The organism is Bradyrhizobium sp. (assembly GCF_047605465.1).
GTDB lineage: Bacteria > Pseudomonadota > Alphaproteobacteria > Rhizobiales > Xanthobacteraceae > Bradyrhizobium.
On sequence record NZ_JASGFS010000020.1, the window covers coordinates 57,505 to 99,712 of the forward strand.

39 protein-coding genes and 1 tRNA gene are annotated in these 42,208 nt (G+C 65.2%); 23 read left to right on the top strand and 17 right to left on the bottom strand.

The window, feature by feature from the left end; translation table 11 throughout:
- Positions 1 to 70: 70 nt before the first annotated feature.
- The 3 genes from QM712_RS17525 to QM712_RS17535 all read left to right on the top strand — a co-directional run bounded on the left by QM712_RS17525 (position 71) and on the right by QM712_RS17535 (position 3,949).
- A complete protein-coding gene (locus tag QM712_RS17525) occupies positions 71 to 664 on the top strand; it encodes a beta-1-3, beta-1-6-glucan biosynthesis protein (RefSeq protein ID WP_415024376.1) in 594 nt (197 codons plus the stop codon).
- Between the two features lie 214 nt (positions 665 to 878).
- Positions 879 to 3,548, top strand: coding sequence for a glycosyltransferase (locus QM712_RS17530; RefSeq protein WP_415024377.1), 2,670 nt, complete (start codon positions 879 to 881; stop codon positions 3,546 to 3,548).
- 325 nt (positions 3,549 to 3,873) lie between these two features.
- Positions 3,874 to 3,949: transfer RNA gene (locus QM712_RS17535), tRNA-Lys, on the top strand.
- Between the two features lie 126 nt (positions 3,950 to 4,075).
- Here QM712_RS17535 and QM712_RS17540 read toward each other — a convergent pair.
- Positions 4,076 to 4,993, bottom strand: a complete 918-nt coding sequence (locus QM712_RS17540) for a DUF2950 domain-containing protein (RefSeq protein ID WP_415024378.1) — start codon at positions 4,991 to 4,993, stop codon at positions 4,076 to 4,078.
- Positions 4,990 to 6,651, bottom strand: a complete 1,662-nt coding sequence (locus tag QM712_RS17545; RefSeq protein ID WP_415024379.1) for a DUF3300 domain-containing protein — start codon at positions 6,649 to 6,651, stop codon at positions 4,990 to 4,992. Before QM712_RS17545 ends, QM712_RS17540 begins: the two co-directional genes overlap by 4 nt.
- 422 nt (positions 6,652 to 7,073) lie before the next feature.
- Here QM712_RS17545 and QM712_RS17550 point away from each other — a divergent pair, with 422 nt between their 5' ends.
- Positions 7,074 to 7,313 (top strand): hypothetical protein, encoded by a 240-nt coding sequence (locus tag QM712_RS17550; protein ID WP_415024380.1) that lies wholly within the window; start codon positions 7,074 to 7,076, stop codon positions 7,311 to 7,313.
- Between the two features lie 512 nt (positions 7,314 to 7,825).
- Here QM712_RS17550 and QM712_RS17555 read toward each other — a convergent pair.
- Positions 7,826 to 8,218, bottom strand: a complete 393-nt coding sequence (locus QM712_RS17555) for an NUDIX hydrolase (RefSeq protein WP_415024381.1) — start codon at positions 8,216 to 8,218, stop codon at positions 7,826 to 7,828.
- 116 nt (positions 8,219 to 8,334) lie between these two features.
- Positions 8,335 to 9,453: an AI-2E family transporter gene (locus QM712_RS17560; protein WP_415024382.1), complete on the bottom strand. Its 1,119-nt coding sequence runs from the start codon at positions 9,451 to 9,453 to the stop codon at positions 8,335 to 8,337.
- 276 nt (positions 9,454 to 9,729) lie between these two features.
- On the opposite strand from QM712_RS17560, the gene QM712_RS17565 reads away from it, so the two are divergent.
- From QM712_RS17565 to QM712_RS17575, 3 genes are all read left to right on the top strand, one after another.
- Positions 9,730 to 9,957: a hypothetical protein gene (locus tag QM712_RS17565; RefSeq protein ID WP_415024383.1), complete on the top strand. Its 228-nt coding sequence runs from the start codon at positions 9,730 to 9,732 to the stop codon at positions 9,955 to 9,957.
- A 196-nt stretch (positions 9,958 to 10,153) separates the two neighbouring features.
- Positions 10,154 to 12,202: an acetoacetate--CoA ligase gene (locus QM712_RS17570; protein WP_415024384.1), complete on the top strand. Its 2,049-nt coding sequence runs from the start codon at positions 10,154 to 10,156 to the stop codon at positions 12,200 to 12,202.
- Between the two features lie 410 nt (positions 12,203 to 12,612).
- Positions 12,613 to 12,915 carry a hypothetical protein gene (locus tag QM712_RS17575; RefSeq protein WP_415024385.1) on the top strand — a complete coding sequence of 101 codons (303 nt, stop codon included), beginning with the start codon at positions 12,613 to 12,615 and terminating at the stop codon, positions 12,913 to 12,915.
- Between the two features lie 5 nt (positions 12,916 to 12,920).
- Here the strand turns inward: QM712_RS17575 and QM712_RS17580 are convergent, their stop codons facing one another.
- Positions 12,921 to 13,157, bottom strand: a complete 237-nt coding sequence (locus tag QM712_RS17580) for a hypothetical protein (protein ID WP_415024386.1) — start codon at positions 13,155 to 13,157, stop codon at positions 12,921 to 12,923.
- Between the two features lie 758 nt (positions 13,158 to 13,915).
- On the opposite strand from QM712_RS17580, the gene QM712_RS17585 reads away from it, so the two are divergent.
- From QM712_RS17585 to QM712_RS17595, 3 genes are all read left to right on the top strand, one after another.
- The gene (locus QM712_RS17585; RefSeq protein WP_415024387.1) at positions 13,916 to 14,503 is read left to right on the top strand and encodes a formyltransferase family protein; all 588 of its coding nucleotides are present in this window, start codon (positions 13,916 to 13,918) and stop codon (positions 14,501 to 14,503) included.
- A gap of 172 nt (positions 14,504 to 14,675) precedes the next feature.
- Positions 14,676 to 15,026, top strand: a complete 351-nt coding sequence (locus tag QM712_RS17590) for a hypothetical protein (RefSeq protein WP_415024388.1) — start codon at positions 14,676 to 14,678, stop codon at positions 15,024 to 15,026.
- On the top strand, positions 14,971 to 15,516 hold the full coding sequence (locus tag QM712_RS17595) for a hypothetical protein (protein ID WP_415024389.1): 546 nt from the start codon (positions 14,971 to 14,973) through the stop codon (positions 15,514 to 15,516). The genes QM712_RS17590 and QM712_RS17595 overlap by 56 nt, the downstream gene beginning before the upstream one ends.
- 52 nt (positions 15,517 to 15,568) lie before the next feature.
- On the opposite strand, the gene QM712_RS17600 is transcribed toward QM712_RS17595, so the two are convergent.
- Entirely contained in the window at positions 15,569 to 15,967 is a 399-nt protein-coding gene (locus QM712_RS17600) for a RidA family protein (RefSeq protein WP_415024390.1), read from the bottom strand.
- A 149-nt stretch (positions 15,968 to 16,116) separates the two neighbouring features.
- On the opposite strand from QM712_RS17600, the gene QM712_RS17605 reads away from it, so the two are divergent.
- Both QM712_RS17605 and QM712_RS17610 read left to right on the top strand, forming a co-directional pair.
- A complete protein-coding gene (locus QM712_RS17605; protein WP_415024391.1) occupies positions 16,117 to 16,992 on the top strand; it encodes a DMT family transporter in 876 nt (291 codons plus the stop codon).
- A 204-nt stretch (positions 16,993 to 17,196) separates the two neighbouring features.
- The gene (locus QM712_RS17610; RefSeq protein ID WP_415024392.1) at positions 17,197 to 18,642 is read left to right on the top strand and encodes a caspase family protein; all 1,446 of its coding nucleotides are present in this window, start codon (positions 17,197 to 17,199) and stop codon (positions 18,640 to 18,642) included.
- A gap of 156 nt (positions 18,643 to 18,798) precedes the next feature.
- Here QM712_RS17610 and QM712_RS17615 read toward each other — a convergent pair whose 3' ends face one another.
- Both QM712_RS17615 and cysK read right to left on the bottom strand, forming a co-directional pair.
- Entirely contained in the window at positions 18,799 to 19,038 is a 240-nt protein-coding gene (locus tag QM712_RS17615) for a BrnA antitoxin family protein (protein WP_415024393.1), read from the bottom strand.
- 3 nt (positions 19,039 to 19,041) lie between these two features.
- Positions 19,042 to 20,019 (bottom strand): cysteine synthase A, encoded by a 978-nt coding sequence (gene cysK, locus QM712_RS17620; protein WP_415024394.1) that lies wholly within the window; start codon positions 20,017 to 20,019, stop codon positions 19,042 to 19,044.
- Positions 20,020 to 20,241: 222 nt separating this feature from the next.
- On the opposite strand from cysK, the gene QM712_RS17625 reads away from it, so the two are divergent.
- The gene (locus tag QM712_RS17625; protein WP_415024395.1) at positions 20,242 to 20,460 is read left to right on the top strand and encodes a hypothetical protein; all 219 of its coding nucleotides are present in this window, start codon (positions 20,242 to 20,244) and stop codon (positions 20,458 to 20,460) included.
- 66 nt (positions 20,461 to 20,526) lie between these two features.
- On the opposite strand, the gene tgt is transcribed toward QM712_RS17625, so the two are convergent.
- A complete protein-coding gene (gene tgt, locus QM712_RS17630) occupies positions 20,527 to 21,660 on the bottom strand; it encodes a tRNA guanosine(34) transglycosylase Tgt (protein WP_415024396.1) in 1,134 nt (377 codons plus the stop codon).
- A 204-nt stretch (positions 21,661 to 21,864) separates the two neighbouring features.
- Here tgt and QM712_RS17635 point away from each other — a divergent pair, with 204 nt between their 5' ends.
- The 4 genes from QM712_RS17635 (at position 21,865) to QM712_RS17650 (ending at position 26,061) form a co-directional block, all read left to right on the top strand.
- Positions 21,865 to 23,046: a patatin-like phospholipase family protein gene (locus tag QM712_RS17635; protein WP_415024397.1), complete on the top strand. Its 1,182-nt coding sequence runs from the start codon at positions 21,865 to 21,867 to the stop codon at positions 23,044 to 23,046.
- 136 nt (positions 23,047 to 23,182) lie between these two features.
- A complete protein-coding gene (locus QM712_RS17640; protein ID WP_415024413.1) occupies positions 23,183 to 23,926 on the top strand; it encodes a TetR/AcrR family transcriptional regulator in 744 nt (247 codons plus the stop codon).
- A 260-nt stretch (positions 23,927 to 24,186) separates the two neighbouring features.
- Positions 24,187 to 24,792 (top strand): PepSY domain-containing protein, encoded by a 606-nt coding sequence (locus tag QM712_RS17645; RefSeq protein WP_415024398.1) that lies wholly within the window; start codon positions 24,187 to 24,189, stop codon positions 24,790 to 24,792.
- A 231-nt stretch (positions 24,793 to 25,023) separates the two neighbouring features.
- Positions 25,024 to 26,061 carry an aspartate-semialdehyde dehydrogenase gene (locus tag QM712_RS17650; protein WP_415024399.1) on the top strand — a complete coding sequence of 346 codons (1,038 nt, stop codon included), beginning with the start codon at positions 25,024 to 25,026 and terminating at the stop codon, positions 26,059 to 26,061.
- Positions 26,062 to 26,178: 117 nt separating this feature from the next.
- On the opposite strand, the gene queA is transcribed toward QM712_RS17650, so the two are convergent.
- The 5 genes from queA to coaD form a co-directional block, all read right to left on the bottom strand.
- On the bottom strand, positions 26,179 to 27,252 hold the full coding sequence (gene queA, locus QM712_RS17655) for a tRNA preQ1(34) S-adenosylmethionine ribosyltransferase-isomerase QueA (RefSeq protein WP_415024400.1): 1,074 nt from the start codon (positions 27,250 to 27,252) through the stop codon (positions 26,179 to 26,181).
- A gap of 144 nt (positions 27,253 to 27,396) precedes the next feature.
- The gene (locus QM712_RS17660; protein ID WP_415024401.1) at positions 27,397 to 27,861 is read right to left on the bottom strand and encodes a peptidylprolyl isomerase; all 465 of its coding nucleotides are present in this window, start codon (positions 27,859 to 27,861) and stop codon (positions 27,397 to 27,399) included.
- Positions 27,858 to 28,277, bottom strand: a complete 420-nt coding sequence (locus QM712_RS17665; RefSeq protein ID WP_415024402.1) for a hypothetical protein — start codon at positions 28,275 to 28,277, stop codon at positions 27,858 to 27,860. The genes QM712_RS17660 and QM712_RS17665 overlap by 4 nt, the downstream gene beginning before the upstream one ends.
- 8 nt (positions 28,278 to 28,285) lie before the next feature.
- Positions 28,286 to 28,849, bottom strand: coding sequence for a peptidylprolyl isomerase (locus tag QM712_RS17670; protein ID WP_415024403.1), 564 nt, complete (start codon positions 28,847 to 28,849; stop codon positions 28,286 to 28,288).
- Positions 28,850 to 28,883: 34 nt separating this feature from the next.
- Positions 28,884 to 29,381 (bottom strand): pantetheine-phosphate adenylyltransferase, encoded by a 498-nt coding sequence (gene coaD / locus QM712_RS17675; RefSeq protein ID WP_415024404.1) that lies wholly within the window; start codon positions 29,379 to 29,381, stop codon positions 28,884 to 28,886.
- A gap of 257 nt (positions 29,382 to 29,638) precedes the next feature.
- On the opposite strand from coaD, the gene QM712_RS17680 reads away from it, so the two are divergent.
- The 4 genes from QM712_RS17680 (at position 29,639) to QM712_RS17695 (ending at position 34,029) form a co-directional block, all read left to right on the top strand.
- Positions 29,639 to 29,896, top strand: coding sequence for a hypothetical protein (locus tag QM712_RS17680; RefSeq protein ID WP_415024405.1), 258 nt, complete (start codon positions 29,639 to 29,641; stop codon positions 29,894 to 29,896).
- A 181-nt stretch (positions 29,897 to 30,077) separates the two neighbouring features.
- Positions 30,078 to 31,931, top strand: coding sequence for a potassium transporter Kup (locus QM712_RS17685; RefSeq protein ID WP_415024414.1), 1,854 nt, complete (start codon positions 30,078 to 30,080; stop codon positions 31,929 to 31,931).
- A gap of 82 nt (positions 31,932 to 32,013) precedes the next feature.
- Positions 32,014 to 33,009, top strand: coding sequence for a hypothetical protein (locus QM712_RS17690; protein WP_415024406.1), 996 nt, complete (start codon positions 32,014 to 32,016; stop codon positions 33,007 to 33,009).
- Positions 33,010 to 33,099: 90 nt separating this feature from the next.
- Positions 33,100 to 34,029: a radical SAM protein gene (locus tag QM712_RS17695; protein WP_415024407.1), complete on the top strand. Its 930-nt coding sequence runs from the start codon at positions 33,100 to 33,102 to the stop codon at positions 34,027 to 34,029.
- Between the two features lie 117 nt (positions 34,030 to 34,146).
- Here the strand turns inward: QM712_RS17695 and gyrA are convergent, their stop codons facing one another.
- From gyrA to QM712_RS17710, 3 genes are all read right to left on the bottom strand, one after another.
- Positions 34,147 to 36,876 (bottom strand): DNA gyrase subunit A, encoded by a 2,730-nt coding sequence (gyrA, locus tag QM712_RS17700; protein ID WP_415024408.1) that lies wholly within the window; start codon positions 36,874 to 36,876, stop codon positions 34,147 to 34,149.
- Positions 36,877 to 37,046: 170 nt separating this feature from the next.
- Complete coding sequence (locus tag QM712_RS17705) at positions 37,047 to 37,445, bottom strand: DUF2306 domain-containing protein (RefSeq protein ID WP_415024409.1); 399 nt, start codon at positions 37,443 to 37,445, stop codon at positions 37,047 to 37,049.
- 365 nt (positions 37,446 to 37,810) lie between these two features.
- Positions 37,811 to 38,308, bottom strand: a complete 498-nt coding sequence (locus QM712_RS17710) for a single-stranded DNA-binding protein (RefSeq protein WP_415024410.1) — start codon at positions 38,306 to 38,308, stop codon at positions 37,811 to 37,813.
- A 447-nt stretch (positions 38,309 to 38,755) separates the two neighbouring features.
- Between QM712_RS17710 and QM712_RS17715 the strand changes: the two genes are divergently transcribed.
- Both QM712_RS17715 and uvrA read left to right on the top strand, forming a co-directional pair.
- On the top strand, positions 38,756 to 39,526 hold the full coding sequence (locus QM712_RS17715) for an outer membrane protein (protein ID WP_415024411.1): 771 nt from the start codon (positions 38,756 to 38,758) through the stop codon (positions 39,524 to 39,526).
- A 343-nt stretch (positions 39,527 to 39,869) separates the two neighbouring features.
- Positions 39,870 to 42,208, top strand: a 2,339-nt coding sequence (uvrA, locus tag QM712_RS17720; RefSeq protein ID WP_415024412.1) for an excinuclease ABC subunit UvrA, incomplete at its 3' end; no start/stop codon positions are given.

Here is a 42,208-nt window from a genome sequence, read left to right on the forward strand (position 1 = left end):
TGGACGCCATCACGAGCGCGTCCGCGCGGTCCTCTCACGCGGGCGGTCAGCGGAAGAAATTGGGGAATTCATGCGGCAACGGGTGCGTCAGTTACGAAATGCGGTCCTGCGGCAGTTCGCCGCCACCTTGGCCGTCTCCTCCCTGGTCGTCCTGGTCGGTATCGGTGGCGCTTCCGCCCAGAGCGGGACGCCCGCCCCCGAGCAAGGCAAAGCCGCAACCCAGCCCGCCGACGCCGCCAAGGACGCGACTGCCCAGAACCAGCGCCGCACCGACGAATTCGCCGAGGCCGCACAGGCCATCAACGGCCCGGCCGGCAACCCCGAATGCGTCTGGCTCGGCCGGCGCGTGGTGCGGCTGATGTGGCGGGACGACCTCGACACCGCATTCCGTCACCTCGACCTCTACGACCGCTTCGGCTGTCCCGGCGGCCATATCCAGGCCGCGTTCCGCTGCCTGACGCGCTTCGGCGCCCAGATCGATCCCAAGGTCGCCGAGACCCTGGACAGCCGCGTCCACGCCTGCTGGATCAACCCGGCCGCACAGCCGCAGCAGGCGGCAGCCCCGGCACCGCAGCCGGCGGCGGCGACGACCGGAGCATCACAGCCGCAGCCGGCCGCCAGCCCGGCGCCTGCGGCGAGCCCCTCGCCGGCCCCCCCGAAATAGCCGCGATCGTTTCAGCCTCCGTTCAGAAACGATCGGCGATAGAAGCGATCGGCACTGCCACGCTTTCCGAAAAGGCCATGCCCTCATAAGGACATGAGGCCATGACAGTTGAGAAACCGCGCGGCCGAGGTATGCTCCCTTTGCCGCGGACTCGGTCGGATCTCGGGGTCGGATCCGCTTCCCTGCCACCTCAGCCCCTTTTGGTTTAGTCGCGATGCGCGTTGTCGTCGCCGTTCTGTTGCTCGTGTCCGCGCTCCACGCCGGCATCTGGGGAGTCTTGCGCGACAAGGAACCCGCGCCCGACTTCAAAGGCCTGCTGCCCAGCGTCTCCTACGCCCCGTTCGACGGCTCGGGTCACCCCGACGTCGACAACATCCCGACGGTCGAGAAGATTCGCGCCGACCTGAAGACGCTGTCGACGATGACGCGTGCGATCCGTCTCTATTCGTCGACGGGCGGCGTGGAACTGGTGCCGCCGATCGCCGCCGAGTTCGGCCTCAAGGTCACGGTGGGCGCCTGGATCGACAAGGACAAGGACCGCAACGAACGCGAGATCAAGTCCGCCATCGAGCTTGCCCGCAAGAACAGCAACGTCATCGGCGTCGTCGTCGGCAACGAGGTGATCTACCGCGGCGAGCAGAAGGTCGAAGACCTCATCGACATGATCAAGAAGGTCCGGGGCGCGGTTCGCGTGCCCGTGACGACCGGCGAGATCTGGAACATCTGGCGCGACAATCCCGACCTCGCGTCCAACGTCGATTTCATCGCCGCCCACGTGCTGCCCTACTGGGAGAACTTCCGCTCGGACCAGGCCGTCGACCAGGCGGTCGACCGCTACAATCTCCTGCGTAACCTGTTCCCCGGCAAGCGGATCGTGATCGCCGAATTCGGCTGGCCGAGCGCGGGCTACAATTTGCGCAATGCCGATCCGGGTCCGTTCCAGCAGGCGCTGACCCTGCGCAATTTCGTCAGCCGCGCCGAAGCCCTCGGCATGGAATACAACATCGTCGAGGCGATCGATCAGCCCTGGAAGTTCTTCGAAGGCGGCGTCGGTCCGTACTGGGGCATCCTCAACGCCAGCCGCGAGCCGAAATTCGCCTGGACCGGCCCGGTCGAGAACCCCGATTATTGGAAGCTGATGACGATCGCACTGCTGGTCGGCGTGCTGCTGTCGCTGCCGATCCTGCGGCTCGAACAGCCGACCGCGCGGCAGGCGTTCCTGCTGTCGGCGACCGCGAACGGCGTCGGCGCCTGGGCCGCCACAGTGTTCGCTTTCTGGAACGGGCACTATTTCCTGTTCGGCTCCGCCTTCGCGCTGACGCTCGGCATGATCCTGCTCGTTCCCCTCGTCCTCATCGCGATGGCGCGCATCGACGAGATCGCGGCCGTGGCATTCGGCCGGCCGCCGCAGCGGCTGCTTACCAAGGGCAAGCCGATCGCTGACGTGCCGGAGAACTACTGCCCGAAGGTCTCGATCCATATCCCGGCCTATTTCGAGCCGGTCGAGATGCTCAAGCAGACGCTCGATGCGCTGTCGCGGCTCAACTATCCGAACTACGAATGCGTCGTCATCATCAACAACACGCCGGACCCGGCCTTCTGGCAGCCGATCCAGGATCATTGCCGCGCGCTCGGTGAACGCTTCAAGTTCATCAACGCCGAGAAGGTGCAGGGCTTCAAGGCGGGCGCGCTGCGCATCGCCATGGACCGCACGGCGGCCGATGCGGAGATCATCGGCATCCTCGATGCCGACTATGTCGTCGATCCCGACTGGCTCAGGGATCTCGTGCCGGCCTTCGCCGACGCGCGTGTCGGTCTCGTGCAGGCACCGCAGGAGCATCGCGACGGCGACCTGTCGATCATGCACTACATCATGAACGGCGAGTATGCCGGGTTCTTCGACATCGGCATGGTCCAGCGCAACGAAGCCAACGCCATCATCGTGCACGGCACGATGTGCCTGATCCGCCGGGCGGCGATGGACATGGCCGGCGGCTGGTCGTCGGACACGATCTGCGAGGATTCCGATCTCGGCCTTGCGATCCAGGAACTCGGCTGGACCACGCACTACACCAACCATCGCTACGGCCAGGGCCTGCTCCCCGACACCTACGAGGCGTTCAAGAAGCAGCGCCATCGCTGGGCCTATGGCGGCCTCCAGATCGTGAAGAAGCACTGGCGCCACTTCCTGCCCGGAAGGAGCCGGCTGACGCCCGACCAGAAGCGCGAATACGGTCTGGGCTGGCTGAACTGGCTCGGCGCCGAAAGCCTCGGCGTGGTCGTGGCCCTGCTCAACCTCGTCTGGGTGCCGATCGTCGCCTTTGCCGACATCGCGATCCCCGACAAGATCCTCACGCTGCCGATCATCGGCGCCTTCATCGTTTCGCTGGCGCACTTCCTGTCGATGTACCGCCTCCGTGTCGCGGTGAAGCCCGGCCAGATGCTGGGCGCCATGATCGCCGCAATGAGCGTGCAATGGACGGTGTCGCGCGCGGTCGCGCAGGGACTGATCACCGAGCACATCGCGTTCGCGCGCACCTCCAAGGGCGGCCTGTCGCGGATGTCGATCGAATTCCAGGCATTCTGGGAAGCGGTGATCGGCACCCTGCTCCTGGTCGGCGCGGGCGTTCTGATCGCCTCCAACAGCTTCCGCCAGATCACGGAGATCTACATCTTCGCCGGCGTGCTGGTGCTGCAGAGCCTGCCGTTCCTCGCCGCGGTCGCCATCGCGATCCTCGAGCTCAGCCGCATCAACTCGTTCCAGTTCTGGCGCGACAGCGCGATCCGCACCGCCGAGCTGATCGGCCTGCGTCCGGTCGCGCTGCCGACGCCGGTCGGTTCCACGCAAGCCGTGCCCAGCGAGGTACGGCGGGAGGCGAACTGACGAAGCGGATTCGGGCGCAGCAGACCCCGTGATTAAAAGGCACGGGGTCTTTGAGCGTGGATGGCGGACCGCCATTCAGGATCAAAACCGGCGCCTAAGCGGTGGAAACAGCAGGGCAATCCCCGCTTGTGCCGTGTGTTCAGGCAGTCACCCGCGCTATTGACCTCGGCGCCCCGTCCCCCTACACAGCGCGGGCCGAAAGCATGATCCGGAAACAGCCTCACCGGCTTTCCCCGCAACGCCCAGTCGGACGTCGCGGCAAGACATGCTTCTCGAATGACCGACAATGATGGCGATTGATCTCAAAGCCATCCAGCGGCCATGGGAGCGCGTAGCTCAGCCGGTAGAGCACGTGACTTTTAATCACGGGGTCCTGGGTTCGAGCCCCAGCGCGCTCACCACTTCATTGCAGCATGTCATGACGATGCCGGGAGCATCTCATCCTTCGTCGCAGGCTCGGCGAGCAAGGCGTCGGTGCCATGAGCTTAACCGCAATCGAATCCGTACGGGCTCGACGCCGTCACCGTTCAAGGTTTCGCGGCATCGACTTTCTTCCAGGTCTGGTCGGGATCGAACCGCGTGGTTCGTCCGGCGATGGCCGTCGTGCGCTTGCCGAGATCCTTCTGGTAGACGTCGCCGGCATGGTTGACCACGAAGGTCATGACGCCGGAATTGCCGTACTCCGCGGGCCAGGCGATCAGCGCGAAGCCACCGACCATCTTGCCCTTGACGACGTAATTGAGCGCGCCTCCGGGCGCATCCGGTCCCTGCCCCTTGAGGATGTGGAAGTAGTAGCCGTGATAGGGCGCGGGCCCGGCATCGCCGGCGCGATAGCCCTCTTTCGAGGCCTCGGCGGCGAGCGCACCGAGCGGACTGGGATCGCTGTCATCGCGCCAGAACAGGCCATCCTTCTTGCCGGGTGACGAGACGATGCGCTGCGCATAGACGCCGGCGCCTTCGCCGCGATCCTTGTCGGCATATTCGTTCTGCGCATCGACATAGGCGAGCGCGGTCTGGATCGCATCGAGCTCGTTGCGGCCGATGCGGCGGCGGAGCACCTCGATGCGCCCTTCGTCGGTGTCGAACTCCCAGCCGGTCTTGGTATTGACGAGCGGAATCGGGAACGGGAAATCGTCCGGCCCCAGCACCAGGGTCGCCGTTTTGTTGCCCTCCGTCTTGAGGCCGTGCTTGACGTCGTACATCGAGGTGAACCGCTTGCGCGTGTCGTTGTCGGCGACCTCGTCACCGGAGGAGACGATGTCCTCGGCATCCTTGCCGAGCACCTTCAGAACGTCGCCCGGCCCGCTCTTGACCGCCGCGGCGAGCGCGGCAGCTGCGTCCTCGGGTGTCTTGTAGGACATCTGTGCCTGCGACGCCGACCCCATCAGCGCCAGCGCGATCATGCCAGGAAGAACCGTGCGACCGAATGATTTCAAGCCGGTCATGGCGTCACCTCCGCAGGGATCTTCGCGCCACCCGCAAGCCAGTCGCGGTATGTGCGGAAGGTCAGTCCGAGCTTGTCATAGTAGACACGTAGATAACCGTCGCCTCCGCGGGTGACGGCATCGGGCCTGATCCGCCCGACCTCCTGCGCGATGACACCGACATAGGCCTTGTCGCTGCCGATATAGCTGAAACGATAGTAGCCGAGGCCGTTGGCGAGATGGCCGAGCAGGACGATGTCATGCTTCAGCGCGATGTCCGAGCGCCGGCCACCGCCGCCACGGCCACCTCCCCCGCCTCCGCCGCGGAAACCGCCGCCACCACCGCCACGCATCGCCATTCCACCGCCGCCGCGTCCGGCCATGCTCGGCCCGGCGCCGCGCGGCATGCTCGCCATGCTTGCGCGTCCGCGCGCGGATGCTGCAGCCGCCGCCCGGCCCGAGGAGACGTTCATTGCGCCACCGCGATTGCCGCCGCCGCGGTTGACGTTGGCGGTACGGTTGGCACCGCCGCCGGCGCGGTCACCACCGCCCCTGGCGCGATCACCGCCACCTTTGGCACGATCTCCCGCGCCTGCGCGATCAGCACCACCGGGTCGATCGCCGCGATTTCCAGCGCGGTCGCCGCCTGCGCGATCGCCGGCACGATCGGCCGCACGGTCTCCCGCGCCCTGGTTGGGACGCAGCACCTGGTTGCCGTCACGGCCGCGAAAGTCCATCCGGTCCGACGCGCCGGCCTTGATATTGGTGTTGCCGAAACGCTGCTGAACGTTGACGTTGTTGTATCGCACGCCCTGGCGATGCGCCGGGTTGTGCTGCCAGCCGGTGTTGATGACGGCTGTGCGACGATTGACGTAGATGTTGCGGTTGCCCCAGTTGCAGCCGCCGCCCCAATAGTTGCCCCAGTGTCCGATCGCCCAGGCGGTGCCGAAGGCGATGCCGGCTGCAACCGCGCCCGCGCCGATATAGGGCGGATAGCCCCAATAATACGGCGGATATTCAGCGTACGGCCAGGCGCCGTAGACCGTCACTGGATCGTAATACGGCACATACATCGCCGCCGGATCCGCCTGCTGGATGACGACGACCTGCTTGCCTTCCTGGGCCTGGACGCTGACCTTCTGTTGCCTGGTCGTGACCAGCTTCTTGTTGTCATAGGCCTTGTTGCGGAGGCGCTGGATCGCATCCATCACGTCGGGCTGCTGCGCGAGAAAGGCATCGCCGAGCTTCTTGGTCCAGTCGAGCTGATCGCTCATCATGGCGAGAACGTCAGCCGTGCTGGCGAGCGCCTTGATGCTGTCGTCCCAGCCCTGCTTGTCGACCTCCGTCTTCAGTGCGTCGCCCTTGAGTGTCTTGTGCTCCTTCAGCCAGCGGTCGGCCTCCACCACCTCCAGCGGATAGGTCGAGGCCGCCAGCACGTTGGCAAGCAGTTCGTCGGGATAGAGCGCGATCGGCGCGACCAGGGCCTCGAGCTGTTGGGGCTTGAGAATATCGGCGGCCGGTGCCGGCGGGCTCGCCGGCTGTACCCGAGGACTTGAAGGCTGCGGATTTGAGTTCTGGGAATTTGGGGTCACCGGCGTCGTGGGCGTCTGCGCCGTTGCGGCGAACGTCGTCGCCATTGCGAACGCAAGCGCCACCAAGGTCTTGCCGCAGCGAAGCATCACACCCTCCCTTGGACTTCCAACGCAGAGAGATTGGGCCCGGACTCGGACGTTCGCTGATCACGATCAGCGAAACGCGGCCGTCGCATCATCACTGTAAGCGAAAACGGCCGCAGGAGCACGCGAAGGTTTAATCAAGATTGCGGCCCGCGATGAAGCATCACCAGCCCGTCATGAGCCGCGTCAACCCGCAGGCGATTTAGCGGCTGAGATCATGCCGTGAGAAGCCCCGACGCTGGCTGGCGATCGCGCGTCTGAACCTTCGCGCTCACCATCACGATGCTGCCGCGTCGCGTCCGCCTGGCCTCTCATTCGGAAGTGCCGAAGCCAAGGTCAGCATCGCTGACCGATCGGGCCTGCCGCATTTGCGTTTGAGCGGCCGCGCTGCGAACGCTAGGATGACCTCATTTATGGAGGCTCATTTGAAATCAGTGATTTTCATCATGGCTATCGCATTCGTGATGGCTGCTCCTGCACGATCCCAGGCCCTCGTCGATCCCACCAAGGTTGCCCCCGAATATCGGGAGGCAGCGGAGAAGCGCCGGGCCGAGCAGATCAGGCAGCGCGAATGCGGCCTGAAGGCCGATCTCGAGAAGGTGCTTCCGCGGGATCGCACCGCTTATCTCAACCATTGCCTGGAAGCTCTCGCCGCCAGGCAGTAGCGGCTTGATCCGGCAATTCCGGTCGACAGAACCCGCCGCAGCGGCTGGATGATGGCGCTTGGCCATGCGTCGTTCGCGCGGCCGGCGCGTTCGCGCACGGTATCCGGTGCGGCAATCACGCGTCCACGCATTCAAGCTTTCTTCAGACTTCTGGGCTCACCTATTCGCTTATTTCCAATAGTCGTTGTTGTTCGCGCATGAGTTTCGTCCAGGTTCAGTGCACCCGTTGCAAGAACGTGTTTCGCGATCGTGCGGGGCGATTGCAGGACGGCTATTCCCGGCAATGTCCGAGTTGCGAGGTCGTGTTGTTCTTCGCGGAGGACTCGCAGCATCCCTACATCAAGCTGGCGATGCGCAAAGCGCGGAAGGCCCGCAAGGACTCGCGGGAGGCCGAAGCGGCCAGGGCCTCCGGCTCGACTTCACGCGCAGCGCCGCGGTCATTTGCCGGAAGAACGCGGTCGGCAGGACGATCGGACTAGGTGCCCAGCGGCCGGGTGTGCGGGCTCGGCCGCTCAGCTCCGCCGCTGCTTGCGCGGAAACAGGCGATCGCGGATGTAACGCGAGGTCGCCGTCATGCGGATGCCGCGCGGCTTCTGCCAGGCGGCGCGGTCGATCTCCTTCTTGTCGCCGATCGCGAGCCTGCCCTTGGCGAATTTCGCGATGAAGATCGCGTCGCTCATCTTGCGGCCGGAGCGCTTGTTCCTGGCCTTCACTTCCTTCCAGAGGCTGATCCTGCCGAGCTTGAGCTTCGGCAGCTCCTCCTTGATCTCGCGCCGCAGGCAGTCCTTCGCGGACTCGCGCCCGCGCTTGCGGCCGCCCGGGAACATCCACAGACCGTCCGACCGGCGCCTGACCAACAAAACCTTGCCGCGTTTCGCGGCGACCAGCTTGGACGACTTAGCCATTACTGCCAAAGGATCGAAAACAGAATCGAGCCATCGTAACTTGTCTATTCAGATAGACAAGTTCGGCCAGCGTCTTGATCACAGTTCAGCGGCGTCGTCCGGCTGTCGCAAACCGGTCACGCCTCGGGGCGAGGCGCCCCCTGGCGCGCCGCCACTTCGGCCCCCGCCTCCGCCCGGTCGATCCTGATCCAGGCCGCCGCGATCTCCCACGCCACCGACAGTATGATCGGGCCGATGAACAGCCCGACGATGCCGTGAGCGAGCGTGCCGCCGATCACCCCGACGAAGATCACGATGGTCGGCGTGTTCAAGCCGCGGCCCATCACCAGCGGCTTCAACATGGTGTCGATGAAGCCGACGACGACGAAGAACACCGTGAGCACGAGCGCCGTGGTGAGGTCCTTGGCGGTCCAGATCCAGATGATGACCGGCAGCAGGACGAGAAAAGCGCCGATCTGGACGATCGACAGCAGCAGCACGATGAAGGCGAGAAGGCCGGCGCTCGGCACGGCGGCGAGCTTGAAGCCGATGCCGGCCAGCAGCGCCTGTACGATCGCGACGCCGATCACGCCTTGCGCCACGGCACGGATGGTCGCACCGGCGAGCTCCAGGAAATGCTCGCTCTGCTCGGGCACGATGCGAAACAGAAAGCCGCGCCCGGCCTCCACGAGCCGCGGCCCGTGCGGAAACAGGAAGCCGGCCACGAAGACCGAGACCAAGAACTGAAGCGTCCCCACGCTGGCATCGCCCGCAAGCGACAACAGCGGCCCGGCCAGCGGCTGCAGATAGGGCCCCACCTCGCGCAGCACCGCGCGGATGTTGTTGTAGGCCTGCTCCCAGAGCTCGTAGAGCCATGGCCCGACGAGCGGCCACGATTTGAGCTGCTCCGGCGCCGACTGCAGCGCGAGGTCGCCGGTGCCGAGTTGCTTTGCCAGATCGCGCACACCGTCGACCGCGCTGAGGCCGAGCCAGGTCGCGGGACCGATGACGATGCCGAGCGTGATCAGGGTGAGGATGGCCGCCGCCGTCTTGGGCCGGCCGCCGAGCAGCTTGGCGAGCCAGCTGAATACCGGATAGAACGCGACCGCGAGCACCGCGCTCCATGCCAGGATCGGCACGAACGGCCGAATGATCAGGAAGGTCCAGATGATCAGCAGCGCGAGCAAGCCGAGCCGGATCACGAGCTGGATGATGTCCTCTCCCGTCAGGAGCTGACGGAGGCTTTTCACGGGCACGACTTTCCTTGCGGCATCGACGCGGGTTCCGGCGCTTGCGCGGCCTTGGGTTATTGCCAGCAACGGATCGGGCGTCAAGACGGGCCCGCCTGCCGCCAAAATCTCGCTGCGGGATCAAGGTCGCGCCTGGACCGGCTGGCGCCGCCCCACGGGCTGACGCGCAACCGAAGCGGGCTTGCCTAACGTGCGTTAACCGGATTTGCGCCGACCGGTTTACGCCGATGCAAAGCCTCGCACCTACGGTCGTCTCGAGGTCCGAGGAACACTTTCCGCGCAATGGCAAACAGCATCTGGACGATCGAAGAATTCACCTGCCCGGGGTGCGGCATGAAGTACACCGCGACCCGGGAAGAGCACGCCGAGCCGCACTCCGGCAGCTTCAAATGCAGCATCTGCAGCGGCGAGGTGCACACCTGGTCCGGCAATCATCATTTCTTCGGCTGGGATGCAGTGAAAACCAAGCCGCGCGTGTTCGGCCGGCGCTGGGCCGGCGTGGAATGGTAGCGCGGGCGGCGTAATCCGCCTCTCCCTCTTTCCTCGTGCGAGCGCAGCGACGAATTGATCGAAGCGCCGGCGTCTCCCGACGTTCCCGGCGCACGCAGACCCGGTCCACCGATCAAGGCCGCCTGCGAGAACTGCAGCTTCTAGCGGGCTGTGACACCGGCTAAACTCTCCTCCCCGCAATTGAAGCCGATACGCAATGACCGCACCCTTCGTTCCGCAGATCGCACTCTACCGCAATTGGCTCGCCGAGCAGCGCGGCCTCACCTTCCCGAGCTACGAAGACATGCGGCAATGGTCCGCAAGCGATCTCGACGGCTTCTGGCGCAGCATCTGGGATTATTACGACCTGCAGTCGCCGACGCCGTTCACGGCCGTCATCACCGAGCGCAGGATGCCCGGCGCGGTCTGGTTTCCGGGCGCGCAGGTCAACTACGCCCGGCAGGTGTTCCGGCATGTCGAGGCGGCCCATGCCGCCGGCCTGCCGGCGATCGTCAGCGCGGGCGAGGACGGCAAGCTCAAGGACACCAGCTGGCCCGAGCTCCGGCGCAAGGCCGCGGCGCTGGCACTGCACCTGAAGGAGAAGGGTATCAAGCCCGGCGACCGCGTCGCGGCCTATCTGCCCAATATCCCCGAGACCGTCATCGCGTTCCTGGCCGCCGCCAGCATCGGCGCGATCTGGAGCGTCTGTGCGCCCGACATGGCCGCGCCCGCCGTGATCGACCGTTTCAAGCAGATCGAGCCGAAGGTGCTGATCGCCTGCGACGCCGTCACCTACGCCGGCCGCCGGCATGACAGGCGCGATGTGGTGAGCGAGCTGAGACGGTCCCTGCCGAGTGTCGAGCACATCATCCTGCACAGCGAGGCGGCCCCACCAGCCGCGCCGGACGCCCTGCTCTCGGACATTCTCGCGAGGACGGGCGCCTCGATCGATGCGTTCGAACCGGCATGGCTGCCGTTCGATCATCCGCTCTGGATCGTCTATTCCAGCGGAACGACCGGCCTGCCGAAGCCGATCGTCCACGGCCATGGCGGCATCGTCGTCGTCGCCCTGGCATTGCTCGGCCTGCACAACGACGTCGGCTGCTCCTATCACGAGAACTCGTTCGGCGAGCGTTACCACTGGTACAGCTCGACCGGCTGGATCATGTGGAACAGCCAGGTCGGCGGCCTGCTCAGCGGCACCACCTGCTGCATCTTCGACGGCAGCCCCGGCGGCGCAAAGGACAAGCCGGACTGGACCACGCTCTGGCGCTTCGTCGCCCAGTCGAAATCGACATTCTTCGGCGCGGGCGCGGCGTTCTTCGCCAACTGCGCCAAGGCCGAGGTGGATCTCGCCGCCGCCGGCGACCTCTCGCAGCTGCGCTGCCTCGGATCGACCGGATCGCCGCTCAGCGCCGATACCCAGGCCTGGTTCAACGACCGCATCGCGGCGTTGTCGAAAACCAACGGCAGCAAGGCGCAGGCCGATATCTGGTGGGCGAACATTTCCGGCGGCACCGATTTCGCCGGTGCGTTCATCGGCGGCAACCGCGAACTGCCGCAGACACCGGGCGCGATGCAGTGCCGGCTGCTCGGCGCCGCCGTCGAGGCCTTCAGCGAACAGGGCCGCGCCGTCATAGACGAGGTCGGCGAGCTCGTCTGCACCGAGCCGATGCCGTCGATGCCGCTCTACTTCTGGAACGACAAGGACGGCGCGCGCTATCGCGCCAGCTATTTCGAGACCTATCCCGATAATTTCGACGGCAGCGGCCGCGGCCCGGTGTGGCGGCACGGCGACTGGCTCAAGGTCAATCCGGACGGCTCCTGCATCATCTACGGTCGCAGCGATGCCACCATCAACCGGCACGGGCTCCGCATGGGCACGAGCGAGCTCTATTCCGCGATCGAGGCCTTGCCGGAGGTGCTCGACTCCCTCGTCGTCGACCTCGAATATCTCGGCCGCGACAGCTACATGCCGCTGTTCGTCGTGCTGCGCGACGGCGTGGCGTTCGACGCCGCGATGCAGGCGAAGATCAACAAGGCGATCGAGGCCGGCCTGTCACGCCGCTTCCTGCCCAACGAGATCTTCGCCGTCGCCGAGATTCCCCGCACGCTCTCGGGCAAGAAGCAGGAGCTGCCGATCAAGAAGCTGCTGCTCGGTCAGCCCGTCGAGAAGGTCATCAACAAGGAGGCGATGGCCAATCCCGCCTGCCTCGACTGGTATCTCGCCTTCGCGCGCGACTACCTCGCGCGGACGGCGTCATGAGCGACGATCAACCGCTGCCGTAGTTGGATGGGTCGAGATTCCTGTTCTCGGACGGCGGGATCGGCGGCCGGCCTGGAAACTTGTACCAGCCCGGCGGCACCGGCGCGTCGTCGGCCGGACGATCCACGATGGAGGGCCGTGGACGGGTATGATGGGCGGGCGCCGCCGTAGCCGAAACGCATGCAGAGACCAGGAGAGCCAAAACCAGGACAGACCGCATCGAAGGTGCTCCAGACATTCGCTGGCTTCCATATGGCCACGGGAACCCTGCCGCACCATTTGCCCGTCGGGCACGATCGGTCACTTCGGCGGCATCGCGGAGGATCGGCCGAATTGCGCTGTCGGCATTTGGACTCCGTTCACCGATCGCCGTTAGATCAGAACGGCTCCTCCACGCTGAACCTCGCGCAATGGCCGACCTCAACGCGATCCTGACACGGCTCAACGACCGCCTGCTCCGCCTCGAAGGCGAGCTGTTCGTATTGCGCTCGCTGGCGCGCGCGACACTGACCGCCGGCGACGACCATGCCGCACGCATGCGCAAGCTGGTCGAAGCCGCGAAAGTGGCGCTGGACGACGAAGCGACGCGTCAGCTCGACAAGCCGACACGCAAATATGTCGATGCGGCAACCGCGCTGGTGGAGGAATTGCTGGTCGAGCCGACTCCCGCACGCCCGCTGTTCACCGTCATCGACGGCGGCCGGCGCGACTGACTGCGTCAGGTCTGCGGTCTTGCGCCCGTCGCTGCCGCATCGCCGGATTTCAATCGGCTGAGGCCCGCCTCGATGATCGCGATCTCCTCGTCGATCTGACTTATAGGCAGGCTGAAATCGTAACCGGATCTGCTCTTCAGATCGACCGCGAGCCGTTGCCTGTGCATCATCAGCTCGTCCAGGCCACGCCGGTTCTTCAGTCGCACATAAGTGTCGACGATCTGTTCAATCGCGCTCGGCATCAAATTGCCCCCCCGCAAAAAAGCCCGCGCGGCGCAACCCACACCGGCGGGACAATTTTGGTGTCGCGGTACGCAATACAAATCCGCGACGGATTCGTCGATACGACAAGCAGGTTGAGAACGCGTTACCGTTCGATGATTTCGTGATGCACGGGCAAGAAAAAAGCCGCTGGCGATGAAGCCAGCGGCTGAACCCGGGTTCGAAAATGGATCGGGATGGAAATTTAGCCAGCCCCGGTGTGCAAGCATTGTACGGCACATCGCTTCTTTCTTTTGTTAAAAATCGAACACAGGAACCAGCGGATGGCCAATTGCTGGGCGACCGTGGCCATGCGGCAACGCTTGCGCGGCGGCACAGAATGATCGCGCGGGAACTTTCGTCAGGCGCTTGCGGCGACAGTGCGAAACCGTCAGCGCAGCTGCCGCTTCGACGCCGCTCGTACGCTTCACGATCGCGCCTGCGAGTTCGATCGGCGCCAGCCTAGCCTCATGTCGCGCACCTCGTCTGGCAGCTCGACCGGCCGAGCGACGGATCGGCGGCGCCTGAGTGATCCAACTCATCGGCATCGACCTCGGCCGTCTTGCCATGGCATTTCCCAGCGCCGGATGGCGTGTTGGACGTGGCCCGGCGGCTGCCCGTTCGGTCCGCGCGGCCTCCAAGCATTGTTGATAACCGGGCCAAACCGCCCGCGGGTGGTGACAGGGCGTCCTGGCATGTTATCGGGGTAGAACGCAGTCGCGAGACGGATCGGAGACCCATGCGCATCACCCTCGTCGGCTCCCGCCATTTCGGCGTGACCACCCTCAACATGCTCCGCGAGCACGGTGTGTCGATCGTGCGCGTCGTCGTCGCCGAAGCCGAGGATCGCCTGGCCGCGACCGCGAAGGCGGCCGGCATCGAAGTCGTGGTCCAGGCCAATCCGAAGCTGGTCGTTGCTTCCGAGATCGCGCCTGATACCGATCTGATCATCACCGCGCACAGCCACGCCCGGATCGGGAAGGATGCGCTTGCCGCTGCCAGGCTCGGCGGGATCGGCTACCACCCCTCGCTGTTGCCGCGCCATCGCGGCAAGGCGGCCGTGGAATGGACCATCAAGGAAGGCGACTCGATCGCCGGCGGCACGATCTACCATCTCGCCGATCGCATGGACGCCGGCGCCATCGCCGCGCAAGACTGGTGCTTCGTCAAGAAGGGCGAAACGGCACGCGAGCTGTGGGAGCGCGCGCTGGCGCCGCTCGGCCTCAAGCTTCTCGCAGATGTGATCGACTACGCCAAAGTCCACAAGGCGCTGCCGGCCAAGTCCCAGGACGAGCAGTTCGCCACCTCGGCGCCGAGTCTCTCCTGATGTTTACCCTTAACGTGAACCGGCGTTGATTCCGCTTCGAAAATCACAGCCGGATTGCCAAATAAACCATTGTTTCGAAAGGAACAATTTTGGGTTTGGCATCGCAACAAATTTCCGTCACATTTCGCCCGAATAAGCGTCAGCATATCAGACACATTCAAGGACGGAATTCATGCGTTTTGGTCGCATTGCGGCGTTCTGTGCCGCCTCCATTTTCACCGGCGCCGTTGCCGCTCCCGCCTTCGCTCAGAACCCCTATGACGGCAATTGGCAGGTCGTCATCGTGACCAAGAGCGGCTCCTGTGAGCCGACCGCCAGCTCGATGCTCACGGTTGCCGACGGCAAGATCACCGCGCCGGGTGCCAACGTTTCCGGAACGATCGGTCGCGAGGGTCTTGTGCGAGTTTCGATCAATGGTGCATATGCCAATGGTCAACTCAACGGCAACGCCGGATCGGGGAAGTGGAATGGAGCATCAGCAGGCATACCGTGCAGCGGGCGCTGGGAAGCATCGCGCCAATAGACCAACTGAGGCTCGTGTCTGGAACCGGCGGCTGCTGATCGCGGCCGCCGTCGTGTTTGCGGCGTCGATCGCCAGCTCGGAGAGCAAGGCCCAGTCCGGTCCGTTCGCAGCCCTGGCCGGCACCTGGAACGGCAGCGGAACCGTTACGCTCGACGACGGATCCACCGAGCGTATTCGCTGCCGCGCCAAGTACGCCCCGATCGGGCCGACCATGGAAATGTCGCTGACCTGCGCCAGCGATGCCTACAAGTTCAATCTCGCAGCCAACGTCCGGTCGGAAGGCAGCGCCATCACCGGCACGTGGTCCGAGGCCAGCCGCAACATCAGCGGCTCCCTCCAGGGCCAGGGCGGTGGTGGAAACTTCGAGGTGGTTGCAAGCACGGCCGGCTTCAACGCCAACATCGGGCTGCGCACCACCGGCAACAAGCAGGCCGTCACGATGCGCGCCGACAGCCAGTTCCGCGGCGCCAACATCTCGCTGTCCCGCTAAGACCAAACGTTCTCGCGACAATCGATCCGGCGACCTCGCCGGATCGATTTTTTTATGCGCCCGGGACGAACGCCGTCACCTCGATCTCGACCTTGGCGCGCTCGTCCACCAGGCCGCCGATATAGAGCAGGGTCGAAGGCGGGAAGTTGCGCCCGAGCGTTTCCTTCCAGGCCGCGCCGATGCCGGCACCCGCCGCCTCGTATTCGCTGCGGCTGGTCAGGTACCAGGTCAGGCGAACGATGTGCTCGGGCCCGGCGCCGGCCTCGGCCAACAGCTTGATGATCCGCTTCAGCGCGGTCGCGACCTGCGCCGCCATCTCCGGCGCATAGCTGCCGGTCTCGTCGCCGCCGGTCTGTCCGGCCAGCACCACCCAGCGCCCCGGCCCTTCCACCGCCACACCGTGGGAAAAGCCGCGCGGTTTCGACCATTCGGCCGGTTGCAAGATACGCATGAGCAAGGTCTCCCGATTTTCTTGTTGTTCAATGCAGCCTTAGCACGCCGTCACGCATCGCTGCACCCGCAGATTTGACCGTTGCAAACAGCGGCGATGTCGCCGATACCGGCCTCCCCTCAGGATTCCTGCTGTCCGCATCTCGCCCGATGAGCACGACACCGTCAAAAACGATGGCCGCACTGTGGATGGCCGGGTGGCTGTCCCTGATGCTGGTGATGGCGGTTGCCGGACGCGAGGCCACGCGCGAGCTGAACGTCTTCCAGATCATGGAGGTGCGCTCGCTGGTCGGCTTCGTGCTGCTGTCGCCGATCATCTATCGTGCCGGCGGCTTCAGCAGGCTGAAGACGTCGCGCCTGCCGCAGCACATCGGGCGCAACCTGATCCACTATGTCGCCCAGCTCGGCTGGTTCTTCGCGCTGACGCTGATCCCGATCGGCCAGGTGGTGGCGATCGAGTTCACCATGCCGATCTGGACGGCGATCCTCGCCGCGACTTTCCTCTCGGAGCGCATGACGCCCTGGAAGATCGCCGCCATCGTGCTCGGCCTCGTCGGCGTCATCGTCATCGTCCGGCCCGCCACCGGCGAGATCAATCCGGGCCAGCTGATCGCGCTCGGCGCCGCCATCGGCTTCGGCGTGTCGATGGCGCTGGTCAAATCGCTCACGCGGACCGAGAGCGCGCTGTCGATCCTGTTCTGGATGCTCGTGGTGCAATCGACCGCGGGCTTCATCCCGACGCTGTTCGTCTGGACCTGGCCCTCCGCCTATGCCTGGACCTGGGTCGGCGTGATCGCGGTCTGCGGCACATTTTCGCACTATTGCCTCGCCAGCGCGATGCGTTACGCGGATGCGACGATCGTCGTTCCGATGGACTTCCTGCGGGTTCCCCTGACCGCGACCGCGGGCTGGCTGCTGTATTCCGAGCAGCTTGACGCCTGGACCGTACTGGGCGCGGCGCTGATCCTCTGCGGCAACCTGCTGAATCTGAAGCCCTCCGCACCGGTTCCCGCTCGCGCGCAGTGAACCGGCGCACGGCCTCGCACGACAAAACAAAGTGGCCGAGCGTGATTTGGATCACGTTGGAGGGGCATTCCAATGGTGCACACTCGGCCGTGACGCAATGGGTTTGGGCGAACTGTGGTTTTGCTAGCGCGAAGCCGGGGGTTTTCGTGTAGGTTCGCTGCCAATTTGTTGCTGTTTGCAATTCGATTCTGTTGGGGATTTCAGATGCGCTACCTCACCATCCTCTTCTCCCTGATGTGCATGGCGCTGTCGGTCAGCGCCGCCAAGGCCGATCGTCGCGTCGCTTTCGTCGTCGGCAACGGCGCCTACAAGAACGTTGCGCAATTACCGAATCCGCCGATCGACGCGAAAGCGATGGCGGCCACGCTGCGCAATGTCGGCTTCGAGGTGATCGAAGGATCCAACCTCACCCGCGACCAGATGACGGAGAAACTGCTCGACTTCGGCCGCAAGGCCCAGGGCTCCGATGTCGCGGTGTTCTACTATGCGGGCCACGGCATCGCCGTGGGCGGCAGCAACTACCTCCTGCCGGTCGATGCCGACATCAAGTCGGAGATGGACGTCAAGCTCGGTGCCGCCATCAACATCGATCTGACGCTCGACCAGACCATGGGCGATGCCAAGGTCAAGCTGGTGTTCCTCGACGCCTGCCGCGACAATCCCTTCGCCGCGAAGATCAAGTCCAACTCCGCAACGCGCAGCGTCAGCGTCCAGAGCGGTCTCGCCGAGATGAAGTCGGGCGAAGGCACTCTGATCGCGTTCGCGACCGGCCCGGGCCAGACCGCGCTCGACGGTCAGGAAGGCAACAACAGCCCGTTCACCCGCGCCCTCATCGACAACATCACCAAGCCCGGCATCGAGATCCAGCAAGCGATGACGTCGGTGCGCGCCCAGGTCAACGAAGAGACCCACAAGGGTCAGCTTCCCTGGGGTCACACCAATCTGATCGGCGCCGTCTATCTCAACCCGGCACAGCAGACCCAGCAGGTCGCCAATGCCGCGCCGACCGCGAGTGGCAGCGCCACGCCGGCGGCTGCGGCCAGCGGCAGCTCGGACGGTGTCGAGCTCGAGTACTGGCGCTCGGTCAAGGAGACCAACAAGCCGGAAGAGCTCAACGCCTACCTCTCGTCGTATCCGAATGGCCAGTTCAAGGCGCTGGCGCTGGCGCGGCTGGCTGCGATCCAGAACGGCCCGTCGACCACGACGCGCAACCTCAACGCCGGTGTCGATCCCGCGACTTTTACCGACGATGCTTCGCAGCTCAGCGAGGACCAGATCGGTCTCGACAAGGGCCAACGGCGTGACGTGCAGCGTCGCCTCAATGGCCTCGGCTTCGATACCAAGGTGACGGGCGTGTTCAATGACGACACCCGCTCGGTGCTCAAGCGCTGGCAGGCCGCCCGCGGTTATCCGTCGACCGGCTATCTCAACAAGCTCCAGCACAAGGCCCTGCTCTCCGAGATCGTCGCATCGGCCTCGCCGAGCGCCAGCGACGACGGTGCCGAGAAGCGCCCTGCCCGGCGCGCCAGCAGCGGCGGTGGGGGTGGCGGCGGCGGTGGTGGCGGTGGCCATCGCGGCGGCGGCGATCCCGGTGCGGCCTTCATCGGCGGCGTCGTGGGTGGCATGATGGGCGGCATGTTCCGCCGCTGAGACCTCAAGCAGTTTCCAAACAAAAGCCCGGCTCACGCCGGGCTTTTTCGTTGCGGGTCCCTTCGTTGCGGATCCCTTCGTTGCGAGATCCCTTATCCGTCGAGACGCTCGCTGCGGGAGCTGCTCAGGACGAGGCCCACGACAGCGGCTGCGGGCCTACTTCCCCGCAGCCTTGCGCAAGGCGTCATTGATGCGGTCCTGCCAGCCGGGACCGCCGCCCTGGAAGAACTCGAGCACGTCCTGATCGATGCGCAGCGTGACCTGCTCCTTGATCCCCGGCGCCACGTTCTTCTTCGCCGGCGCCTCGGCAACCTTGGCCGTCACCTTCTTGAACGCCGCCTCGGCCTCGGTCCGCGCATCGCCCAATGTCCGCGGCCGCCTCGGTAGATCCGCCATGTCCTAGATCCCTTCAAACAATGCAGTCGAAAGATAGCGCTCGGAGAAGGATGGCACCACGGCCAGGATGACTTTTCCCGCAGCTTCCGGCCGCTTGCCGATCTGCAATGCGGCGGCGATCGCCGCGCCCGAGGAGATGCCGCCCGGAATACCTTCGTGGCGCGCCAGCGCCCGCGAGGTCTCGATCGCCGTCGTGGAGTTGATCTTGACGATCTCGTCGATCACGGACCGGTCGAGGATGTCGGGCACGAAGCCGGCACCGATGCCCTGGATCTTGTGCGGCGTATGCTGGCCGCCGGAGAGCACCGGACTTTCCTCCGGTTCGACCGCGATCACGCGCAACGAGGCCTTGCGCGGCTTGAGCACCTGGCCGACGCCGGTGATGGTGCCGCCGGTGCCGACGCCGGCGACGAAGAAGTCGATGTTGCCCGCCGTGTCGTTCCAGATTTCCTCCGCGGTGGTGCGGCGGTGCACTTCCGGATTGGCGAGATTCTTGAACTGCTGCGGCATCACCGAATTCGGCGTCGTCTTCAACAATTCCTCGGCGGTCGCGATCGCGCCTTTCATGCCCTGCGCTGCCGGCGTCAGCACCAGCTCGGCACCGAGAAATGCCAGCATCTTGCGTCGCTCGATCGACATCGATTCCGGCATCACCAGCTTGAGCCGGTAGCCACGCGAAGCCGCGACGAAGGCCAGCGCGATTCCGGTGTTGCCCGAAGTCGGCTCGATCAGCACGGTGTCCGGCTTGAGGACGCCCGCTTTCTCCATCGCGATGATCATGGCCGCGCCAATGCGATCCTTCACGCTCGCGGCCGGATTGAAATATTCAAGTTTAGCCAAAATGGTCGCGTTCACGCCGTGCATGCCCGGCAGGCGGCGCAGGCGCACGATGGGCGTGTCGCCGAAGGCATCGACGATCGAGTCATAAATCCGGCCGCGGCCGGCCTGGTGCGCTGCACCCGTCTTGGACGATGCGTCCATGATAAACTCCCTGAAGCGAAATTGCGCGCTATTCGCAGCGTTTACGCAGTTACAGACAGCTCGTGACGACACGCAAGCGACAAAGCAGCCCACCGGAAAATCGCTGCATCGCAAAATTGCGTGACCTGTCGATATCAGAAAACCAACGCATTTGTGTTGCGACCTCGTCAACTGATTCGGCTTATGCTAGACTTTGGTCTCATAAACAGGGAGGTCACCACGATGTCAGCAATCGCTGAAGTGCTGTCGACCGTAGCGCCCCATCGTGACCCGCGTTGCAGCGAGTTGCCGACCTGTCCCGTCTGCGCGGATTCCATGGTTGCCGCTGAAGCTTCCGCTTACGTTTCGGACCAGGTGATCAGCTATCTCTGGACCTGCGACACCTGTGGCTATGGCTTCGTGACCAAGCACGCCGTCAAGCAGCGTATCCTTTGCAACTGACGTCGCGCTGATGACGTCGTGCAGTGCTGGGCACGATCCGACGGAAAAAGCACTTCACATCTTGCGCTAGCGTGGAGCGATGTCGCCCCTCGCCCAATCCTCGCGCGTGCGCTGATAGAATTCGGCGAACGTCCCCTGCGCAATGGCATCCCTGATGCCCTGCATCAGGAATTGATAATAGGCGATGTTGATCTCGGACAGCAGCATCGCGCCCAGGGTCTCGCCCGCCTTCACGAGGTGATGCAGATAGGCGCGCGCATAGCCGCGCGTCGAGGGCCATAAACTCTCCTCGTCCAGCGGACGCGGATCGTCGGCGTGACGCGCATTGCGCAGGTTGACCTGGCCGAAGCGTGTGAAGGCAACGCCGTGGCGGCCATTGCGCGTCGGCATGACGCAGTCGAACATGTCGACGCCACGCTTCACCGCCTCGAGAATGTCGTCGGGCGTACCGACGCCCATCAGATAGCGCGGGCGGTCCGACGGAAGTGCCGGCGCGGTCTCGTCGATCATCGCCAGCATCACAGCCTGCGGCTCGCCGACGGCGAGGCCGCCGATCGCATAGCCGTGGAAGCCGACCTCGACGAGGCCTTGCGCGCTCGCATGACGCAGGGCCGGCACGTCGCCGCCCTGCACGATGCCGAACAGCATGTAGCCGGCGGGCGCGCTCTCGAACGCACGCTTGGAGCGTTCGGCCCAGCGCAGCGACAAACGCATCGCGCGCTCGATGTCGGCGTGCTCGGCCGGCAGCCGCACGCATTCGTCCATCTGCATGGCGATGTCGGAGCCGAGGAAACGCTGCACCTCGATGGAGCGCTCCGGCGACAGTTCGACCTTGGCGCCGTCGATGTGCGAACGGAAGGTGACGGCGTTCTCGCTGACTTTGCGCAGGTCGGACAGCGACATCACCTGGAAGCCGCCGGAATCCGTCAGCATCGGCCCGTTCCAGCCGGTGAATTTCTGCAGACCCCCGAGCGCCGCGATCCGCTCGGCGCCGGGACGCAGCATCAGATGATAGGTGTTGCCGAGCACGATGTCGGCGCCGGCATCCCGGACCTCGCGCCAGTGCATGCCCTTCATGGCGCCGGCGGTGCCGACCGGCATGAAGGCGGGCGTCCGCACCACGCCGTGCGGCGTGGTCAGGCGCCCGGTACGCGCCGTGCCATCGATAGCGAGCAGTTCGAAGTGATTGGGAAGACTCATGGCGCTGCTTATTGCGTGTCGGGAGAGGCCGATCAACCCGCCCGGGCGGCAGATGGCCCGGAACGGGACACCCGGATGACACGGACGTGATGGCGTGCGGCTTGTTAAACAAAACGATACAGTGTAGTTTTATCCGGGGGCTGGACGAGATGCCGCGGCAATGCCGGCGGCGCTAACGTACGCGTGATCTCCAGCCGCCGGCCCATGCCCTCTCTCTCAAGTGCGACAGAAGCCTCCAGCTCTCCTGATGGCTGGATAAGATCGACCGGCGCCCGCCTGATCGGATCGCTGGTACTGGCATGCAGCCTGGCGCTGTCCGCCTGCACGTCCGTTCCCCGGATCCCCTACACGGCCGCCGATGCCACCGCCTCGCGCGTCCTCGATATCGACGGCTTGCGGCGCTATGCCGACGAGCCCGTCACCAAATTCAGCTTCGAGAAGGACAACGGCTCCGCGGCCAAGACCTACCTGGCGCTGTCCGGCGGCGGCGCCGATGGCGCCTACGGTGTCGGCGTGCTGAACGGCTGGTCCGCCGCCGGCAACCGCCCCGCCTTCTCGGTCGTCTCGGGCGTCAGCACCGGCGGCCTGATCGCGCCCTTCGCATTCCTCGGGCCGCAATACGACGACACCCTGCGGGAGCTCTACACCAGCGGCATCGCGGAGAGCCTGCTCGATGATCCCAGCATCATCCGCGTGCTGTTCGGATCCGGGCTGTTCGGCAACACGCGGCTGCGCGAGTTGGTCGCCCGCTATGTCGGGCCGGAGATCCTGGCCCAGGTCGCGCGCGAAAACGCCAAGGGCCGCAAGCTGCTCGTCGTGACGACCGATCTCGACACCCAGCGCACCGCGATCTGGGACATGGGCAAGATCGCCGCGGTCGGCACGCCGGAAGCGCTGCGGCTGTTCCGCGACGTGATGGCGGCGTCCGCCAGCATCCCGCTGGTGTTTCCGCCGATCCTGATCGAGGCCGAAGGCCAGGGCCACAAATTCCAGGAGATGCATGTCGATGGCGGCGTGACCGCGCCGGTGCTGACGCTGCCGGAGGCGCTGCTCGTGCAGGGACGCCTGCCCGGCAGCGCGCGGATGAACATCTACATCCTCGTCAACAAGAAGATCGAACGAACCTTCGAACTCGTCGCCAACGGGACGATCGACGTCGCCTCGCGCAGCCTGTCCTCGATCACGCAATCGCAGACGCGGTCGATCATCTACTCGACCTATGATTTCGCCAAACGCAACGGCCTCGGCTTCCACCTGTCCTACATCGAGCGCGACTACCCGGCAGCCCCCTCCGAAGGCTTCAACACCGCCTATATGCGCGCGCTGTACCAGTACGGGTACGAGAAGGCGGCCTCCGGCCATGCCTGGACCTCGACACTGCCGTGACTCCGCTCGCGGCGGAACGGCGGCCTGCCGAAACCGTTGACGATGCGGCCAATTCGGCCAGATTCGCGATGACGCTCCCGCTCCCGCAAGATATAGAGCCATGACGACTGTCGTGAACACGCAGGAATCATTGGGCATGGGATTGACTGCGACCAAGACCAAAACGGCCGCACGGCGCGACGTGGCGAAATCCCGCGGCGGCCGTCCGACGAAGAACGCCGCGATCGAACGCGATCAGCGGCTGATCGAGGTCGCCACCCGCTTGTTCCTGGATCGCGGCTTCGACGCGACCTCGCTCGACGCCGTCGCGGAAGCGGCGCGCGTGAGCAAGCCGACCGTCTATTCCCGCTACGGCGACAAGCGCGGCTTGTTCGCGGCCGTGCTCAGGCGCGAAATCTCGCGCTGGCTCGCGCCACTGTCGGCCGCGGCCGAGACGCAGCTCGGCAGCCCTTCGGACATCTCCGTCGAGCAACGTCTGGTCGAGATCGGACGTGAGATGCTGACTTTCACCTGCGGGCCCGATGCCGTCGCCTTCAGCCGCATGATGACGTCGCAGGCCATCAACTTTCCCGACATCGCCAAGCTCGGCAAGGAGGAAGGCTGGTTGAAGGCGGTCGCCACCACGGCGCGCTTCTTCGACCATCTCGTCGCGCAGGGCGCGCTCGACGTCGAGGACACCACCATCACGGCCGAAGTGTTTCTCGACGTCGTGGTCGGACACACCCACCGCCTGGCGACGTTCGGAACGGCGATGGAGATCAAGGCCGCAGAGAAGCGGATGCGCGCCGCCATCAAGCTGTTCCTGGCCGGCGCACTGGGGCCTGCGGACCGCGTCCGCGAAGCGGCCAAGGGCACGTCGCGGCGGCGTCCGTCGCGCTGACAATTCCGTGAGCTGAGCGTTCTATCCCCAGGCCGGGAGCGCTATTCGTTTGACCGAAACAAAACGATACGGTATGGTTTCATTATAAGAAGATGCGGGCAACTTTTTAACCAGCCCCAAAAGCTGTCCGCATCGTATTCTGACTTCGATCGCCGCGGCGGGTGCAGCCCGTCGCGGTGCTCCGCGGCCGGCCGATGCCCAAGGTCGGCCGCGTCTTCTTTCGAATCATCAGGCCGGCCCACCGCCCAGGGGTTTCGAGCATGACAACGACAACACGCTTCCGCTGGCAGTTGCTTGCGATCACCCTCTCGGCGCTTTTCCTCGCAGCGCCCGCGCGGGCCATCGTCACCACCGGCACACCGACGGCACTTCACAGCGAGACGGACAGCGATGATCCCGAGACCGATCGCCAGGCGGTCAGCCGCGAGATCGAGCGCTTCCGCAGTTCGTCGATCTCGCTCGGCCAGGCCATGGCGATCGCCGAAGCGCGCCACGCCGGCGCCACGACCGCGGATGTCAGTTTCGACGGCGCCTCCGGCGTTCCGGTCTACCGGGTGAAAACCGTGCACAACGACCGGATCTGGCGCCACACCATCAATGCGGCGACCGGCGAGTTCGTCGGCGGAGAAGCCGCCCTCCCCGTGACCGAGCTCGACGCCGAGGATCGCAGCAATCTCACGGCCCTCGGTTCCATCCGGCACCGTCTCGCCGATGCCGTGCGCGTCGCCGAACGCGCAGCCTCCGGCAAGGCGATCAGCGGCGGCCTCGTCCGCGACCGCGGGCGGCTCAACTTCGCGATCGTGGTCATCAGCGGCGACGACCTCAAGGAGGTCATTCTCGAGCCTCCGGGCGCGCGGACGAGATAACGGCCGATCCGGCCCGGCGCCCCAATTCGGCCGGAAAGCCATTGACGGGCGCCGGACTCTCCCGCATAAGTCGCCGCGATGTTCACGACCACCAAACGCACGACGAAAACCACCACGGCCTTCGGGGCCCGGGGAGGCGTGCGCGCATAGTCGTCGACTGAACGCATCAGCTCTACCGAAGCCCCGCCCTCGATGGTCCGGGGCTTTTTTGTTGTCCGAATTTCAAATGCAATGGAGGAGAATGTGAGTAACGATCCCGTCGTCGCGATTGTCGGCGTCACCGGTGCGGTGGGCGCCGAATTCATCGCCACCATGGACAAGCGTGGCTTTCGTGTCGGCAAGCTCAAGGCGCTGGCCAGTGCCCGCTCCGCCGGCAAGACGGTATCGTTCCGCGGCAAGGATGTCGTCATCGAGGAATTGACCGAGCGCGCGTTCGACGGCGTCGACGTCGCCCTGTTCTCCGCCGGCAGCGGCATCTCGAAGAAGTTCGCGCCGATCGCCGTCAAGGCCGGCGCCGTCGTGGTCGACAATTCCTCCGCCTTCCGGATGGATCCGAACGTGCCGCTGGTGATCCCCGAGATCAATGCCGGCCGCATCCGCGACCACAAGGGCATCATCGCCAATCCGAACTGCGCGGCGATCACCGCGCTCGTGCCGCTCTGGCCGATCCACCAGAAGAACCGCATCAAGCGCGTCATCATCTCGACCTATCAGGCCGCCAGCGGCGCCGGCGCCGCGGCGATGGACGAACTCGTGGAGTCCACCCGCGCCAACCTCAACGGGCAGGTCTATACGCCCAAGGTGATGCCGCATCCCTACGCCTTCAATCTCTTCAACCACAACACCGCCATCGACCCCGAGACCGGCTACAACGACGAAGAGACCAAGGTCATCAAGGAAACCCGCAAGATCTTCGAGGACGAGAAGATCGCGATCGGCGTCACCTGCGTCCGCGTGCCGGTGCTGCGCGCCCATTGCGAGGCCATCACCTTCGAATGCGAGAAGCCGATCACAGAGGACCAGGTCCGCGCCATCATGGCCCAGGCGCCCGGCGTCAAGGTGGTCGACGACCGCGCCAAGAACTACTTCCCGATGCCGATCGACGCCTCCGGCCAGGACGACGTCCTCGTCGGCCGCATCCGCAAGGATCTCAGCGACCCCTCGGGACATTCGATCTCGATGTTCGTGGCGGCGGACCAATTGCTGAAGGGCGCGGCGCTGAACGCCGTGCAGATCGCCGAGCTGCTGCCGCAGCGCGTGATGGCGTAACGAAGCGGATGCCGAAGGGTGGGCATGGGCGCACGAGCGCCGTGCCCACCGCTTCCATCACACATTCAAGCAATGATGGTGGGCATGCCGCGTGCTGCCCGTCTCACGGCGCCGAGGCTAGGCGCGTGCCCGAAACAGCAGGCAGGCGTCGCCGTACGAATAGAACCGGTAGCCGCTCGCGATCGCGTGCGCATAGGCCTGCTGCATCGTTTCAAGTCCGGAGAACGCCGAGACCAGCATGAACAGCGTCGAGCGCGGCAGATGAAAGTTCGTCAGCAGGATATCGACGGCGCGGAAACGATAGCCCGGGGTGATGAAGATCGACGTCTCGGCCGCGAACGGCCGGATCGTGTCGTCCTCGCCGGCAGCGCTTTCCAGAAGCCGCAGCGACGTGGTGCCGACGGCGACGACGCGGCCGCCGTTCCGCCGTGCCGCATTGAGCTTCTCCGCCGTCTCGGCCGAGATCGTGCCCCACTCGGCATGCATCTTGTGGGTTTCGGTGTCGTCCACCTTCACGGGCAGGAACGTCCCCGCTCCGACATGCAACGTCACGCGGTTGACGCCGACGCCGCGCGCGTGCAGCGCCTGCTCCAGCGCCGGCGTGAAATGCAGGCCCGCCGTGGGCGCCGCGACCGCGCCCTCATTGGCCGCGAACATCGTCTGGTAATCGGCGAGGTCCTGATCGTCGGGCGTACGTTTGGAGGCGATGTAGGGCGGCAGCGGCGGACTGCCGAGATCGGCGATGGCCTGATCGAGCGCCGGGCCATGGAACGAGAATGACAGCGTCACCTCGCCCTCGCCGCCCTTGGCCTCGACCTCGGCGTCGAGATGGCCGAGCAGGCACACCTTGCCTTCATGGCCGAAGCGGATGCGGTCGCCGGCGACGAGCTTCTTGGCGGGCTTCACCAGCGCCTGCCAGCGCGAGCCGTCGAGGCGTTTGATCAGGGTCGCCTCGATCTTTGGTTCGGTCTCGCGGCCGATGCGGCGGCCCTTCAGCTGCGCCGCGATCACCTTGGTGTCGTTGACGACGAGCTGGTCGCCCGGCTTCAGCCATTGCGGCAGCTCGGAAATGGTCTGGTCGCGCAACGATCCGTTCTCCACGACCAGCAGCCGAGCGGAGTCGCGCGGACTCGCCGGGCGCAACGCGATGCGCTCGGCGGGGAGATCGAAGTCGAACAGATCGGTGCGCATGTCGGGCTCAGCGCCGCACGGCCAATCCTCATCCTGAGGAGCGCGGAACGCGCGTCTCGAACAATGAAGGCCCTCCTGCTGCTGCAGCTCGGCCTTCATTGTTCGCGACGGCGCTTCGCGCCTCCTCAGCATGAGGAGAAGCACTTACTCCTTGTCGGCGGCCATCCGCGCCTTGACGATCTTGTCGGGGTTCTGCACGGGCTCGCCGCGCTTGATCTTGTCGACGTTGTCCATGCCGTCGGTGACCTTGCCCCAGACCGTGTACTGATTGTCGAGGAAGCGGGCGTCGTCGAAGCAGATGAAGAACTGGCTGTCGCCGGAATCGGGGCTGGCGGCGCGCGCCATCGATGCGGTGCCGCGCACATGCGGCTCCTTGTTGAACTCGGCCTTGAGCTTCTTGCCCGAGCCGCCGGTGCCGGTGCCGTGCGGGCAGCCGGTCTGCGCCATGAAGCCGTCGATGACGCGGTGGAAGACGATGCCGTCGTAGAAGCCCTCGCGCACGAGTTCCTTGATACGGGCGACGTGTCCGGGCGCCAGGTCGGGCCGCATCTCGATGGTGACGGGGCCCTGCGTGGTTTCGAGGATCAAGGTGTTTTCGGTGACGCTCATACTGGTCTCTCTTGGGTTGGGGGTGAAGTCTTCGGGCCGTGGAACTGGACCGCGAATGGTCGCCCCGCAGCGGCGCCGGCCATCGCATCGGTAAATGGCATCGGCGTGCAGCGTTGCAATGCCTCCATCACCGCGATCCGGTATTGCAGCCGGTCGTCGTCGGTGGCCTCCGCGGATTCGTAGGTGATCCTCGGATGGCCCAGGATGTCTCCGGCCCGGTTAAAGCTCACGATGACTGTGATGTCGATGGGGTGAACCCGGCCGGCCGGGGGTGGTTTCCAGCAGGTGCGCAGCCGGGCGAAGACGTCGCTGATGGTGTTGACCCGGCTGGTGGACGGCGCTTGCGCCGCCGCACAGGACGAGCCAAGCAGGAGCGCGGCGGCAGCCAGCAGGAGCCTTTGGCCGCAACGCTCCATCGCCACTCCTACTTGATGTCGGATGCGACCTGCACCTTCACCATCTTGTCGGGATCGGTGACGCTGCCGCTGGACGAGCCGGGCGAGGCCTTCTTCAGCTTGTCGACGACGTCCATGCCCTGCACGACCTCGCCGACCACGGTGTACTGGCCGTCGAGGCTGCCGCCATCCGCGAACATGATGAAGAACTGCGAATTGGCGCTGTCGACGCTGTCGCCGCGCCGCGCCATTCCGACGATACCGCGCGCGAAATGCACCTTGGAGAATTCCTGCTTGAGGTTCGGATATTTCGAGCCGCCGGTACCGTTGAAGTTCTGGCCGTCACCGGTCTGCGCCATGAACCCGTCCATCACGCGATGGAACGGCACGTTATTGTAGAAGCCTTCGCGCGCGAGCTGCTTCAGGCGCTCGGCATGCTGGGGCGCGAGGTCGGTCCGCAGCTTGATGACGATACGGCCCTTGGTGGTGTCGATGACGATCGCATTGGCCTTGTCCAGCCCCGCCGGCAGGGACTGTGCGAATGCCGGCACGGCGAACACGAGCGCGGCAAGGACTGCGAGAATACGGATCATGAAAACTCCGATCGGATGAGATGAATGCGTGCCGTCAGCCGGCGAACTTTGCCTTGAGCTGTGCCGCGACCTGCGGCGGGACGAAGGCCGAGACGTCTCCGCCCATGCCGGCGATCTGGCGCACCAAAGTGGCGGTGATCGGGCGGACCACGGGAGAAGCCGGCAGGAAAACGGTGTGCACCTCGGGCGCCATGGCCTCGTTCATGCCCGCGAGCTGCATCTCGTAGTCGAGATCGGTGCCGTCACGCAGGCCGCGGATCATGATGGTCGCGCCGTGCTTGCGCGCCGCGGTGACCGCGAGGTCGTCGAAGGTCGTCGCCTCCAGGGTGCAGCCGGCCTTGGCGGCCACCGGCCCGCAGACGTCGCGGAGCATGTCCAGCCGTTCCTCGGTCGAGAACAACGGCTTCTTGCCGGGATGAACCCCGATCGCGACCACCAGCCTGTCGCACAGGGGAACGGCGTTCCGGACGACATCCAGATGGCCGTTGGTGATGGGGTCGAAGGAACCTGGGTAGAAGGCGATGCGCGGCATGGCCTCCTCCTACCGCGCCCGGCCCGGCCCGGCAAGCCGGGAAGGTTCCCTGCCCGTTTCGCGGAAAATCGCCGGCCTGCTGTCGGCCTCTCCCGGTCTGTTTCGTCCTCGGGACGGCCACGAAACAAAACGGAGCGCGAACGAAACCATTTCCTGCATGCGCGAAGACGTCCGGAAACTGGCCATGGTTACTAATCCACCCAACGAATGACGGGCCGCGCAACAAGCTGCAGCGGCCGCATCACAGGGGACCGTCGATGATCAAGACCTTTTCAGCAATCACCATTGCTGCGTGTGTCGCCGCAGCTCTCACCATCCTGCCGGGTTTCGCCCCCAAGGTCGAAGCCAGCGTGCCGCAGGCGCTCGCCAAGAGCGACCGGCTCGACATCCGCACCATCGGCAAGGAATGTTCGCAGCAGGCCTGGCCGAACTTCGAGGCTTCGTGCCTGCGCCGTGCCGGCACCAAGGCAGACGTTCGCGAGGTCCGGCTGGTCTCGGCCGATCGTACCCCGTAGGCCGGTCTGTCAGTTTCGCGTCATATAAACCCCATGGATATTTGCGACGTCTCGTCGCAGACTGCAGGACATTCGCGCCCCTCGGAATGACCCGTCGGGCGCGATCCCATTGGGGGGTCGTCCTTTGTCCAGTACGCCCGCAGTCGCCTCCGGCCATCAGCCCGACCCGCTGCCGATTGCCATGACCATCGGTGCCCTCGGGGTCGTCTATGGCGATATCGGCACCAGCCCCCTCTACGCCCTGAAGGAAGCAGCCAAGGCAGCCGCCCACGGCGCCACACTGACTCACGAGGCTGTCCTCGGGGTTGCCTCCCTCATCCTCTGGGCCTTGTTGCTGATCATTTCGCTGAAATACGCGCTCTTGATCCTGCGTGCGGACAATCGCGGCGAAGGCGGCATCGTCGCGCTGCTGGCGCTGCTGCATGCCCGCCACGCCCAGCCGGGCACCTGGCGCGCGCACCTCCTCGTGGTCGGCCTCATCGGCGCGGCGCTGCTTTATGGCGACGGCGCGATCACACCGGCGATCTCGGTGCTGAGCGCCATCGAAGGTCTCAAGGTGGATGCGCCCTCACTCGCGCCCGCCGTGGTGCCCCTGACCGTCGCGATCCTGGTCGGCCTGTTCATGATGCAGAAGCAGGGCACCGGGTTCATCGGCCGCATCTTCGGGCCGGTGATGATGGTCTGGTTCATCGTGCTCGCAGCGCTCGGCATCCACGGCATCGCCAAGGCCCCTGCCGTGCTGGCGGCGCTCAGTCCGCTCTACGCCTTCGAATTCCTGATCCACCAGGATTTCCACGTGTCCTTCGGCATCCTGGGCGCCGCCTTCCTCGCCGTCACCGGCGGCGAGGCCATGTATGCCGACATGGGCCATTTCGGCCGCTTCCCGATCCGGCTCGCCTGGTTCGCCGTCTGCCTGCCCGCGCTGGTGCTGAACTATTTCGGCCAGGCCGCGCTGCTGATCACCGATCCCGGAATGATCGACAATCCGTTCTTCCAGCTCTGCCCCGACGCCCTGCACTATCCGCTGGTCGCATTTTCCACCGTCGCAACCGTGATCGCCTCGCAGGCGATCATCTCCGGCGTGTTCTCGCTGACCCAGCAATCGATCCAGCTCGGCTTCCTGCCGCGCATGCAGATCCGCCACACCACGAGCGCGGCGATCGGCCAGATCTACGTGCCCCTGGTGAATTGGCTGCTGGCCGCCGCAACGCTCGGCGCGGTCCTGAGCTTCGGCACGTCGGACGCCCTGGCCGGCGCCTACGGCATCGCCGTGTCGCTGCTGATGGCGATCACCACGCTGCTCGCCGCGCTTGTCGCGATCCAGTGGGGTTATTCGCCATGGCTCGTGGTCATGGTGAACGGCTTCTTCTTCGTGATCGACGTGATCTTCTTCTCGGCCAACTCGATCAAGCTGTTCGAGGGTGGCTGGTTTCCGCTGCTGCTCGCGGCCTTCGTCGCCTTCCTGATGCTGACATGGCGCAGCGGCGTGAAGCTGGTCGAAGCGGCGCGCGCCAAGCTGCGCCAGCCCGAAGAGGACCTGATCGAGACCGCCGTGAACAAATGCAGCGCAAGGCTGCCCGGGACCGCGGTGTTTCTCGCCTCCGCGCCGCGCGGCGTACCGCTCGCATTGACGCAATTCGTCAAGCACAACCATGTCCTGCACGAGCGCATCATCCTCGTAACGGTGCTGATCGAGGAATCGCCGCACATCGCCGACGAGGACCGCGCCGAGGTGGTCGAGATCATCACGGGGATCACCCGCGTCATCCTGCACTATGGCTTCATGCAGAACCCGACGATATATGAGGGGCTCACCCTCGCCTGCCGGCAGGGCAAGCTGCCTGGAGTCGACCTCTCCGACATCACGTACTACGTCGGCCGCGAGACCATCATCCCGAGCGAGGACATCCCGGGCATGTGGGTCTGGCGCGAAGGCCTGTTCGCCTTCCTGCAACGCAACGCCGAGCGCTCGGCGGCCTTCTTCGGAGTACCGACCAAGCAGGTGGTGGAGTTCGGGACCGAGTTGGAAATCTAAGATTGCAAATCTGGGATTGCATCGCGCGAACAGGGCCCCTAAGCCAGCCGGCATCCAATCGCCCGTTGCCCGGACCTGATCGATGCCGCAAACTGAGACCGTACGCTGCTTTTGGCACGGCAGCCCGCTCGGCCCCTACCAACTCGCGGGCATGCGGAGTTTCGTGGACCAGGGGCACCGCGTCGAGCTCTTCACCTACGATCCCGCGATCGCCGTTCCGGACTGGATCGTGCGGCGGGACGCCAACGAGATCTGGCCGACCGATCGCGTTCTCGCCTACCAGAAGGACATCGGTCGAGGCAGCTTTGCGCTCCACTCCAATCTGTTTCGCTATGCGATGCTGCACCAGCTCGGAGGCTGGTGGATCGACCACGACGTCATCCTGCTGCGGCCCGAGCTTCCCGCTGACCCGTTCTTCTTCTCGATCGAAACCGTCGATCCGACCAGGGTCACTTTCTCGGTCGTGAAGTTTCCGGCCGGCCATCCGGCGTTGCAGGAGTGCCTGGAACGATGTGTCGCCCTCGGAGAATCGCCGCTCTACGGCGAAACGGGCGCCGATCTGTTCACCGAGATCGTCGTCAAGCACGGTCTTGCGAAGCACGGTCAAGCGATGGATACGACCTACCCGCTGTCCGCCCTCGACGTACCCGCGATGTTCGATCCGGCGAAGCGCGACCAGCTCCAGGCCCGATGCGCGAAATCGACATTCGTCCATCTCTTCAACGAGACTTGGCGCCGGGCCGGGATTCCGGACTACCTCGGACCACCCGCCGGGTCCTATATCGACGGCATCCTGCGCCAGTACGGCTTTGAATCTCCGCTTCCCCGCATGGAACTCGGGCACGTTCTGCGCTGGACCGCCTACCTCACCCTGCACGAAGAGTTTCAGGCCGGGCAGCGCGCCTACCGCCTTGCCAACGAGGCGCTCAAGGCCCGGGTCGCCGCGCTCGAGCAGGAAAACGCGGACATCCAGGCGGGCCGGTCGCCCCCGGTCTCCAGCGTCATGCGGAACGCCATCCGAAAAACGCCTTTGCTCGCCGATACATTGCGGTTAGTTTTGCGGAAGATGGGCCGATAACCCCAAAGCGCGGGTTCTCGGCGCCGCAAGCCGGCCATGTCCGTGGGGAACCAGCCGAGGTTCCGGCCAGCGCAATGGGAATACCGGGCGATGAACTACAGCATCGAGGCTGACTGGCACCTGCTCGATACATGCAACTACCGTTGCGGGTATTGCTTCTTCGGCCCCGAGACGCTCGGCGCCAAGCTGCGGACATTCTCCGATCCCTCCGGATGGGGCTCGGCTTTCGACGAGACGGGAGCGATCTGGCTGCTGCATTTGACCGGCGGCGAACCCAGCATCTATCCGGACTTCGCGACGTTGTGCGAGCGGCTGACCGCGCGTCACTACATCTCGCTCAACTCCAATCTGACGCATGCCTCTCTCGCGGATCTTCCGCGTGTGGTCGACCCGTCACGCGTGAGCTTCATCAATGCGGGGCTCCATCTGGAGGAGCGTGAACTGCGCAAGAACAACGCGCCGTTCCTGCGCAACGCCGAAACTCTCCGTGCCGCGGACTTTCCTCTCATCGTCTCGCTGGTTGCGACGCCGTCGGCGCTCAGGCGTTTCGACGATGCGATCGCGCTGCTGGCGCCGATCGGCCTCTTCCCTGTTCCGAAGCTGTTTCGTGGATCCGCCGACGGCAAGATCTACCCGCAGGCCTACACCGAGCAGGAGAAGCAGCAATTCAGGTTGCTGGCGGCTCGCGCACGGGATTTCTATCAGGCCGACCTGCTCCGCCGCGCGGAGCCGCCGAGCATCGACATCCTGAACGACGACCTGTTTCTTGACGGCATGCCGTCGTACAAGGGCGCGCTTTGCACGGCGGGCGTGCGCTTCGTCCAGATCCTTCCGAACGGCGACGTTCGCCGATGCGGCGGCGGCGATCCGATGGGCAATATCCTCGCCCGCACGTTCGCGCGGCGCGCGGGGCCGGCGCCGTGCGACACCCAGCACTGCTACTATTTCTGCAACAAATATTCCGACGCCGGTCCGCAGCGAGACGGACGGACAATGCAGCCTTTTCTCGCGGCCGAGTGAGGCCGTAGGGGCTTCAGGCGTCCCGCTGAAAGCCGTCCCGACCCGCGGGACGGCTGATGCAGACCCTGATCCTCTTCCTCGCCCTCACTGCTTCGAGCGGGACCGGAGTGCGAGGCGTCAATTCCCGCTCTCGCCGTTGCTCTCCGCCTCTTCCGTGATGTGCTCGACCGAGACGACGTGCTCTTCCTCGGCCGTGTCGAACACGATCACGCCCTGCGTCGAGCGGCCGGCGATGCGGATGCCCTCGACCGGGCAGCGGATGAGCTGGCCCTTGTCGGTGACCAGCATGATCTGGTCGGCGTCCTCGACCGGGAACGACGCCACCAGGTTGCCGTTGCGGTTGTTGACGCTCATGGCGACGATGCCTTTGCCGCCGCGTCCAGTGGTGCGGTATTCGTAGGACGAGGTCCGCTTGCCGTAGCCGTTGACGGAGACGGTGAGCACGACCTGCTCCTGCGCCGACATCTCGACATAGCGTTCCTGGGGAAGCTGGAAGCTGCCGGAGGTCTCCTCGGCCTCGGCATCGACAGGCGCCTCTTCGGTCGTGGCTTCGCCCGCCACGGCACGCCGCATCTTCAGATAGGCCGAGCGCTCGTCCGAGGTCGTCTCGACATGGCGCAGGATCGCCAGCGAAATCACCTTATCGCCCTCGCCGAGCGCAATGCCGCGCACGCCCATCGAGGTGCGCCCGGTGAACACGCGCACGTCGGTGACGGGGAAGCGGATGCACTGGCCGCCGGCGCCGGTCAGCAGCACGTCGTCGCGCTCGGTGCAGATCTGCACGTCGACGATCGCTTCATTGTCGTCGAGCTTCATCGCGATGATGCCGGAGCGGCGGACGTCGACGAAGTCGGACAGCTTGTTGCGCCGGACGTTGCCGCCGGTGGTGGCGAACATGACGTCGAGGTTGCCCCAGGTCGATTCATCCTCGGGCAGCGGCATGATGGTGGTGATACGCTCGCCCTGCTCCAGCGGCAGGATGTTGATCAGCGCCTTGCCGCGCGCGTTCGGCGCGGCCATCGGCAGGCGCCAGACCTTTTCCTTGTAGACTTGGCCACGTGACGAGAAGAACAGCACCGGCGTGTGCGTGGAGGCCACGAACAGGCGCGAGACGAAATCCTCATCGCGGGTCTGCATGCCGGCGCGGCCCTTGCCGCCGCGGCGCTGCGCCCGGTAGGCCGACAGCGGCACGCGCTTGACGTAGCCGGCGTGCGAGACGGTGACGACCATGTCCTCGCGCTGGATCAGGTCCTCGTCCTCGACCTCGCCTTCCTGCTCCATGATCACGGTGCGGCGCGGTGTGGCGAACTCGGCCTTCACCTCGGCAAGCTCGGTCTTGATGATGTCGAGGATGCGGGCGCGCGAGCGCAGGATCTCGAGATAGTCGCCGATCTCTCCGGCGAGCTTGGCGAGCTCCTCGCCGATCTCGTCGCGGCCGAGCGCGGTGAGGCGAGCGAGGCGCAGTTCCAGGATCGCCCTCGCCTGTTCCAGCGAGAGGCGGATGGTGCCGTCCTCATTGATGCGGTGACGGGGATCGTCGATGAGCGTGATGATGTCCTCGACGTCGCGCGCGGGCCAGTCGCGCGTCATCAGGGTCTCGCGCGCCGCGGCCGGCGTCGGCGAGTGCCGGATCACCTTGATGATCTCGTCGATGTTGGCGACCGCGATGGCGAGGCCGACCTGCTCGTGCGCACGCTCGCGCGCCTTGCGGAGCTTGTATTTGGTGCGGCGGGTGACGACCTGCTCGCGGAAGCCGACGAAGATCGTCAGCATGTCCTTCAGGTTCATCGTCTGCGGACGGCCGGAATCCAGCGCGACCGCATTGACGCCGAAGCTCGTCTGCAGCGGCGTGAACTTGTAGAGCTGGTTCAGCACCACGTCGGGCACGGCATCGCGCTTGAGCTCGACGACGACGCGGTAGCCGTCGCGGTCGGACTCGTCGCGCAGGTCCGAGATGCCCTCGATCTTCTTTTCCTTGTAGAGCTCGGCGATGCGCTCGACCATCGTCGCCTTGTTCACCTGATACGGAATCTCGGTGATGACGATCGCCTCGCGCTCCTTGCGGACCGTCTCGAACTCGACCTTGCCGCGCATCACGATGGAGCCGCGGCCGAGATGGTAGGCGCTGCGGATGCCCTGGCGTCCGAGGATGATGCCGCCGGTCGGGAAATCCGGCCCCGGGATGATGTTGTTGAGCTCGTCGATGGTCAGCGACGGATTGTCGATGAGCGCCACGCAGGCGTCGATCACTTCGCCCAGATTGTGCGGCGGGATATTCGTGGCCATGCCAACGGCGATGCCGCCCGCGCCGTTGACCAGCAGGTTCGGGAACCGCGCCGGCAGAACCACCGGCTCGCGCTCGGACCCGTCATAGTTGTCCTGGAAATCGACCGTGTCGTCGTCGATGTCCTCGAGCAGCTTGAGCGCGATCTTGGTCAGACGGGATTCGGTGTAGCGCATCGCCGCCGGCGGATCGCCGTCGACCGAGCCGAAATTGCCCTGTCCGTCGATCAGGGGCGCGCGCATCGAGAAGTCCTGCGCCATGCGCACCAACGCGTCGTAGATCGCCTGGTCGCCATGGGGGTGGTACTTACCCATGACCTCACCGACGGCACCGGCGGACTTCTTGTGCTTCTTGTCCGGGGTGTCGCCGCGATTGTTCATCGCGTACAGGATGCGGCGGTGGACCGGCTTCAACCCGTCGCGCGCATCGGGCAGCGCTCGCGACACGATCACGCTCATGGCGTAATCGAGATAGGACTTCTTCATCTCCTCGTAGATCGAAACGGGGCGAATGTCCGAGGGTTGCGCCGGCTGGTCGCCGGGCTTGTTGTCGTCGTCAGCCAATGGGAAATCCGGTGAGGTTTTATCTGGGAATCATATAGCGCATCGGGGGTCCGATAACCACCCTTGCAAGGACCTTGTGAAGCGCTTTTTCCGACTGTTTTTCCAGAGACTTACGGGCGCCGCGCCATCGCCTGGAACCGACCTGAAACAGAGCGCCGAAAACAGCCCCCTCAGCCGCCGAAAACCACCTGATACATGATGCGCCCGGGCACGAAGGTGAACAGCCCGGCGATCACCAGCGCGCCGAAGAAGATCGATATCATCGTGATCTTGTGGCCGCGGACATTGTGCCGCCGCGCGGCCATCACGCCCGACACCAGCATCACCAGCGTGAAGATCGACAGCAGGTGGATCGGGCTCCATGGCCCGACCAGGCGGATCTGGTGGATCCAGAACGACGATGCCGCCACGAACGCCATCAGGCCGACCCAGATCCAGCCCAACGTCCGATGCGGCAGCGTGCCCTTGGGAGCCGCCAGCTGAACCAGGCCCAGCACGAACGCGGCCATCGCCGCGACGGCGTGCAGCGGGATGGCCGGAGCGGCCTCGAGCAGCGGCGCAAGGCTCATGCGGGTGTTCTCCGGCCGTCGGACAGGCCATGCGAATGCGATCGGCACGAAGTTCGTACCATTCACATCACACGCCGGTCAAAAGCTCACATGCTGCATGAAGCCAGGGCGCAAAAGCTGAGGCTTGTCCGGCGCCTGGCAAGCTCTGTTGTCGCCTCGGGCGAAGACGATCAGGCGAAACGTATGCTCGCTCGGCACACGCGCTTCCGCATCGATAGACCCGGACCACTTGCGCCTGCGCGGCGGACACGTTGCAGCCCGCAGCGCAAGGCTGAAAACGAAAAGCGCGATGGCGCCTCGCACGCAGGCGGCCATCGCGCTTCAGATCAATCCGCAAAAAGCGCCGGGCGCTTTTGCGACGGTCCTCAGAACGGGATGTCGTCGTCCATGTCGTTGTTGCGGCCACCACCGCCGGCGGCAACCGGGCGGCGCGGTGCGCTGCTGACGGGACCGCTGGAGCCGAAATCGCCGCCGGGCTCGTCGCCGAAGCTGCCGCCGCCGCCTCCGCCGCCACGACCATCGAGCATCGTCAGCGTCGAGTTGAAGCCCTGCAGCACCACCTCGGTGGAGTACTTCTCCGCGCCGCTCTGGTCGGTCCATTTGCGGGTCTGCAGCGCGCCCTCGATGTAAACCTTCGCGCCCTTCTTCAGATATTGCTCGGCGACCTTGCAGAGCCCTTCATTGAAGATCACGACGCGATGCCATTCGGTCTTTTCCTTGCGCTCGCCGGTGCCCTTGTCGCGCCAGGTCTCCGAGGTCGCAATGCTCAGATTGGCAATCGGCCGCCCGTCCTGGGTGCGGCGGATCTCAGGATCCTTGCCGAGATTTCCAACCAGAATGACCTTGTTGACGCTTCCCGCCATCGCCGCTCTCCACTCCAAATGCCACTGAATTTCAGAAGGGCCGGGTCCGCGCGCCCGCGCTCCTCTGCCCGTTGACGGGACCCTATACGCTTGCGAGGGCCGATCAGCCCGTCACCCCTCACGTTATCCCCACATATAGCATCGACCTCCCATTTGTTCCAGATTTGTTCTTTCGAGAAAATGATGCCCAGGATGCGGGATGAACGCCCCATGGGCGGCCCCGAAACGAGTGCCCGGCGGAACCCCGCGGGGTTCCCGCCAAGGGCGAAAACCACTTAACATTCATCAAGTTGCAAATGTCTGAGTTGGCACGTGAGTGTTGCATTTCGGAGACGGACTTTGCCTCATGATTGGGCTACGGTTGCCTCGGAATTGGTTCATATGGGCGTCGCGCCTGATTGGCCGCTTCGGGGACTTCGAGAAGCGGCCGACACTGGGGAGACTGCAATGAATAAGATTCTGTTTGGCATCATCGGTATAGCGGCCCTGGGCCTGTCGGCACCCGCCAGCGCGGCGGATCTGGCTGCGCGTCCCTACACCAAGGCCCCCCCTCCCATGGTCGCCGCGATCTACGACTGGAGCGGCTTCTACATCGGCATCAACGGCGGCGGCGGTTCGAGCCACAAGTGCTGGGACAATTACACGCTCGGCGGCACGTTCGTCGGCGGCGAAGGCTGCCACAACGCGGTCGGCGGCACGGTCGGTGGCCAGATCGGCTATCGCTGGCAGTCGGCGAACTGGGTGTTCGGTTTCGAGGGCCAGGGCAACTGGGCCGACTTCTCCGGCGACAATCTCGGCGCGGTCAGCGGCCTGCGCGACCGCTCGAAGATCGACTCCTTCGGCCTGATCACGGGCCAGATCGGCTACGCCTGGAACAACGTCCTGTTCTACGTGAAGGGCGGCGGCGCGGTCGTTGCCGACAAATACCGCGGCTACGATGTCGTGACCGGCCTCGAATTCGATCGCGCCAGCGAAACCCGCTGGGGCGGCACCGTCGGCGCCGGCCTCGAGTTCGGCTTTGCGCCGAACTGGTCGGTCGGTGTCGAATACGATCACATCTTCCTCGGCAACAGGACCCTCACCTTCAGCGGCTCCGGCAATTTCGTGGCGGCGCCCCTCGGAGCCCCGACGCGCTCCGAGCGCATCGGCCAGGACGTCGACATCGGCCTCATCCGCGTGAACTATCGCTGGGGCGGCCCGGTGATCGCGAAGTACTGAGCACCGTCACGCCACTATCACGTTACGAAAGGCCGGCTTCGCGCCGGCCTTTCGCTGTCGCGCGGTCCTCCGAGGTGCGCCCAGGACCTCGCCGGATCGCCGTGATCTTGGCATCGCGGCCAGAGCCGCCCGCGACGGACCTCGCGTGTTCCCGGCATCTGCTGCCATGTGCCGCCAGCAGGCCAACAATCCGTTGACGATTCGCAACTCGCACTGGAAATCCGCTCCCGTTCTTCCTACGTTCGCCAGCATACCCATCGGCGCCGATCCCGGTTCCGGGCGAAGCGCGCCTGAACGCTGGCGCGGTCGCGCAGCTTTTGGGGTTTTCTTGGGGACCACCAGGATGGATGAAGTGATCAAGGCGAAGCGCCAGCAACAGAACGCGGGTTCACACCTGCGCGCAATTACGATCCGTGGCGCGCGCGAGCACAACCTCAAGAACATCGACGTCGAGATTCCCCGCGACAAGCTCGTGGTGTTCACCGGCCTGTCCGGCTCCGGCAAGTCCTCGCTCGCCTTCGACACCATCTACGCCGAAGGCCAGCGCCGCTACGTGGAATCGCTGTCGGCCTATGCCCGCCAGTTCCTGGAGATGATGCAGAAGCCGGACGTCGACCAGATCGACGGGCTGTCGCCCGCGATCTCGATCGAGCAGAAGACGACCTCGAAGAATCCGCGCTCCACCGTCGGCACCGTCACCGAGATCTACGACTACATGCGCCTGCTCTGGGCGCGCGTCGGCGTGCCCTATTCGCCCGCCACCGGCCTGCCGATCGAGAGTCAGACCGTCTCGCAGATGGTCGATCGCGTGCTGGCGCTGCCCGAAGGCACCCGCCTCTATCTGCTCGCCCCCGTCGTGCGCGGCCGCAAGGGCGAGTACCGCAAGGAGCTCGCCGAGTGGCTCAAGAAGGGTTTTCAGCGCGTCAAGATCGACGGCACCTTCCACGAACTCGCCGAAGCGCCGGCGCTCGACAAGAAATTCCCGCATGACATCGACGTCGTCGTCGACCGCATCGTGGTGCGCGCCGACATCGGCCAGCGTCTCGCCGAGAGTTTCGAGACCGCGCTGAAGCTCGCCGAAGGCCTCGCGGTCGTCGAGTTCGCCGACGCCCCGGCCGCGGCGCCGGTCGAGGAGAAGAAGAAAACCGCGAAGATCCACGACAAGAGCGGGCCCGAGCGCATCCTGTTCTCGGAGAAGTTCGCCTGCCCGGTCTCCGGCTTCACCATCCCCGAGATCGAGCCCAGGCTGTTCTCCTTCAACAACCCCTACGGCGCCTGCCCGGCCTGCGGCGGCCTCGGCGTCGAGCAGCATGTCGACGAAGACCTCGTCATCCCCGACAAGGATCTCGCGATCGGCAAGGGCGCGATCGCGCCCTGGGCCAAGTCGTCGTCGCCCTATTACACGCAGACGCTGACCGCGCTCGGCAAGCACTACAAGTTCACGCTGACCACCAAGTGGAAGGACCTGCCGAAGAAGACGCAGAACGCCATCCTGCACGGCTCCGGCGAGGACGAGATCAAGTTCTCCTACGAGGACGGGGTCCGCTCCTACGACACCAAGAAGCCGTTCGAAGGCGTCATCACCAACATCAACCGCCGCTACCGCGAGACCGAGAGCGAGTGGGCGCGCGAGGAGCTGGCGAAATATTTCCACGACGTGCCCTGCGGCGCCTGCAACGGCTTCCGACTGAAGCCCGAGGCGCTCTGCGTCAAGATCGGCGGCAAGCACATCGGCGAGATCTCGGAGCTGTCGGTCAAGAACGCCGGCGCCTGGTTCGAGACCGTGCCGGAGGCGCTGAACGCGCAGCAGAACGAGATCGCGGGCCGCATCCTCAAGGAGATCCGCGAGCGCCTCACCTTCCTGCTCGACGTCGGCCTCAACTACCTCACCCTGTCCCGCTCCTCCGGCACGCTGTCCGGCGGCGAGAGCCAGCGCATCCGCCTCGCCTCGCAGATCGGCTCGGGCCTGACCGGCGTGCTCTACGTGCTGGACGAGCCGTCGATCGGCCTGCACCAGCGCGACAATGCGCGCCTGCTCGACACGCTCAAGCGGCTGCGCGACCTCGGCAACACCGTGATCGTGGTCGAGCATGACGAAGACGCCATCCTGCTGGCCGACCACGTCCTCGACATCGGTCCCGGCGCCGGCATGCACGGCGGCAACATCATCGCCGAAGGCACGCCCGCCGAGATCATGCGCAACCCGAAATCGCTGACCGGCAAGTACCTCACCGGCGAGCTCGAGGTCGAGGTGCCGGACCGGCGCCCGCCGAACCATCGCCGCACCATCAAGGTGGTGAATGCGCGCGGCAATAACCTCAAGAACGTCACCGCCGAGATTCCGCTCGGCCTGTTCACCGCCGTCACCGGCGTGTCCGGCGGCGGCAAGTCGACGCTGCTGATCGACACGCTCTACAAATCCATCGCGCGCAAGCTGAACGGCGCCAGCGAAGGCGCGGCGCCGCACGACCGCATCGAGGGCCTCGAGCACATCGACAAGATCATCGACATCGACCAGTCGCCGATCGGCCGCACTCCGCGCTCCAACCCCGCGACCTATACCGGCGCGTTCACGCCGATCCGCGAATGGTTCGCCGGCCTGCCGGAGTCGAAGGCGCGCGGCTACGAGCCCGGCCGCTTCTCCTTCAACGTCAAGGGCGGCCGCTGCGAAGCCTGCCAGGG

Coding starts and splice junctions, on each gene's coding strand:
- QM712_RS17525 (WP_415024376.1), top strand. CDS start 71: ATGCGGCAACGGGTGCGTCAGTTACGAAATGCGGTCCTGCGGCAGTTC.
- QM712_RS17530 (WP_415024377.1), top strand. CDS start 879: ATGCGCGTTGTCGTCGCCGTTCTGTTGCTCGTGTCCGCGCTCCACGCC.
- QM712_RS17540 (WP_415024378.1), bottom strand. CDS start 4,993: ATGACCGGCTTGAAATCATTCGGTCGCACGGTTCTTCCTGGCATGATC.
- QM712_RS17545 (WP_415024379.1), bottom strand. CDS start 6,651: ATGCTTCGCTGCGGCAAGACCTTGGTGGCGCTTGCGTTCGCAATGGCG.
- QM712_RS17555 (WP_415024381.1), bottom strand. CDS start 8,218: ATGGCTAAGTCGTCCAAGCTGGTCGCCGCGAAACGCGGCAAGGTTTTG.
- QM712_RS17565 (WP_415024383.1), top strand. CDS start 9,730: ATGGCAAACAGCATCTGGACGATCGAAGAATTCACCTGCCCGGGGTGC.
- QM712_RS17570 (WP_415024384.1), top strand. CDS start 10,154: ATGACCGCACCCTTCGTTCCGCAGATCGCACTCTACCGCAATTGGCTC.
- QM712_RS17575 (WP_415024385.1), top strand. CDS start 12,613: ATGGCCGACCTCAACGCGATCCTGACACGGCTCAACGACCGCCTGCTC.
- QM712_RS17580 (WP_415024386.1), bottom strand. CDS start 13,157: ATGCCGAGCGCGATTGAACAGATCGTCGACACTTATGTGCGACTGAAG.
- QM712_RS17585 (WP_415024387.1), top strand. CDS start 13,916: ATGCGCATCACCCTCGTCGGCTCCCGCCATTTCGGCGTGACCACCCTC.
- QM712_RS17590 (WP_415024388.1), top strand. CDS start 14,676: ATGCGTTTTGGTCGCATTGCGGCGTTCTGTGCCGCCTCCATTTTCACC.
- QM712_RS17595 (WP_415024389.1), top strand. CDS start 14,971: ATGGAGCATCAGCAGGCATACCGTGCAGCGGGCGCTGGGAAGCATCGC.
- QM712_RS17600 (WP_415024390.1), bottom strand. CDS start 15,967: ATGCGTATCTTGCAACCGGCCGAATGGTCGAAACCGCGCGGCTTTTCC.
- QM712_RS17605 (WP_415024391.1), top strand. CDS start 16,117: ATGAGCACGACACCGTCAAAAACGATGGCCGCACTGTGGATGGCCGGG.
- QM712_RS17610 (WP_415024392.1), top strand. CDS start 17,197: ATGCGCTACCTCACCATCCTCTTCTCCCTGATGTGCATGGCGCTGTCG.
- QM712_RS17615 (WP_415024393.1), bottom strand. CDS start 19,038: ATGGCGGATCTACCGAGGCGGCCGCGGACATTGGGCGATGCGCGGACC.
- cysK (WP_415024394.1), bottom strand. CDS start 20,019: ATGGACGCATCGTCCAAGACGGGTGCAGCGCACCAGGCCGGCCGCGGC.
- QM712_RS17625 (WP_415024395.1), top strand. CDS start 20,242: ATGTCAGCAATCGCTGAAGTGCTGTCGACCGTAGCGCCCCATCGTGAC.
- tgt (WP_415024396.1), bottom strand. CDS start 21,660: ATGAGTCTTCCCAATCACTTCGAACTGCTCGCTATCGATGGCACGGCG.
- QM712_RS17635 (WP_415024397.1), top strand. CDS start 21,865: ATGCCCTCTCTCTCAAGTGCGACAGAAGCCTCCAGCTCTCCTGATGGC.
- QM712_RS17640 (WP_415024413.1), top strand. CDS start 23,183: ATGGGATTGACTGCGACCAAGACCAAAACGGCCGCACGGCGCGACGTG.
- QM712_RS17645 (WP_415024398.1), top strand. CDS start 24,187: ATGACAACGACAACACGCTTCCGCTGGCAGTTGCTTGCGATCACCCTC.
- QM712_RS17650 (WP_415024399.1), top strand. CDS start 25,024: ATGGAGGAGAATGTGAGTAACGATCCCGTCGTCGCGATTGTCGGCGTC.
- queA (WP_415024400.1), bottom strand. CDS start 27,252: ATGCGCACCGATCTGTTCGACTTCGATCTCCCCGCCGAGCGCATCGCG.
- QM712_RS17660 (WP_415024401.1), bottom strand. CDS start 27,861: ATGAGCGTCACCGAAAACACCTTGATCCTCGAAACCACGCAGGGCCCC.
- QM712_RS17665 (WP_415024402.1), bottom strand. CDS start 28,277: ATGGAGCGTTGCGGCCAAAGGCTCCTGCTGGCTGCCGCCGCGCTCCTG.
- QM712_RS17670 (WP_415024403.1), bottom strand. CDS start 28,849: ATGATCCGTATTCTCGCAGTCCTTGCCGCGCTCGTGTTCGCCGTGCCG.
- coaD (WP_415024404.1), bottom strand. CDS start 29,381: ATGCCGCGCATCGCCTTCTACCCAGGTTCCTTCGACCCCATCACCAAC.
- QM712_RS17680 (WP_415024405.1), top strand. CDS start 29,639: ATGATCAAGACCTTTTCAGCAATCACCATTGCTGCGTGTGTCGCCGCA.
- QM712_RS17685 (WP_415024414.1), top strand. CDS start 30,078: ATGACCATCGGTGCCCTCGGGGTCGTCTATGGCGATATCGGCACCAGC.
- QM712_RS17690 (WP_415024406.1), top strand. CDS start 32,014: ATGCCGCAAACTGAGACCGTACGCTGCTTTTGGCACGGCAGCCCGCTC.
- QM712_RS17695 (WP_415024407.1), top strand. CDS start 33,100: ATGAACTACAGCATCGAGGCTGACTGGCACCTGCTCGATACATGCAAC.
- QM712_RS17705 (WP_415024409.1), bottom strand. CDS start 37,445: ATGAGCCTTGCGCCGCTGCTCGAGGCCGCTCCGGCCATCCCGCTGCAC.
- QM712_RS17710 (WP_415024410.1), bottom strand. CDS start 38,308: ATGGCGGGAAGCGTCAACAAGGTCATTCTGGTTGGAAATCTCGGCAAG.
- QM712_RS17715 (WP_415024411.1), top strand. CDS start 38,756: ATGAATAAGATTCTGTTTGGCATCATCGGTATAGCGGCCCTGGGCCTG.